We start from the raw sequence: 57,671 nt of genomic DNA, 5'->3' as shown, positions 1-57,671 counted from the left end.
CGCTATATCTAACACATTCACAGTTCAACTAACCCTTCAACCTACAATAAAGCGCTTCTCTAGTGGTGCAATATAGAGCTTTGAGAACCTTAAGAACATGCCATGGCAAAGTGGCATGTTCGGTCAATTTTAGAAGAGCACTCACCACTTCCTAAACAAACGCACACTTTACGCCAAATGAACTCCAATCTTCGCCCTAAATATACACGCTTTAAAAAGATAGAATTTCATTGGCTTTTAGGCCGGCACAGTCAACAAAACATAGCAAATAAATAGCATATGAATGCGCAACTCAGCGAATATAAATTCATCATACGAGCCTCTCCCCAGAAAAAAGTGTAACAAAATATATCGATCCTCATCACACTACTAATTAAATAATACAAAAGGATTGTTCTAAGTGTAACAATTATAAATCATTGATTTTGATTATATTTAACACTGTAAAATAAATAGCCGCTTAAAATTTGAGCTAAAGTGTGAATTTAAAACACGACTTACATCACTGTTTAAGATGTTCCGACGAGTAAGCTTCAGTTCATAGATATTCCCAAAAGGTAGAAAACAATGAACAAACATGCACTCGCCATTTTAATAGGATTAGCACTCGCTGGGTGTAACAGTGAATCTAATACAAATGCCACATCGCAAACTCAAGTTAAAGAGCCAGTAACGGCTTCTCAGCCAGTAGTCACCGAATCAAATACGAAAACTCCAGAAGTTGTAAAAGCACCAACGACTCAATCCAATGAAGTAGTTAAAGCACCAACGACTACACCAGCTCCAACAGGCATTGCTCTAATACAACCTGAAAACCAAAACGACTCTATATTTGAAAGTTCAGGCATTCCGTCTGGCGTTGTAATGACTCCTAGTGTTAATTGTACAGAAACCTTTCAATCAGTAAGTAAACTACAAGACGCTGCTGAGGATCTTGTTGACGCGCTTAAAGATGAAGACAACACAACGAAACCGACTGCAAATACAACCCTGTGTTTAGCTGACGGTACCTATGATAAAGACCTTGAACTAAAAATCTCCGGATTTAAAGTTGCTGCAGAACATCCCGGCCAAGCAATCCTTAAAGGCGGCGAAGTATCCGTTGCAATGGGTGGTGAGAAAAGTCAATTCCAAGGCTTCGTGCTTGATGGTGTAAAATTTGACAGTGCTTTGATTAATACTCGTCTAAGTAGCAGTGATATTTGTCAAGACTGTCGTATTACTGAGGTTTCAGTACTAAATGCTGTAGGTGAAAATGACTACGGTAACTTAGTTAAAGTTTACGGTGGTGGTACTTGGTTAGACCATAATATTTTTAGTGGTAAAACTATTAAAAATCCTATGGTTTCTCTAGTTCGGGAGGATGGTTTAACTCCTGAACACCGTGCGCATAAAATTGTCGTTTATAAAAACTATTTTGCAAACCGTCCACCAGCGGATGGCAAAATCTACGCGGGTTCAAGCGATAACGACTACGAAGCCATTCGTACTGGTTTAAGTGAAACCCATGGTGAAGACAGTAACTCTTTTGTTGTTGGTAACCTATTTGAAAACATTCAAGGTGAAGCTGAAGTTATCTCTAACAAAGCCAGTCACAACACCATTAGTTTCAATACTATCCGTAATAGTTATGGTTCTCTTACCAACCGTCACGGTCACGGCAACACCATTGAAAACAACTTCATTCTTGGTGAAGGTTACCCACTAGCGGGCGGTATTCGTATCGGTGACTCTGACCATCAAGTGAACAACAACTACATAGAAGGTGCACGTTACTTAAGCTCAACTCACCACGGTGGTATTGTTCTATTAGGTTCTGATAGTGATCAAAAAGATGGCAATGGTACCGGCAATGGCTACCAATTAGTTCAAGATGTTCATGTCTCTCACAACACCATTGTGGATAGTGTAAATAGCTTTAACCTAGATGGTGGCGGTAAATCACATCAACCAAACCATGTTTTCATTGACCACAACATTGTTGAACAAGCGATTGGTCCAGTATTTAAAAGCTCTGACCGTGGTTTACCAGGAAATTCAGAAATTATTGGTAACCTATTCTCAGGCCAACAAGTTGCGGATAGTGATGGAATCAAACAATCTGATTTAGCATCTCAAAACAGATTTGAATCAGCGGTTCTAGCACGCGGTGTTGACCACTTATTCCGTCCAACATCGAATAGCCCAGATCTTACTGTAGCAACACAAGGTGACTATCAAACGCTAAATCCTATCTATGATATGGATGGTCAACAACGTAGCGCTACTACTACAATCGGTGCGGATGAACCCAACGCCTCTGAAATTAAAGTGAAACCACTGACTTTCGCAGATGTGGGTCCAGTAAGCTACAAAATTACAAAACCTGCTCCAATTGTGATTACTGCGCCAATTGAAAATAGTAACTTCGAAAAAGGACTAGATAGTTGGACAAATGCTAAAGGTGATACTCAAGTAGTTACAGGCCCACATGCATTTTCTGGTCAGACATTAGAGCTTACTAACAACGGTTCTATTAGCCAACAGTTCGCTGTTCTACCAGATCATCACTACGAGCTAAGTGCTTTTGTTAAAGGTAATTATGCGCTATCTATCGATGGTAAAGAATTAACCAAAGGCGATGTGTCTGGAGAGCAATACAAATGGGTAACTGTGCCTTATGATTCTGAATCAGCAACAAGTGTAGATTTATCATTAAGCATTCCTGAAAACGTCACTGTAACCGCTCCAATTGCTAACGCTGACTTCAACAATAAAAGTATGGATCACTGGACTAAACATATAGAGGGTGGCTATATTGACTCTTCAAGCGATAGTGCGTTTTCAACAAAAGGCTCTGTTCGCCTACGTTTCAAACATAGTGACGATGCTACAAATGATTTCACTACACACCCTAGTATAAGCCAAGTTGTAGATGGACTGCCAACTAACACAGACGTTACTTTCTCTATGTACTACTGTGACAAAATGGGGAATGACTCTATTGCAAGCCTTGACTTTGGTGCCAAAACTAAAGCAGCACAATCACTACAAGGTACAACAATAGCTCACTCAGTGGTCCACAACAAAGACTTAGCAAATGCACCGAAAGGTACTTATAAAGATTGCTTCAAAGAAGTGTCTCAAACCTTCAATACTAAAAATAACAGTAGTGTAGAAATATTTGCCAACTTAATTGTTGAAGCTGATAAAGCTCAATCGAATAAATACTACAATGAAACAGGTAGTGATGAAGGTGGCAAACTTGAAGTTCGTGTAGACCACTTCGCACTTACTTACCAAGCCAAGGCAGGTGACGACTTAACTGCAAACTTTGATGAAGTACGCCTAGCTACTCGTACTGACCAAAATGCTCCAAAAAACTAATAAATAATCATTAGTTAATTATAACTAGCCAAAGGCACCTCGTTTGAGGTGCCTTTTTTTACTCTTGTCACTTTATTCTTGTCACTATCGCCCTACAAGCTTATTAAAACTCATTGTCTTCTACTACTTCCCAGCCCTTAGTACTACTCCTCTGCAAAACCGTCATAGACTTAATTTATAGCAACCCTAGTCATCAATTGTAGATTCTAGCGTAGCAACAGCGTTGAACGTTTTGATTATAGAGTTATGGCTTATCAGGAAGCGAATGCTTTGCGTAGTGGCTTTTCTACGGCATTTATAGATGGGTAATATTAAGAAGAGGCATTATAAGTAAGCCATCCTACCTGTGTAGCTCAGCAATACAGAACCTAAAATAACTATGGCTACAAAAAGAAAGGGCATACAGAGAAGAGTAATATCTGAAGATTCATAAGCAGTTGGAATAAAAAGAATTACAGCGTATTCGAAGTGAAATAATAACTTGAGTTTTCGGTGGTATTTGTAGCGTTCGAAAGAAGTCTTTTTTGCAGGCACAACCCTTCAATAAATACCAAGGATTGCGCCTGCTATTTAAGCATTATCGCTTATAAGTCACTGCTTCGCTTTCATCTAAGTGGATAGATGTTTGTGCAGGTTTGGTCTCTGCAATCACCTGTCCGTGACGAACAGAATAACGCACAGGAACTTGGCGACGCACAGCGTCAAAACCATTTTCTGCAGGAAGGATAAGAAGGCTAGCGGGTTTGCCCTCTTCAATGCCGTATTGGTCTTGAATGTTTAACGCTTTGGCAGAGTTGGTGCTGATCAAATCTAATGATTGGTTTATCTGATCGTAACCCATCACTTGCGTGACATGTAGCCCCATATGCAGCACTTGAAGCATGTTTGCAGTGCCCAATGGATACCAAGGGTCAAACACATCATCGTGACCAAAACAGACGTTGATATTCGCTTGTAGCATCTCTTTAACTCGGGTAATACCGCGACGCTTAGGATAATCATCAAATCGACCTTGCAAGTGAGTATTCACTAGCGGATTTGCCACAAAGCTAATGCCTGACATTTTAAGCAAACGGAATAAGCGAGAAGCGTAAGCCCCATTGTATGAGCCCATAGCAGTCGTGTGACTTGCCGTCACCTTATCGCCCATTTGATATTTATGAGCCAATGCCGCTAGTGTTTCGACAAATCGCGATTGCTCATCATCAATTTCATCACAATGCACATCAATCAAGCAGTCGTATTTACGCGCTAATTCAAAAGCAAAATGCAGCGATTCCACCCCATATTCACGAGTAAATTCGAAGTGTGGAATAGCGCCAATGACATCCGCGCCAAGCTGTACGGCTTCTTCTAATAGCTCTTTACCGTTAGGGTAAGACAAGATGCCTTCTTGAGGAAATGCCACAATTTGGATATCTACCCATTGCTTCATTTCTTCACGCACTTCGACTAAAGCGCGCAGTGCCAATAGCGTAGGATCAGAGACATCAACATGAGTTCTAACATGCTGAATACCATTGGCTATTTGCCATTTTAAGGTTTGTTTTGCTCTAGATTTTACGTCTTCAATGGTGAGCGTTTGTTTGCGCTCAGCCCAACGCTCAATCCCTTCAAATAAAGTACCAGAGATATTCCAGCTAGGCTCACCCGCTGTTTGCGTGGCATCTAAATGGATATGTGGCTCACAAAAAGGAGCGACCACTAATCCACCTTCAGCATCTAGCGTTTTGCCATTAAAGCCGGTAATCGAGTTCGCATCAGTAATGCGCTTAAATTTACCGTCTTCGATTAAAATCTGTTGCAGATCGTTGTTATCCGCCAAGCGAGCGTTATTAATTAATAGTGAAGTCATAATGCACCGTTACGCCGTTTGTTTATCAAGTGATTTTTTGTTTAACGCTGGGTTTAATATCACATAAGAGATAGCGCCGCCCAATACCGCATTTAGAGGCACGATACCTGGGATAAATGCACCCGCTGCCACGCCAATCGCTACCGCAATAATTGCGGCCCAATTCACAGTGACAAACTCAGCTTTAGCAAAGTTTTTGTAACGCTCTTTATTCATCACAAAGTCAGCAATGATTACGCCGCCAATCGGTGGAATCGCCAACGACAAGAAGGTTAACCAACCCACAAAGTTATTGTACAGCCACAAAGCAAATACAGTACCAATCAAGCCATTAATAATAGAAAGCATGGTGCTTGAGCGGCCAGTAATGTTAGAAAAACCTAAACCTGACGCGTAGAGCGCATTCTCATTGGTCGTCCAAATATTAAGACCTAATACCACAATTGCAGGAAGCAATAAGCCCTGAGCCATCATCACATCAGAGATATCCGCTTGGCCTGTCACAGCCGCGCCTGCCGCGCCGAAGATAAACATTAAAGAGTTACCGATGAAGAATGCCACCATAGTGATCACTACTGCGCCAGAAGCTTTTTTACCAAAGCGCACAAAATCGGCAGTCAACGTACCCGCACTGATAAATGAACCCACAACCATCGCTAACGCAACCGAGAAATCGATTGGTGTTTCAGGCTGGATAAGTTGCAATTGGTCTACGCCGCCTACAGAGTGCACTGCGGTTAAAACCGAATATCCACCCAATACCGCAATAGCAGGAACGGCGATAGCCGACAGCACCATTAGCGCCTTAATACCAAAGTAAACCGTACCCGTCATTAACAAACCAGATACGATAATTAATATGTTGGTATCAATGCCCGTCGCTTTTTGCACAGGGATAGCAAACATGGCCACACCCACGCCAAACCAACCCACTTGAGTGCCGCCAAGTAATGCCGACGGCAACCATGAACCTTTAGTACCAAAAGAGAAACGAGCAAGTAGGTGAGTAGAAAGTCCAGTAGAAGCGCCGATGTAGCCAAGAAAAGAAGTGTAAATACCGAGAATAAGGTTACCGATAATAACAGCAAGGAAGAAATCGTTGAAATTTAGCCCTGTGCCCAGTGAACCACCTGTCCACATACTTGCTGAGAAGAAAGTAAGTCCTAACATCACCATAGTGAGCGATGCCATGCCCTTTCTAGCCTGTGCCGGAACCGGACCAAGACTATAATTGTTGTCACTTGCCATTTTTATCTCCGAATTACATAAACTTCATGAATATGTATGTGTGAATTTCACACAAACGGACGGTATTATGAGCGTATATATCACTTAGTCAATCCATTTTAAGAAAGCCAAACGTTTGCTCTTACTTTAAATAATAAAATAGCATTATATAACAACGACTTAAGTATTTCATAATCGAATGAAAAGTATTGAAGAATAATGGTAAGTGATACAAACCCACATGTGCATAGTTACGTATAAAAAGGAAGGGAAGATGTAACGAAAGCATACACTGAAATTATCAAATTTTATTTTGCCACCCAGATCTGCTCAACAATACATTGCCCTGCTTGTAGTACTCGTCCAACAAAACGATCCCCTTTGTGCACAACCCCTACACCTTTTGGCGTACCTGTCATGACAATGTCACCATCTTCAAGTGTGATGAACTGGTCAAGCTGATCTTTAATGACGTCCGGTGGATATAACATTAACTCAACGCCACCTTGTTGAATCAAAACATCATTAATCCAAAGCTCCAGAGATAACCCCTCGCCTATGCATTCAAATGGAACAAATTCAGAGAATAATGCAGAGCCATCAAATGCTTTAGCGCGCTCCCAAGGCAGACCCTTGTTTCTGAGGCGAGTTTGACTCTCGCGCTTAGTAAGATCTAGCCCCAATGCCACCGCTTTAAACTCACCCTCTTTCACCAAAAAGCTCAGCTCGGCTTCATAGTGCAGCGCTTCACCTTTGTCGCTGTGTAAAGTTGTGCTAATGGATGAATTAGGTTTTAAGAAGACGACCATATCCTCAGGGATTTCATTTCCTAACTCTTCAATATGAGCCACATAGTTGCGGCCAACACAGACAATTTTACTTGGCGTATAAATTTGATTTAGAGCGCGAACCGTATTTAATGGCATGCTTTGAAACCCTTATATCTGAATTATTCTGTTGCTATAACAATATCATAGTGTCGAGAAACATCGGCAGTCACCTTGCCCCAAAACGAGTCTTTTACTCGGCGTTGATGAAATTCAAAGGAGGATTTATCGATAAACTCTTCGTAGACATCGAAGCGTTGTGGTGTGTCAGTTGATTGCTGAACACGAAAAGTCATATTGCCACACTCTGCCCGAGTCAAACGAATGTGCTCAGGCAAAGCATGGAGAACAGCATCAAGATCTTTATCAGGCACAACAATGTAGCCTGACAATATCACCTTAGCCACTGTGGTAATTATCCGCGATAGTAACGCTGAGGTACAAACGGCATTTTCTCAACCGTCATCGGCAGTTTTTTACCGCGCACTTCGGCAAAGATCTCTGTGCCTACCGCCATCAAATCACTGCGCACATACGCCATAGACACCGGCTTACCTGCGTTAGGGCCCGCTGTACCACTGGTGACAATGCCCACTTCAACATCGTTGGCATCAAACAGTTTACAGCCTTCACGTACTGGCGCTTTGGTTTGCCCAACAAGGCCAACACGTTTGCGTTTTACATCTTTTGTCGCAATTTGCTCAAGGATAATATCTGCGCCAGGGAAACCACCTGCACGCTGACCATCAGCGCGACGGATTTTACTGATCCCCCAAAGCAAGCTCGCTTCAACAGGTGTCGTTGTTGTATCAAGATCATGACCGTAAAGACAAAGACCACATTCAAGACGAAGTGAATCACGAGCACCTAAACCAATCCATTCCACCAAATCAGAGTCAGTGAGTGTGTTGGCTAATGCAGCCGCTTGTGCATTAGGTACTGAGATTTCAAAGCCGTCTTCGCCGGTGTAACCTGAACGACTGACGATACATTCAACGCCAAGTAGCTCAAGTCGCGCCACATCCATAAACACCATATCTTTAACCGCAGGGTTTAAAGTCGCTAAAACGTCCACCGCTTTCGGGCCTTGCAATGCAAGCAAAGCGCGGTCTTCAATCACTTCCAGTTCCACACCTTCTAGAAGGTTGGCTTGCAAGTGCGCAATATCTTGTTCTTTGCATGCCGCATTTACGACAACAAACAGATGATCGCCAAGGTTAGCCACCATCAAGTCATCCATGATGCCGCCTTGTTCATTGGTAAAGAAAGCATAGCGCTGATTGCCATTTGGCAAATCAATGATATCAACAGGAACCAAAGCTTCTAGTGTCGCCGCTGCGTTATCGCCTTTTAGGCGCAGCTGTCCCATATGGGAAACATCGAAAAGACCGGCTGCATCACGTGTATGTAAGTGCTCTTTTTTAACCCCTAAAGGATATTGCACAGGCATATCGTAGCCTGCAAAAGGGACCATTTTTGCGCCTTGCTCTACATGTACAGCATGCAGTGGAGTCTTTAGTAAAACTTCAGTCATTGTCTCTCCTTAGTCGCGCTCTAGTCCCGACATTCGATTCAGTCTAGAGCCACATATTCTTTATATGATTGATTCCGTTTCTTAATCAAAGCAAACGTTTGCTGTCACTATAGGAAACTTCATCCCTTAACACAACCACTACATCAGCAGGGTTTATTTAGCGGTAACCCATAGGATTTGTGCGTCTTCTTCACTGCGTGAAATCAGCGCATGTCCCATATTTGCGTCATAATAAACACTGTCACCTTCGCCAAGTACCAAAGGTTCGTAAAACTCTGAATAGAAAAGAACTTCGCCAGAAAGTATTAATAAAAATTCCTCTCCATCATGGCGAACCCAGCCTTGAAACTCGTCAAAACTGCGCGCATGCACCACAGACTTAAATGGCATCATTTTCTTTTGCGACATCTCTGTAGCCAGCAGTTCATGCTCATAAGTCACCGTGGGGTGAGGTTTACCCATACCCTTTAATGTTACATCTCGACGACCGCTCGCACCTTTATTTTCAGGCGGTGCGAACAATTGTGGCATGTCAATATTTAAGCCATTAGCGAGTTTTTGCATCGCCTGAAAGGTCGGGCTAATTTGTTCATTTTCAATTTTACTTAACGTTGAACGAGCCAGTCCTGTACGCTGACTCGCCTCTTCAAGTGTTAAACCCAACTGACTGCGAATCGATTTGATTTTATCGCCCAGCTTTAAAGGCTCAACACTGTTTTCAACGGAGGACTTCTCTACGCTTAGCGATGGATATTCATCCAATATCGGTTCTTTCATGAGGCCCTTCATATAAATTTAATAAAATTATCTTATTAAAAAGTGTGCCCTAAAAGCCTCGTTGTATGAAGAGCATAAGAGAAGATTTAATGAGAAATAAGTAGCAAACTTGGTTTTTTTGTTTCCAATAGGAAATTTCGACTTGAGAATGTACACAACACAGTTTATTTTATCTTCAATACAAGATTTTTATTAATTCAATCTGATTAAGTTGGAGATTCAAAATGGACAACACTCTAAAGTTTGCTGATAGCCATGAGTGGGTGAAAGACAACGGTGATGGTACTGTAACAATCGGTATTTCAGAGCACGCTCAACAAATGCTTGGTGATGTTGTTTTTGTCGACCTACCAGAAGTAGAAGACAGCATTGAAGCTGGCGATAGCTTCTCTCTTGTTGAATCTGTAAAAGCAGCTTCTGATATCTACGCTCCAATTACGGGTGAAATTGTTGAAATTAACGAAGAGCTAGAAGACAGCCCTGAATTAATCAACGAAGAACCGTATGAAGGCGGTTGGATTGTTAAAGTGAAGCTTGAAGATCCATCAGAGCTAGACAACTTAACAAACGCTGAAGACTACCTAGCAAGCATCGAAGACGAGTAAGCTATAGTCCAAGTTTATTGAGTAAAAACAATAAATTAAAAAATCCCCGCGGTTGCGGGGATCTTGCCATTTAGAGACACCTAAAGTCTCATATTAAGGCTTCAAGTAAGGTATAAAGGAATTATGACTGATCTACTACGTAGCTTAAGTACAGATAACGAATTTGTTTCACGACATAACGGTCCCAACTTAGCTGACCAACAAAAAATGCTTGAGCGCATTAAGGCGACAAGCCTAAATGAATTGGTGCAACAAACCGTGCCGCAGCAAATCCAGCTGGAAAAACCATTGACTCTAGACGCGCCACTGAGTGAAGCGAGTATGCTAGAAGAGATGAAAAAGTTTGCTCAGCAAAACCAAGTCAAGCGCACCTTTATTGGCCAAGGTTACTACAACACCTTTACGCCAAACGTTATCTTACGCAACGTACTAGAAAACCCAGGTTGGTACACAGCCTACACGCCGTATCAGCCAGAGATTTCTCAAGGTCGCCTTGAAGCCCTACTGAACTACCAACAAATGATCATCGACCTAACTGGTATGGAGATTGCGAACGCTTCTCTACTGGATGAAGCGACAGCCGCTGCGGAAGCGATGACGCTTTGTAAACGTGCCGGCAAAAGCAAAAGCAAAACCTTCTTTGTCGCCGATGATGTTCACCCACAAACAATTGAAGTTGTAAAAACTCGCGCAGAGTTTATTGGCTTTGACGTTGTGGTTGGCGCAACCGATTCATTACCTGAGCAAGATGTATTTGGCGCACTGCTACAATACCCAAACACCACCGGTGAAGTTCGCGATCTCACGGATATCATCAGCCAAGCACAAACCAATAAAACCTTAGTGACTATTGCGACCGACCTACTCGCTTCAACGCTGTTAAAGCCGGCTGGCGAAATGGGCGCCGATGTGGTCATTGGTTCAGCTCAGCGCTTTGGCGTACCTATGGGCTATGGCGGTCCTCATGCGGCATTTATGGCTACGCGTGACAAACACAAGCGTACTATGCCGGGCCGCGTTATCGGTGTGTCTATCGATAAAAACGGCAACCAAGCACTGCGCATGGCAATGCAAACTCGTGAGCAACACATCCGCCGCGAAAAAGCGACTTCAAACATTTGTACCGCGCAAGCATTGCTGGCTAACATGGCGGCGTTTTATGCGGTATTCCACGGCTGTGAAGGGTTAAAAACCATTGCTCGTCGCACCCACCACATGACTGCAATTTTGGCTGCTGGCTTAACCAAACAAGGTTACGAGCTTTGCCACAATTCTTTCTTTGATACGCTGACTATCGCAACGGGTGATAGAACAGACGCGCTTTATGGCGCAGCGCAACGCGATAACATCAACCTTCGCAAACTGGATGGCAAGCTAGGCGTAAGTTTTGATGAAACCACAACCGTTGCCGACATTGTTGCACTGTTTAGTGTGTTCCAAGTCAGCGAATCGATTGAAGCGCTAAGCAACGAAGTATCACAAAACGAATTTGCCGCTATCCCTGAAGATTGCCGCCGCAGTTCAAGCTTCCTAACGCACCCTGTGTTCAACACTTATCACAGTGAAACTCAGATGATGCGTTACCTAAAACAGCTTGAAAACAAAGACTTCTCATTAACACACGGCATGATCCCGCTGGGCTCTTGTACCATGAAGCTCAACGCTGCCGCAGAAATGATTCCCGTGACTTGGCCAGAATTTGGTTCAATTCACCCGTTTGCTCCTACTGAGCAAGCCGCAGGTTACACTGCACTGGCAAAAGATCTTAAAGCTAAGCTGTGTGAAATCACCGGCTACGACGATTTCTCTTTGCAACCAAACTCAGGCGCTTCTGGTGAATACGCCGGTCTAATTGCCATTCAGCGTTACCACCAATCACGCGGCGAAGGTCATCGTAACGTTTGCTTGATCCCAAGCTCTGCACACGGCACAAACCCAGCATCAGCCTCTATGGTGTCGCTAAAAGTAGTGGTTGTGAAATGTGATGACGATGGCAACATCGATATGACAGATCTAAGCGCTAAAATCGAAAAACACGCTGATAACCTATCTAGCATCATGATCACTTACCCTTCAACACACGGCGTGTTTGAAGAGCAAGTAAAAGAAGTGTGCGAAATGGTGCACGCTGCTGGCGGTCAAGTGTACCTAGATGGCGCGAACATGAACGCTCAGGTTGGCCTTACAAGCCCTGGCTTTATCGGCTCAGACGTATCGCACCTTAACCTACACAAAACATTCTGTATCCCACACGGCGGCGGCGGCCCTGGCATGGGACCAATCGGTGTTAAATCTCACCTTGCCCCATTCCTACCGGGTCACATCGAAAACGGTGAACACGGCCAAGATTACTCCATCTCTGCCGCAGATATGGGCAGCGCTTCCATCTTACCTATCTCTTGGGCATACATCGCCATGATGGGCGAGCAAGGCTTAACCAAAGCCACAGAAGTTGCGATCCTAAACGCCAACTACGTGATGGAACGTTTACTGCCTTACTACCCTGTATTGTACCGTGGTAAAAACGGCCGTGTTGCACACGAATGTATTATCGATATCCGCCCTCTAAAAGAAGAGACAGGTATTAGCGAAGAAGACATCGCAAAACGCCTAATGGACTACGGTTTCCACGCGCCGACCATGTCATTCCCTGTAGCCGGCACACTAATGATTGAGCCAACTGAGTCAGAAGACTTAGAAGAGCTAAACCGCTTCTGTGACGCTATGGTCGCCATCCGCAAAGAGATGAACAAAGTCCGCGACGGCGAATGGCCACTAGACAACAACCCACTAGTCAACGCCCCACACACCCAAGTTGACCTAGCCAGCAGCGAATGGGATCACCCATACTCACGCGAAATCGGCGCCTTCCCATCCAAATCACAAAGCATTTGGAAATACTGGCCAACCGTAAACCGCGTAGATAACGTATACGGCGACCGCAACTTGATTTGTACTTGTCCAAGTATTGATGAGTATGTGGAAGAGTGATTGGTGTTGATCACTGATAACTAAGTTGGAAATTGACTGATAGAATAAAGGCGAACCGTTTGGTTCGCCTTTTTTCATGTCACTGTAACCTAGAAATTGCTGTCTGGTAAGTCCTTACCAGAGTTCACTCTTGCTGAAATATGGGGATTTTTAATGAATGTCGATCATACTTATTCCCAAACAGAAACAAACGTAGAGAAGCTAAGACGCTACCAAGAAGTTATCGCTGAGTATAACAAATTGGAAGATAACTATGGCAATGAACTATATGAGGAGCGCTTATGAATAAGCTCACTACTAAACGATTAAAAGCTATTGCCTCACTTCTCAACGACCTTGAATTTATTTATCAAGAGGGATTACCCGAAGAGTAGCACAACGCTCTTTGTATCAAGCAGAAGCGCGAAGTCATAAATACGCAACCGCCAAACCCTGTGACTTGATTGATGACCCTTTGTTTGAGGTGTTCGTTGAAGACTGGTTGAAGTCAGGTGAACGGTAAGTCTCATCTAAGTATCTAAAATATTAGGGACATTCTTAATCAGGTCTAAATATTTTCAATTGACTACATTAGCAACAGGCACCAATATGCACCTTATTACAAATAACCATGTTGCATATGTGTGTATGTTTAAAGGAATTGAAAATGGGAATCGTAAAAGAGATCTTAGTCGGAAAAAGCCAACTTTCTTGGTTAGGCTTAGCAGGTAAAAAAATATCACCTGACGAAATCTATACTACATGGTGTGTAAACAATTTTATCTTTCAGGAAGAAAACTTAGCTCTAAAAATCCCAGGTTTGCGCCCTCCCCAAATTGGCGGTATCTATGCTGCACTTGGTTACGAAAAATCCGAAGCTAACAGTGCTGCAACTATTGTTATGCCAACAGGAACAGGGAAAACCGAAACTATTTTATCCATCGTTGTTGCGGGTAGATTTCGTAAAACACTAGTTATAGTGCCTTCTGACGCCTTGCGCGAACAAACCAAGAAAAAGTTTTTAGGACTTGGGCTCTTAAGACAACTAGGGATGCTTAATGACAGCTTCGAGAACCCTATTGTTGCGACTATAAAACACGGCATTCAAGATATCATCGAAATCAATCACCTATTAAACTCGAATGTAATCATTGCTACTGCCGCTGCATTATCACAGTTCCACAAGGATGCCTTAGAAACATTAACAAAAGCATGTTCTCATCTAGTTGTGGATGAAGCACACCATGTAACAGCGAGCACTTGGGCGCAAATAAAAGCGCAGTTTGCCGACAAACCAGTGTTTCAATTTACCGCGACTCCTTTTCGAACGGACTGCTCTAGAGTAGACGGAAAAATTATTTTTAACTATTCACTTAGCAAAGCTCAACTTGATGGTTACTTTAAGCCAATAGAGTTTCATCCAGTGAAAGAGTTTGTAGAAGAGAAAGCAGATAAAGTGATTGCTCAGAAAGCTATTGACTTATTGAAGGCCGACTTGAAGAACGGCCTTAACCACATGGTGATGGCTAGAGCAAACAACATAAAAAGAGCAACGCAAGTATATGAATACTATAAAAATGAGACTGAACTGAATCCTATATTAATTACAAGTAAAGCAAAACGCAAAGACGAAGTTCTTAAAGCGATCAAGGCGGGAAAGCATCGAATAATCGTATGTGTAAATATGCTCGGAGAAGGATTCGATTTACCTCAATTAAAAATTTCAGCGATTCATGACCCACATAAAAGCATTAATGTAATGCTCCAGTTTACTGGACGCTTCACGAGAACAACGGAAGGAGTTGGGGATGCAAAATTTGTTGCTAACATAGCAAACCCTAAACTGAACGACTGCCTTCAAGAACTGTACAATGAAGACTCCGACTGGAATTCTATCATCAGTAACATCAGCAGTGAGAAGGTAATTTCAGAGCTAAAGTACCAAGATTTCAAATCTGGCTTTTCAGAACCAAGTAAATTGCTGGATCTGGGGTTAACACCAAGTATAAGTACCACCGTGTTTAACTTAAGAGCTGCGACTTGGAAACCTGAAAACTTCTATAAGTTTAGTAATAAGCATTTTCAGATTCATGACTCTGTTCTAAATGATGAGCAAGATACCCTTGTCTTTTCGGTCAAATCATATGCTCCTGTTGGATGGTCAAGCTCTAAAGAGCTATTTGACGAGTCTTGGGATCTATATATCGCCTATTTTGATAAGCGAAACAAGTTACTCTTTATCCACTCATCTGCGAAGGATGGCCTTGTAAAGCGTTTAGCAAAATTAATCGCGGAAGGAGCTCCTCAAGTAAACGGAGAGCGGGTATTTCGTGCACTTTCTGGACTAAAGAGATTGAAGCTCCAAAATGTTGGTCTAAACAAGAACAAGAAAGGTCTTCGCTACTCTATGCATACGGGAACTGAAATCAATGATCAGATTCCAGACATTGAAGCTAAACGTTCTATCAAATCCAATATTTTTGGTAAAGGATACGAGGACGGTAAACTTGTTAGTGTCGGGTGTTCATACAAAGGTAAAGTCTGGTCAATGGACAGCGATTCTCTGGAGCAATGGATCGACTGGTGCAAAAACGTTGGCAAAAAAATCTTAGATGAGTCTATCGATACTAACCAAGTATTGAAAACTGCTATGCAAAGTGAAGAGTTAACCGAATACCCAGAACTTAGGTTACTCAATGTTGAATGGCCAGTTGGGCTATTGCGCAAGAATGACCGAAAAATATATCTAAGTGATGGTAAGCGGGAGGAAACATTATTCAACTGCGAACTAACTTTATCAGATAAGACTAATGATAAAGATAACATCAGGTACTTTGACATCTCGACTCCTCGCGGATCATTTGGCGTTTCAGCAACCATTACAGCCAAGGGAGAAGTAACTCACAGCTCCGATACACCTTTATACATAATCATAGGGAGTGAGGAGCGTCTAGTGACTGATTTCTTTGATGAAAATCCCCCTGTTTTCTTCTTAGAGGACACCTCTATCATCGATGGTGGGTATAGATACTATTCGTATGAAGAGTATGCATACTTATACTCCTTGAACAATATTGAAGGCTGGTTGTGGGATGACGTTGATATTTCGGTGGAATCCCAAACACACCTAAAGCACCCACACTCAATTCAGTACCATACTATCCAACAGATCAAAGATAACTACGATCTGGTGTTCGATGACGATGGTAGCGGAGAGATCGCTGATATTGTAGCTATCAAAAATAACGATGATTCCGAGCTAATTATAGATTTATACCACTGCAAATATTGTACTAAAAAGAAAGGCGTAGCGAAGCCTGGAGCACGAGTAGATGATATCTATCAAGTGGCGGGGCAAGCTGTGAAAAGTATTAAATGGTTTGCTAACAAAGAATCTCTGATCAACAGATTAATCGATAGAGAGCGAGTTAGGTTAAGTCAAGAGAAGGCATCACGTATAGACAAAGGAACGCTAGAACAGCTAATCCATCTGTCAAAAGTTGCTAGATATGCCTCATTCAAAGTTGGAGTGGCTATCGTTCAACCAGCAATTTCAAAACCTCTGATTTCTAAAGATATTCTATCTGTTCTGGGAGCTACTGAAGCCTATATTGATGAAATTTCAAGCATTAAACTACGCGTGATAATCAATCAAACATCATAAAGAGAACTTAGGTGCACGTTCAAACTCTCATTAGTTAAAATAGTGAGTTTGAAGGTGCTATTTAACTTTCTCTTATAATAGGCGCTGACTTGGTCGCCACTGTCGTATCGAATAACTTCCAACGTCGCTAATCAAGATATCAGCCTTTTATTTTCAATAAGTTAGACTAAGAAACCTAACCATAAGAAGTAAGACTCTATGATATATATGTTGGTGAAAACGGTTCTGATAAAAATAAGAAACTAGGCGAGATCGCAACTAATCTAATTGCCAAAGGTGAAGCAGTCATTGCAATCTCGACAGCCCCAAACGATAAATGTCCTAGAACACAGCAGATCCACGATGTATGGTGAGACTTCAACAAACGGAATTATGAGTTGGAGACGCAACGCTCAATCCTTATTTGTTAGATGCTAGTTTGCTGAACCTAATTTTAGTAATGATAACGACACGAAATTATCGTTATTACTTGATCATCGACTGCATAAACAAGTCGATTAGTGTCGTCAATACGACGAGACCAAAAACCAGATAAATTTTCTTTTAATGGTTCAGGTTTACCAATACCCTCCAAAGGAGAGCGCTTAACATCGTTAATGAGTTTGTTGATGCGCTTGAGTGTTTTTTTGTCTTGGGTTTGCCAATACAAGTAGTCATCCCAAGCATCATCCGTCCACGACAGTAAACGTTGACTGCTACTCATCAATTAACTCGCGTGTGGTTGTTTTGCCTGCACGATACTGTTCTATCGAACGGTTTAGGTGTTCAGCATTTTGAGGGGAGCGTAGTAAGTGAACTGTCTCCATAAGACTATTGTAGTAATCTAAAGACATAACCACAGCATCTTCAGAGTCACGGCGTGTAATAACGGTTGTATCTGCATCATTAACGACCCCGTCCAAGACCGCTTTAAGGCTATTTCTAGCCTCAGTAAAAGATACTATTCTCATTAGAATCTCCACATGTACATTTAATGGAACAAGTATAGTTTTCACTCATGCACTTGTACAGTAAATTGGACATGACATATTAAAAGTGTTGATAAAGTAACTAACGTCCCATTGAATAATGAACACCACCACAGATACATTGTAAGAACTTTCAAATACGATAATTGCAACTGCTTTCTAGTATCTATCTGAATTTAACCTCTATTTTTCTTATTCAACCTCCCTCTATGACATAATCAAAACCGCGTATCCAACGAAATCAAAGCACTTTGACGATCGCCAAAGCCGAATTCACCGATGATATTAAAACTGGGATTGATGACATAGTTAAAGCCAACAACGGCATTCCATTCGTTGGCTAGGCTTTGCTCTACAATGAAGCGTCCTTCATCATCGCTGTTAACGAAACCCAATAAGCCTTCCAGAGCTGAAGGTAATTCAAGGTCGCTAATTTTGCCTTTTAGGGTTTGTTGGATATTTTGATATTGCGCGCCGCCCCATACTCGTATCGGCATGCCATGATTGGTAAAGTCGTAGCCAAGTCTTGGGGTTATGACGATGGAATCAATCCCTCCTTCGATGACAGTTAAATTGGTCTTGGTGTAACTGGCATCAATAATGGTAAACCATTCTTTATAGCCCCCCGCTAGCACTAAGCCGCCACCGTACATATTGCCATCTAGGTCTAACAGGAACTTCTCATCTTGTATATCTTCTAAGTCCCTTCCACCAATATCGACACTGATATTAGTTTCCGAATAACCGCTGATTTTCCCCGCGATGGCATAGAAGTTTAAAAAGGGAAATAGCCACATATCGGCTCGCAGGGTAAACACGTCACTACGCTGGAAACCGGGGGATGTCTCTATACCAATAAGCTCTGCGGGGATGGGCTGCTCTGGTATGACTGTGGGAGGTATGCCCGGAATGGTTATCTCTGGGGTTTTTAATCCATCAAACGAAATAGAGTCGACATTAATACCTTGCTCAACTCGCATGTAGCCAACACTAATGCCAAATGCTTTTGGCAGAATATAACCACGTTCTTCCGCTTCTGACTTCCAGATCGGCAGTTCAAATGATGTCGCAGATGAATAGAAAGGGGCAAAAGAGGTGCCAATAATGACAGCGGCTTTGGAAAAACATCTCAGTTCCATTAAGAAGTCCAAAATATAGAAAATGACTAATCACATAACTATATACGCTATAAACAAAAAAGTGAGATTTTACACCGATTTAGAATAGGATGACTCAATTAACGGATAAGATTTCTTGCCAACTTATCCATAACCGTAACAAACATCTCAAGTTCTTGTTCACTGAGATCTTGCTGCATTTTATCTTGGATTTTTTGTTGAGCATTTGATATTTGCTGACTCAAGGCAATACCTTGCTCAGTAAGAGACAGTAGCTGACTACGCTTATCCTCAGGGTTGGGTGATTTAACCAGCCAATCGTTGCTGATCATTTCTTTTACTAAGCGAGCAACCTGCGCTTTATCACGAGCAAAGTGTTGCACTATGTCGTTAGCGGTACATTGCTTACGCTTGTCGATAAATGATAAACAACGTACGTGCATTCCATTTAAGGCGATATTTTGCGCTTGCAGTTCACCACGAATGGCGTGTTTGTAAGAATGAACAATATTAAAAACCGCTTCTGATACTGCATTCTTATCCATAATTTACTCCAATATCGTATCGCTACAGGAAAAGAAGTTGATTTTATCTACTTCAGCCTAATGGCTCAAGCTTTAAAAAGATAGGAAAACTGCACCCACTACGATCGCAATGAAAAATAGCGTAAAGGGAGGAAGAAAAGCAGATGTAAAAGTGTAGGGAGCTGGCGCCTATTCAACAACAATATATTGCACAACATCTTCATCAAGAAGACCATGCTTATCAATTGAATCGAAGTCCAGAACTTGACCAAGGATCAACGCTGATTTGATGACAATCGTCGCTATAGTAAGAACCAAAATCGCTCTATTTAAACTCAATTTTGCAAAATTCTTACGAATTTGTTTATCCGATGCATGAGCTCGTTGTGCAGCCGCAATATCATTTCTCAGCAGCTGCATCGATTTTCTAGCAGCTACAGCTAAGACTACTAGCAATAGCACACTCATCAAATCAAAAACAATCGGCCAAGACAAAATCGCACTCCAAATAAACAACACACCACAGTTAAAAGAATTATAATAATACAATTAACCCTATACCGTGGTCACTTTCACACTTTTGATTATTAATTACCACGCAAATAGCAAAATAAGCGATCTTGATCACGCTTCTGCTCGTGAATGTAATTTTATTTCATAATTAAATTACTTTTAATAGTGTGTCAGAAACTCAAAAATATAACAATCCCTTCAGTGATGAATGTCATTGCATATAATTTTTAGTCTTACTTATAATAGTATAATTGATACACAACCAAGTGCATTTGAAATAAAAAGGGCTTAGATATCTCTATCTAAGCCCAAACCTTTTTATAAGCCAATTACTTTTTAGATGACTTTTCTATCAGCTTTTCCCAATAAGTTGCGCCTTTAATACCCAACTTCACGGGGTCAAAAGTGTACACCGACACGCCCCGTTTTTGTTGCTCTTCGTAGTCTTTCAATGCTTTCAAAGCGGGCTTAGACATAAAGAAGATAATCAATATACCAATGATGTTTAGCCACGCCATTAAGCCAACCCCAACATCACCCATCGCCCATGCCAGATTGGCCGCTCGTACGGTGCCATAAAAAACAGACGCTATGATCACCAACTTCAACAAAAATTTTAAACCATTGATGTTCACCGTTCTTCGAATGTAGGCAATGTTAGTCTCTGCAATGTAGTAGTAAGCCAGAATGGTAGTAAAGGCAAAGAAAAACAGCGCTAGCGCGATGAAAGGCTTACCAATACCAGGTAGCGTGCTATCAATCGCTAACTGAGTAAAGGCGGGTCCATTCGCACCAATATTCGCTGCGAGATTTTGCACAATAAAGACACCTTCGTCGGCTCCTTGAACGTTATACATGCCCGTAATTAAGATCATGAACGCGGTTGCAGAACACACCAATAAAGTATCAATGTAAATTGAAAACGACTGCACTAAACCTTGTTGTGCAGGATGATCCACGTTAGCAGCAGCGGCAGCATGTGGCCCTGTGCCCTGACCGGCTTCGTTTGAATAGACGCCACGCTTAACGCCCCAACCAATTGCTGCACCAAAGCCTGCCATTGGGGTGAACGCATCACCAATAATCAGTGCAAAAATATGTGGGACTTCAGTGATGTGCAGTAGGATGATAACAAAGGCGGTTAAAATATAAGCCAATGCCATAAATGGCACGACAATTTGAGTAAAGTTTGCAATACGCTTTACTCCACCAAAAATGATAAAACCAAGAATGATTGACACAACAGTGCCCGTAACCACTTTAGCAAAGCTAAACGTACCGATAGCTGTTTCAATCATTGGGCCTGAACCAAAAGCAGTTTCTACGGCATTACCAATACTGTTCGACTGTACACCCGGTAGCAAAACGCCACACGCAAAAATCGTCGCAATGGCAAAAATCCATGAATACCACTTCTGCCCCATCGCTTTCTCTATATAGTAAGCCGGACCACCACGAAATTGGCCTTCATCTTCTTCTTTATAAATTTGTGCCAAAGTAGATTCGGCATAAGCGGTTGCCGCGCCAAAAAAGGCGACAACCCACATCCAAAATACCGCTCCCGGTCCACCAAAACCAATAGCGGCCGCCACTCCCGCAATATTACCTGTGCCCACTCGTCCCGACAAAGAAACGGCTAATGCCTGAAATGATGAGATCCCTTTTTCTGAGCTTTTACCCGACAATAATAAACGCCACATTTCGAAGAAATGACGAATTTGAACAAATCGAGTTAGGATAGAATAAAATAATCCTGCGCCTAAACAGAGGTAGATAAGAAAGGGACTCCAAATAACCCCATTCAAGAAATCTACTAAACCTTGCATATACAACTTCCTTTTTGAATAAATAGTGCAAATAAAATCAAAAGAAACAGTATCTTACTTATGAAACCTAATCCATATTCTTCTTATATTATTTTCTATCCAGCATGATAAAGAGGATGGCGATATGAAGTGGCAACAAGAAAAGAGTGACGTAAATCAAATATTAAAAAATAAAATAACAATATAAATAGAGACATTGACCGTTATTTGGCTTTGAGGGAAAGCATAATTGTAAACTGGGCCATCGGCTTATCTCCGTGTAGGGTTGGGCACAGCGCGACAACCCGCATATTCTTATTCACCCTCTGGCCTGTGACGATGGTTTCAGCGAGCATTTGATCGATAAGCGGCCCATCTCGACAAATAAAATGCACATCACTTTCTGGGCGCATCAAAAACTCAGCATTGAGTCCTTTGAATGCTAACGATATTTTTCGGCCTTGCTGGTTGGCTTTCATCGCAGCTAAAAAGCCGCCCGCAACATCAGCCCCCACCACGAGTGCCCCAATATACATGCTGTTTAAATGGTTTTTAGTGCGTCTTCTTAGCGGGATCTTGATCTCAACCATCTCATCATTGATGGCGATGATCTTAGGGCGACTTAGCCACAGCAGCGGTACTTTGAAAAAACCAAAGCACGCTAGATAAAAATTGGCTTTTTGTAACTGAGTAAACATAAAGATCACCGACAATAGACTTGTCGTACCAGTTAAGCAACACCACTCGTTATTGTCAAAAAAATGTTAATAAGAGCTTCGAGTTAAGGTGGGGAACTCTAAGCTTTATCGTCTCAAGCAGGACGTGCAACCTCGACACGCAGAGCGAGTAGCAGGATCTAATCGGCCACGCTGAATCTTACAATAGGCATTTCTGAGTACTCTACGCGCGGCAAACCAATCATCAGGCTTAGCCAGCAATAAATACCCGTTAAATCGTTTTAATAGCGGTAGACGATACTCTTCAACGAATCGACGTTCGAAATCCACTTCAAAATAGTCAAACACCTCTTCTAATGAGGTAAAAGTGGCTAATTTTTGTTGAATATCATGAAAACTCATACGTACTGCCCTTAAATATTTCGATAACAACGAGTCCCATCACTCAACATAAATTTCATAGATAAAGAAGTACTGCGTAAGCTTAAAATGTATACTTAGCTGCTCCCTTTTTCCATAGGATATTCAACACATGATCGTACTCTCTACCAACCTCGGTGATATCAGCATTACGCTAAATAAGGATAAAGCCCCTGTTAGCACGAAGAATTTCCTTAGGTATTGTGAGGAGGGTTTCTTTGAAGGTACCATTTTTCATCGCGTTATTGACGGCTTTATGATTCAAGGTGGGGGATTTACAGCAAAATTACTCGAAAAAGAAACACACGCCCCTATCGTAAATGAAGCCAATCGAGGATTAAAGAACACATTAGGTACTGTCGCTATGGCGCGTACCGACGCTCCTCACTCTGCCACCTCTCAGTTTTTTATTAACCTTGATAACAATGACTTTCTCGATTATACCGCGACAACAAACCAAGGTTGGGGCTACGCCGTCATTGGTGAAGTCTGTGCAGGAATGGATGTGGTCAATGCCATTGCTAAGCTTAAGACACATTCATTATTAGGTCTTGATGATATGCCTATTGAGCCTGTCATTATAGAAAAAGTGACCATTCACGCGTAGCCTTACAACACTCCAAGGCAGCACAAATTAAAACTGATATGTCAGTGGGCAGATCTCAGTACTGCCAATAGTGATGACATTTAACTCGCCTAATACATCGTAATAGCAAAGTTTACTAAAACCTGAGGTTTCATCACGCTTAAAGAATCCAGTTTTACTCGCGTTTTGCGCAGGGTGCTTGAGTGTTGGCGTTACGTCAAACTCGTAGGTCAGCGGGCATATGCCCGTTGCTTCTATATTTAAGCTATGAGTATCCCCCAATACATCGTAATAACACACTGTCGTAAATGCTTGGGTGTTTTTACTTTTTAAAAAGCCTGTAGCGGCGTGAGCGGTGCCTATCGGAAACATCAATACCACCACCGATAACAACAAGAAGAAACGCACAACATCACCTGCCTGAGTATCATCACTACCGCTTTTATCTCTCGACAACATCTGTTTAACTTTCATTCAATTTCTTCCCTATATCAATCTGATTTCCGCGGCTGCATCACAAATTTAGAGCAAATCACTCACACTCTTTACATTCGTGCTAACCACATCTTTACTTACTTTACCCTTTACTCAATAATGCCGCCGAATTTCAGCTAAATTGTTGAACTAATTACCTAAATTAATGGATAAGCCAATGACTATGAAAAAAACGATACTTAGCCTATTTGCGACACTCATTGTGAGCGTTACCGCTCATGCCAGTAATCCAGTTCAAGCTGACAACGGATTGATCTCATTAAAAAGCCACCACGACGTTGCTACGACAGCAGATAGACTGGTTGCTGCTTTAAAAGAAAAAGGCATGACTACTTTTGCACGAATCAAACACTCTGAAGCAGCAGAAAACGTCGGTATTACGCTACGCCCAACTGAACTTGTGTTATTTGGGAATCCAAAAGTGGGCTCTCCACTTATGGTTTGCCAGCAAAGTGCAGGTATTGATCTGCCACAAAAAGCACTGATTACTCAAGATGAACACGGTCTAGTGTGGCTTACCTACAACGATCCAAACTACTTAAAAGCACGACACAACATCACCGGTTGTGATGAAGTCATAGGAAAAATTAGTAAAGCGCTGAATATGTTCGCAACTAAAGCAACACAGCAATAATATCCACTCACAACAAGGAGTGTAATTTACCCTCACTCCTTATTGTGCCTCATTATAAATTGCTCAATATAAGATCTCACTAAAACCACCCTTTCCTACACGACTGCACACATTTCCACTTTTATCGCCTTTTTACAATACCGCTATGCCTTATGTTTAATAGGGGTAAGCGCCATTTTAACTGCTCCTTTTAGCATAGCGTTTACACCATCTCTTATCATTACCGATTAAAAAAACGCCTAAAAGTGGCACTCATCGTAAACAAGTGTTCATGTTTTTTCTCTGTATGAAGATTATTCTCTTTACAAATTAAGGCGATCTTTATCAGCGCTTAAGACTTTTAGAAAGGTAGACAACATGAAACACACTCTATTCGCATTAGCTTTAGCTCCTGTGCTTCTTACAGGCTGTGGTGGTTCAAGCTCTAACGACCACGCTATTGATAAAGCACTGAACTCATCAATAGACACAACAGCGCTGCAAAATAATCAACAAGGCATTGCAAGTTTAGATAATACTCATGAAAGCCTACAGGCTTCAATTATCCAAAATGCTCAAGTCGTGCAAAGCAGTGCGCAAATACAGGACCAAGCTAAAGCTCAAGCGCAAGCAGAGGCAAAGGCTCCAAAAGCAGCAGAACAACCTGAAGAACAGCACAACAATGAGATAGATAAGTGGGTAGCAGACCATCAAACAATCGTGACCGGATTTCCAACAGATTTTACTCCTAATAACATCTATGATCTTTGTAGACCTAAAAATGAAGGCACCCTCTTAAGCTCAAATTGTAAAGTAGAACAAAATAGCAATTCACAAGATTCTGTTGAATATGTTTTTCATACTAGTGGTAGTATCGAAGATAAGAGCATTAATGATAAGATCATTATTGACACAGAGGTAAGCTACTTGCCAAAAGCCCAAACGCTTACTATAAAAAAAATGCGAGAGATACCATATGCTATCGCAAGACAAGATAAGTTATATGGCGCCAATTCACTTGTGCTGCAAAGCGACACAAGCACAGCCGAAGTCAATACCATAGCCCCAGTAACCGGTGCAGCTGATCAACAGATCACCTCTACAGTAACGTTGCAGATGGACGATCCTGTTATTAAGGCGTTAAAAGATCAGTACCTAAATGCAAACAATCGAACTGCTGCAAAATTGTTACAATTTACAGACGGTACAAGATCTTTAGGTTTAACAGAAGATATAAGCAAATTGGATGCGACAGGAGATAATATCGCTATATTGAACACTCACCTCAGTCAAATCATTTCAGTTGCGGGCGAATAGTCGCAATCTTATAAACTTAATCTCTATTCACATACTCAATGGCCGCTTAATTAGCGGCCATTGCATTTTTACTGTAAACCAATGTGGGTCAGCTAAACACTGTCTAAAGAGAAATTAACCACAACATTTCTCCCGCGGCGATAGCCGTTGCCAATAGCGCCACCACTTTCCAAAACAGTACAGGATTTCGTTTTATCAGTGGACTGCCCTGTAGCTCTTTCTGTAATTCTGTATTGGGCACATACAAGTCTGCAATAAAATCCCCTAATACTTGATAGCGGCGATGCGCTAGGTGATGAGTTGCTTTACGAAACACAAGATCAACCCATGATGGAATATCGTCTCGATACTCACACAAAGAGCGGTAGACCCATTGGGTATGTCTAGCCGCATGCAAATTCTGGCTGGTCGTCGCTTTGTAAGGCAACTCCCCTGTCAACATTTCAAACCCCATCACTGCCACCGAAAATAAATCCGATACTAAGGTCGCTCTTCCAGAATCAATGTACTCGGGTGCAATGTAGTTCAGCGCGCCAAGAGGAATTGCCTCTTGAGACTCAGAGGCGATCTCTTCAAGCCCCATCGCCTTTACTGCGCCAAAATCAATGATCTTGACCTCCCCTGATGGCATCACCATGATGTTCTCGGGTTTTAAATCTCGGTGCACCATATCCGCTCGCTGAAAAACACGCAGCGCTTTAATCATTTCATCGAGAAGAGTTCGGGTTTCTTGCAGACTGGCTCGAGGGTTATCAAACATCCACTGACGTAAAGTGATGCCTTGGATGTACTCACAAATTTGGTAGACAAAGCGACTGTCTTTAGGGCTTGGATATACACGCATCACTCGCTTATTTTTCAACTGCGTCCCAACCCATTGTTCATTGGCGAACGCTTTCAAATAATCTAAATCATCACGATAGTGCTCCGAAGGTGCTTTTAATACTCGCTTTTGTCCCGACAATTCATCTTCAACCAGATACACATGACTGCGAGCACCCGAATATAGCACCTTAAGCACTCGAAACTGCTCAAGTTTATTGTCTTCTTCTAAAACAGGGGGGATAGCTCGGGAAAGCATCGTGGACTGATGTTCAGGTAGGGTATGAGCAGGTAAATCCTTCACATCAAAGACCAATGCGCTTAAGTTATCTTGGCTACCTTGTTCAAAGGCATCATGACAGAGTAAGTCACAGATTTCTTGCTGTGTGTAGTGCGAAGATCCGCCAATGGAGGCAATATCAATAACATCGTGCACACCATCAGAGGTAAGCACGAAACGATCACCTTTGTGTAAGTTGACCTTCTGATAGTCCACATCCAGATTCGAATCCATCCCCAATGCTCGGGTCAGGTAGGCTTGCTTAGCTAAATTCGTTCTCTGGTGATCTTTGGTCAAACACTGCATTTGCCCATCTCTGAACAAATGAATTCGCGTATCTCCAACATGAAATAAGTGCGCGGTATTGGACTTGATGATGACACAGCTAAATGTGGTCACTAAGCCATTGTGACTCAAAGCTTGTTTACTGCCCTCTTCGTAGAGCCAAGCATTGATGGCTGTTAGAATTTTCCCAGCAGAATGCTTAATACTCCAACTGTTTGGGGTGGCAAAGTAATCATTCACAAATTGTACAACAGCGGTATGACTTGCCCTTTGGCTATTCTCACTACAACTCACACCGTCAGCAATGCACGCCACGATACCCTTGTGCGTCAAATCGTGTGGGTTGTCAGGGATCTTGAGTAAAATAGCATCCTGATTTTGTGTGCGAGCACCGACTAGCGACGTCCCCGCATGTTGCAATTTAAGTGTAGAGATTGGCATATTCATCAATAATCACTTATCAGCATAGAGCCCAACCTTGATGTAAAAGCATGCGTTAAAATATAGCCGCTATCCACCAAGACTGAGCTCTATTCCTATCTAGTTAGAGACGTCAATTAAAGTCACACTGCCGTCCTTATTCACCTCAGCAATTTTACCTGTTGGCTCTTCCATGAAAATTAATGTCACAAAGCCTAGTACTGCTGTCGCCGCAATGACGTAGAAGAAGGTTTGATAATCCACAAAAGAAAGAATGGTTAAATATGTCACCGCTCCCACATTCCCGTATGCACCTGTCATACCGGCAATCTGACCGGTCATTCTACGTTTAATAAGAGGAACAGTAGCAAACACCGCCCCTTCACCAGCTTGTACAAAGAATGAACATAGCATTGCAGCAACCACTGCCAACCATACTGGCCACTGACTGCCTACTTGGCCCATTAAGAAATACCCAATAGCAAGACCAGCTGTCAGAATCAACAAAGTAGGTTTACGACCAAATTTATCTGAAATCCAGCCACCACCAGGGCGCGACATTAAGTTCATGAAGGCATAGGCGGATGCAACCATCCCCGCTAATACTGGCGTCAATTCAAAGGTTTCAGCAAAGAAAAGAGGCAACATAGACACGACCGCTAGTTCCGAACCAAATGTCGCGAAGTAAAGTACATTCAGTACCGCCACTTGCTTAAATTTGTAACGATGGATCTCTTCAACCGGTTTTTCAAATACGGTTTTGTTCACTTTCCATACTTGGCTCACTTCTAAGAAATACAAAGCAACAAGACCGGCGTAGATGGCATTCACAACAAAATCAGACAACATGTCGATGCCACTTGGCGACAGTTTCCATGCCAATAGACCAAGAACGGCGTACATAGGGATCTTCATAATAAGTAAAAAGAAGAAATCGCCTTTTGAAGTCACTTCCATCGCTGTAACATGCTTAGGCTTAAAGTACGTAGAGCCTTTTGGTGTATCGGACACGGAGCGATAAAAAATGACTGAGAATAGCAAACTCATCAAGCCTGTAATCGCCACCGCGTAGCGCCAACCTTCATCACCACCAAATAACAAAGCAATGGTCGGCAATGTAAATGCCGCTGCGGCTGAACCAAAGTTACCCCAACCGCCGTATACGCCTTCCGCAGTGCCCAACTCATTGTGTGGAAACCACTCCGAAACCAAGCGAATACCAACCACAAAACCTGCACCAATAAAGCCGAGCAAGAAACGGGCGATTGCCGCTTGGATAAAGGAGTCCGCGAAAGCAAACATAAAACAAGGAATGGAACACACTGCCAACAGTGCAGAATAGACCAGTCGCGGACCGAATCTATCGGTGAGCATGCCAATAACCACACGTGCTGGTATGGTGAGCGCCACGTTCAAGATCAATAGGGTTTTGATCTCTTGTGTACTCAGACCTAATGTCTCTTTCACCATTTGCAATAGAGGTGCAAAGTTAAACCAAACCACAAAGGTGATAAAAAAAGCCATCCAACTTAAGTGTAAGACTTTCATTTTTCCGCTAAACGAAAACAGAGAAAATTTACTGTTATCCATAATATAAATCCTTTTTTGTATTGCTTAATTTAAGCGACTGCTTCCTGCTTAAATGTGAAAATTTATCGTGGGTGTCCTGATTAAAATTCGGGTTTTAATTGTGGGTGTCCTGATTTATTTCCTGATTTATTTGTGGCCTTTATGCTGCCACGGCTTCACTCACTTGAATTTGAATAGCGCCTTCGACCACGCGCACAGGGTATGTTTTTATGATGCATTCGGGCTTTTCAATGCATTGGCCTGTTTTTAAGCTAAAGTGCTGCTTATATAGAGGTGATGCCACGCAAGGCTCTCCTTCAAAGCACCCGATAATGCCGCGAGACAGTACTTGCGCTTTGCCAATAGGGTCATAGTTTGAAATAGCGTAAAACGTATCAGTGCGCTGATAATTAAACACCGCTATCTGTCTTCCATTTACAAGGGCACAGACTCCAACATTAGGCGCAATGTCTTTTACATCGCAAATCGTTTGCCAATGGTTCATATTCTCTCTCCTTGATAACGTATTATCTGGTGTTCTTAATGGTCAATTTTCGTCATTTATTCAATGAGTTATTCGCTAGCTAATCTCTACAACCTCAATTGATTGCTCATCGGCACTCAGTGTTGATGCTGGATCTTGTGAGTGTTTGGGAAAGCGCTGTTCACGCTCAGAGATAAAGCTCAGAGTGTCATCACGTTGATCGCTATTAATAAAATGACTAAAGCGTTTCAGTTTTTCGGGAGATTCCAATGTAGTTTTCCACTCACATTGATATTGCGCAATCGTGTTTGCCATCTCTTTTTCTAGCTCTTGAGCAAGACCCAATTTGTCTTCAACCACAACTTCTCGTAAGTAATCTAGGCCGCCTTCAAGGTTTTCCATCCACACAGAAGTGCGCTGTAAGCGATCCGCGGTGCGAATATAGAACATCAACAAACGATCGATATATCGAATTAGCGTGGCTTCGTCTAAGTCGGTGGCCAACAAATCCGCATGGCGAGGGCGCATCCCACCATTGCCACACACGTATAAGTTCCAACCATTTTCTGTCGCAATGATCCCAACATCTTTTGACTGAGCCTCCGCACACTCTCGCGTACAACCCGATACCGCAAATTTGAGTTTGTGAGGCGAACGTAAGCCTTTGTAGCGATTCTCAACATCGATAGCCAAGCGTACGCTGTCGCCCACACCATAACGACACCACGTACTACCGACACAGGATTTCACGGTTCGTACAGATTTTCCGTAGGCATGTCCGGTTTCAAACCCTGCATCCACCAGCTTTTGCCAAATCGTAGGTAAATCATTGAGTTGAGCGCCAAATAAATCCACACGCTGCCCACCGGTGATCTTGGTGTATAAATCAAACTCTTTAGCCACCTCTCCCAGCACAATTAAACGATCCGGGGTGATCTCACCACCAGCGATGCGTGGCACAACAGAATAAGTGCCGTCTTTTTGCATGTTGCCCAAGTAGATATCGTTGGTATCTTGAAGCTCCATATGCTCATTTTGCAAAATGTAATCGTTCCAAAACGAGGCCAATATGGAACCTACAGTCGGCTTACACACTTCACAGCCATGGCCTTTACCGTATTGCTCTAAAAGCTGCTCGAAGGTTTTGATCTGATTGACGCGTACTATGTCGCTAAGCTCTTGACGTGAATACGCAAAATGCTCACAAAGGTCATTGTTGACTTCCACACCTAAGCTCAGCAATTCTGCATCCAGTACTTGTTTTGCCAGTGCACTACAACCGCCGCAACCTGTCGATGCATTGGTGGTTTCTTTTAGTGCTGCCATCGTGTTGCAGCCGGCTTGCACCGCCTGCTTGATATCCCCTTTAGTCACATCAAAACACGAACAAATCACCGCGCTATCAGGCAAGGCATCAACACCCATTCCAGCAGGCTCTTCACCCGCTACGTTAGGTAAAATCAATACCGATGGATTTGCAGGTAAAGGCATATCGTTTTGCTTCATCTGCAACAACGTGCCATACGCCTCAGCATCGCCCACCAGCACCGCACCAATGATCTTTGAGCCATCCTCGGAGATAATTAAGCGCTTATACACTTGGTCGATTTCGTCATTAAAGGTATAAGATTGTGCACCTTCAGTTTGATCGTGCACCTCACCTATACTGGCAACATCTACCCCTAGTAGCTTCAATTTTGTACTCATATCAGCGCCAGTAAACGCCGCACTTTCTCCAACACTGTCATCGTGTAATAAATGTTGAGCCGCCACTTTTGCCATTTGATAACCGGGGGCAACCAAGCCAAAAATTTTGCCATCCCATAGGGCACATTCACCGACTGCATACACATCAGGCGCACTCGTTTGACAATAATCGTTAATGACAATCCCACCACGCTCACCAATGTCAATATTGGCTTGTCTGGCAAGTTCGTCTTGTGGACGAATCCCAGCGGAGAACACAATCATGTCTGTTTCTAGGTGTGAACCATCGGCAAAATTCATTCGATAGCGAGCGGTTTCTCCCGCCACAATTTCAGTGGTCGCCTTTTCGGTGTGCACCGATACACCCAATGATTCGATTTTTCTGCGCAATAGTGCCCCGCCGCCAGCGTCGAGCTGCACCGCCATCAACCTTGGTGCAAACTCAACCACATGCGTTTGTAAACCAAGCTCTTTAATTGCATTCGCCGCTTCCAGTCCCAGTAAACCACCGCCAACAACCACACCGCTCTGGCTCAGTTTGCTCGACTCTTCTATCGCATCTAAATCTTCTAAAGTTCGGTACACATGACAGTGATCACCGTCATTGCCCGGGATGGGTGGCACAAATGGATATGAACCTGTTGCCAATACTAAAGTGTCATAAGCTTCGATTCGGCCGCTTTGCGTGATCACCTGTTTGGCATCGGTATCCAGTTCTACAACCTTATCACTGACCACAAACTTAACGCCGTTTTCGCTATAGTACCCTTCATCGGCAAGCATCAATTCTTCAGCACCGTTTCCGGTAAAATAAGAGGTAAGATGGACTCGATCGTAGGCAAGACGAGGCTCTTCAGAAAAGGTGATGATGTCCATATCATCCGTTTTCTGTTGCAATAAGTTTTCTATGTATTTGTGGCCAACCATTCCATTGCCAACAACAACTATTCTTTGCTTTTTCATAATGATCCTTCCTTGAAATCTAAATCTGTCTCAATGTTTTGTTGGGTTACGCCGTTAGCTGTAGCAGCTGTTTCGTGTCATGTTGCGGTAACGGCGACGGTTGAATTTGGCGATGACTGAGCTGGGTAAGCCAATGCATTTGCTCTGCAATTGACACCACTTCACCCACCACAATAAGAGCCGGTGATTGAATTTGATATTGCTGTTTAAGAGTGCTGAGCTGATTTAACTTACCGATGTGCACACGCTGTTTAGGTGTGCACCCATTTTCAATAAAAGCGACCGGCGTTTCTTCGCTCATACCCCCGCTAATCAGCTTTTCCATCAACATATCGGTTTTACTCAGGCCCATGTAAAACACCAAGGTTTGATTTAACTGCGCCAAAGCATCCCAATTAATGTCCAACGTTTTATCGGCATGCGCGGTAATAAAGGTGCAGCCTTGCGCAAGTCCACGATGAGTAAGAGGAATATTGGCATAGCTGGTACAGCCAGAGGCGGCTGTTATTCCGGGGATAACATCGACTTCGATACCTTGCTTTGCCAGCATCAGCATCTCTTCTCCGCCACGACCAAAAACAAAAGAGTCTCCTCCTTTTACTCGACAAACGTTCTTGCCGCTTAATGCCGCATTGAGAAGCAAATCATTGATATCCTGCTGAGTCGCACTGTGCTTTCCTTTCGCTTTACCGACAAATACGGTCGTCGCATCTTGGGGAAATAAGGCGCGGATCTCTTCGCTGACAAGGTTGTCATACATAATAAATTGAGCTTCTTTGATCATTCGGCACGCTTTTACAGTAAGAAGGTCAGGGTCTCCCGGACCGGCCCCAACTAAGGTCACTCGACCCGGAAAATTCGCTTGTCTTTGCATCACATTGCTCCTCAATCTCTTCGCCACATCATGTCTAAAAACGACACCTATTTTTCAGCGCTTCTGAGAAAGAGCTTGCAAATTGGATACCAACATTGGTTAGTACATCGAAAATAAAATCACAAACAGATAATAAACAACAAGTTACCTATACAGCGTTCATGTAACCAATTGCTGAACATGACAAAACAAAAACCAAGATCCACATAAATTGACCGTTTACAGTGCAATATGATTCAAGTTGGTGCATATAAAAGAAAACCATCATAAATATACGCCCTAAACACTACCACTTTAGTGGTATGTGTATTTTTAAGGCATTGAATTTAAATAGATAATTTTATATATGTGATATTTTGACAACTTGGTTTAATTTTTGCTTGTTAACTCATAGAGCTAAAATTACCGATAAAGGACAGCCTATGGCTTCTCAAGACGAAGGATGGATAAAAACGACCTGTGCATACTGTGGTGTGGGCTGTGGAATAGAAGCAAGACCTAAGCTGTCTGGCGAGCTGGAAATAAGAGGAGATAAAGCGCACCCATCCAATTACGGTAAACTCTGTACCAAAGGAATTGCCCTTGGAGAAACCGTTATCCACGATGGTCGTATGCTCTCTCCCACCTTAAAAACAGAGCAAGGCGATGTCACCATCAGTTGGGATGAAGCAACGGCAAAAGTGGCTGAAGGTTTTACTCGCACGCTACGCGAGCACGGTCCAGAGTCAGTCGCTTTTTATGTCTCAGGGCAACTTTTGACCGAAGATTACTACGTCGCCAATAAGCTAATAAAAGGTTTTATGGGCAGTGCCAATATCGACAGTAATTCTCGTCTATGTATGGCGTCATCGGTGGTAGGACACAAACGTGCATTTGGTAGTGATACTGTACCGATCTGTTATGAAGATCTTGAACAAGCGGAAATGGTGGTCATTGTTGGCTCAAATCTGGCGTGGTGTCATCCCGTATTATTTCAACGATTACGCACCGCTAAACAGTCCAATCCAGCCCTTAATATTGTGGTTATTGATCCTCGAAGAACGGATACTTGCGATATCGCTAATACCCACCTTGCGCTAGCTTCTGGCTCTGATGTAGCGCTATTTAATGGCTTGCTTGCTCACCTTGCTGAACACAACGCATTAGATAATGATTTTATTGCATCACACACAACCGGTTTTGATGACGCGCTTTCTAAGGCGCAAGACCAAGCCGCTCAATCTCAAACAGATATAGAGCACATTACGCAATTGTCGACAGCGCAACTGAACGATTTTTACCACGCTTTTGCCAATACTGAGCGGGTAGTAACGGTTTATTCTCAGGGCGTGAACCAATCCAGCAGTGGTTCAGATAAAGTGAATGCCATTCTTAACTGCCACCTTGCCAGCGGGAAAATCGGTAAACCCGGTAGCGGGCCTTTCTCTGTGACAGGCCAGCCAAATGCGATGGGCGGGCGAGAAGTCGGCGCACTGGCAAATACTCTTACCGCACATATGGAATTTGACGAGCCTGAACATCTCCGCTTAGTCAGCGAGTTCTGGGATACGGACAACTTGGCGCAAAAACCCGGCCTTAAAGCCATAGAGATGTTCGATGCCATTGATTCAGGAAAAATCAAAGCCGTTTGGATCATGGCGACCAACCCTATGGTGAGCTTGCCAAACTCAGAGAAAATCAAATCAGCCCTAACGAAATGCCCACTGGTGGTGGTATCCGATTGTATCGCAGAAACTGAAACCACACGTTTGGCTGACATCGTACTGCCAGCACAAGGGTGGAGTGAGAAATCGGGGACAGTCACCAATTCAGAACGTCGCATCTCTCGACAAAGACGTATTCTGCCAAGCCCAGGACAGGCCAAACCCGATTGGTGGATCGTCAGTCAAGTAGCCAAAAAAATGGGCTATGCGAACGCTTTTGACTATCAGCACGAAGGGGAGATTTTTCGTGAATACACACATCTAACCTGTGTAGGAAACGAGCAGGGACAACGAGATCTCAACCTTATAGGTTTAACTCACTTAAACGATCAAGGTTATAGCCGACTGACACCTCAGCAATGGCCTGTTAGCCAACTGCAAGCACAGCCGGTTACGCAAAGATTATTTGGTGATGGGCGTTTTTATACCCCAGATGAACGCGCTCGATTTATAGGGGTTTCCTTTACCGCCCCAATCGCGAAAACCGACATTCAAACGCCACTGATATTAAACAGTGGTCGCTCGCGAGATCACTGGCACACCATGAGTCGAACAGGGCTATCGGCGAAGCTTGCAGAACATGCCAGTGAACCTTATGTACAAATTCACCCAAAGACCGCCGCTCAATTTTCTATCAAAGACAATCAGTTAGCTTGGGTGACAAACCCTCAAGGCTGCACACTTGTTCGAGCTAATGTCACGACTGATGTTTCCCCACAACAACTATTTATGCCCATCCACTGGAATGAAACAACCGCGAAAAACAGTAAACCCTGTACGCTGATTGCCAACACCACAGATGCGATTTCTGGACAGCCCGAATTTAAACATTCCTCCGTATCCATCTCACCTTTCATCAGCAAAAGTTGCGCTATTTTCATCTCTAATAAGACGATGTCACTGAGCAAAACAGATAGCAATATCGATTATTGGGTAAGACAAAAAGTACCACAAGGGTATTTATATCGTATCGAATCCAGTGTTTCCGTCAGTCAATTAATCAGCGAACTGACGCCGTATTTAGAGACACAAAATCATCGTCAGCTTAGCAATGAGTCTCGTAAGGACGGAGCGCGCTGGATCACCTTAGATAAAGAGCATGTCACCCAGTTACTCTTCATACAAGACAGATTTAAAAATAGCGAAATAGCCACAATGATAGAGGCATTTAATCAACCATTAACTTTGTTGGAAGCCAATGAAATTGTTCATGATTTATCGGTAGACAACGATTTATTCGTATCGGTATAGCAGTGTCAATCACTGAGCTTAATATCCGCATAAGTAGAATACCGCTATAGGTGGCGGTACAAGAAAAACAGTACTGAAAATCAACAATAAATGGGAATGAATTTACGTCTCACTCCCATTTGAATCCTTAATCAATATATTGCGTAATATATTCAGTCAAAGCAATGCCTTATCAGAATCCTTAACTATACTTTTGCTTAACATTACATTTCCTCCAATACGACATATTGAGGCTCGGAAAAGGACTTATACCGATGAGACTGTTTGTATTAATCATTTTAGGGTTTAGTGCCAATGTCTTTGCACAAGATAATAGTGTGTCTCAAGACACGCAATTTGAAGTAGGCAAAGCCAAGGCAAAAGTGTGTATGACTTGCCATGGTGAAGATGGTATTTCAACCTTAGATCCCTACCCTAACCTGCGTGGACAAAAGCTAGGGTATCTGATCTCCTCACTCAAAGATTATAAAGCCAGAGAGCGAACCAGTGGTTTGGCTATTTTAATGCAGCAACAAGCTGATTCACTCTCTGATCAAGATATTGAAGACATTTCATACTTCTTCTCCAAGATCGGCCAAGAACCTCAGCAGTAAAGGATTAACTGATGGAAAACGAAACCACGGTGTACAGCACCAAGGTCGTCAAATACTTTGTAGTGGCGTCCGTTGCATGGTCAATCATAGGCATGATTGTTGGGGTTATACTCGCCGCCCAATTGTATTGGCCAGTACTGAATTTTGATTCTGAATATTTTCAATTTGGCCGATTGCGCCCCTTACACACCTCGGGGGTGATTTACGGGTTCGTGGTGAACATCTTAATGGGAGCTTCACTGTATATTGCCCAACGCACCGGACAATGTGGGCTGTTTAATAAAAGCCTTGCGTGGATGGTGTTTTGGGGTTGGCAGCTGGTATTACTGCTTGCGTTGCTATCACTCCCATTGGGTTACACCACTTCAAAAGAGTATGCCGAGCTTGAATGGCCTATCGACTTACTTATCGTATTAGTTTGGGTGTTATACGCCATCCTTTTCTTTGGCACTATCGCCAAAAGAAAGGTCAATCACATCTTTGTTGCCAACTGGTTTTTTGCGGCATTTATCATAGTGATTGCACTGATTTTCGTTATAAACAACTTAGCTTTACCCGCTTCCCTCACCAAATCGTATTCAGTCTTTGCTGGCGCGCAAGATGCGATAGTGCAGTGGTGGTGGGGACACAATGCGGTAGGCTTTTTGCTGACCGCAGGTGTCATTGGAATGAACTATTACTTCATTCCTAAAGTCTCTGAACGACCTATTTATTCCTATCGCCTTTCTGTGATTCACTTTTGGGGGTTAGTGGGGTTTTACACTTGGGCAGGTACACACCACCTTATTTACTCTTCTGTGCCCATTTGGGTGCAAAACATTGGCATCGTAATGTCATTGATTCTATGGCTCCCATCTTGGGGTGGCGCATTCAACAGTGCTATGACCCTATTGCAAAATAAACAAAAGCTGAAAAACGATTACATCATGATGTTTTTCTTCTCCGCCATCCTCTACTACTGCCTAGCCACTTTTGAAGGGCCATTACTGGCAATTCGTTGGTTTAACATGATGGCGCATAACACCGAATGGATTATCGGCCACGTACACTCTGGCGCTTTAGGTTGGGTTGGTATGTCGGGAATTGCGACCTTCTACTATTTCATCCCGAAACTGTGGGGGAAAGACAAACTCTGGTCTACTCGATTGATCAAATGGCACTTTTGGCTGGCGCATGCAGGGGTCGCAATTTATGCCATTGCGCTATGGGTTGCGGGCATTGGCGAGGGTTACATGTGGCTTGCTCAAAATGAAAATGGTGAACTGATTTACAGCTTTGTAGAGGCAATGAATTTTAAAGCTCCGTGGCTATTCCTGCGCTTCTTTGGTGGTGCCTTGTTTGTACTTGGCTTATTCCTGATGGTGTTCAACCTGTATAAGACCGTCACAAAACCAAAGTTCGTACTTAAAAGGGAGGCATCATAATGAGTAAAGATTTCACACAATCCGTTTTTATTCTAATTATTGCAACCATAGTGGTCGCCTCTTTTTCTATTTTGGTACTGATTGTGCCCAATATAGTGCGCGGGCCTGAACTGGCGGCAAATAGCCAAGCGAAGCCACTAACTGCAATTCAAGTTGCAGGGCGTGATATTTATATCAGTGAAGGGTGTCATGTTTGTCATACACAAATGGTGCGCCCTTTAGAGCCGGAGATAAAACGTAATGGTCGTGCCAACCAAGAACCCGATGACATCTACGAGTTCCCGAACCTTTGGGGCTCAAAACGTACTGGCCCGGACTTGACTAACCTAGGTCGAAAATATTCTGACCAATGGCATGTTTTACATTTAGTGAACCCAAGAGACGTGATTCCAAGCTCCATTATGCCGTCCTATCCGTGGCTGTTTGAACAAAAGCTTTCAGGTGATGACATTACCGACAAAATGCGCACCCTGCGCACCCTTGGAGTGCCGTATAGCGACAACGATATTGCCGATGCTCGCCTGCAAGTTCGCGGTAAAACCAAAGGGGAAGCGCTTATTCATTATCTACAAAGTTTAGGGGTGGATACCGCAGAGGAGATCCGATAATGAGTAATTTCTGGAACCTATGGGCTGTGATCTGCACCATCGTTTTTTTTCTATTGATGGTCAGTATCGTCATCAAATATTGGAGAAAGAATCACGATGCCGACGCCAATAAAGCGCTCGGAACTTTTGATGGTATTGATGAAAATGACGCCCCACCTCCTAAGCTGTTATTTATCAGCTACTTTGTGGCTTTCTGTTTGTCTATCGGTTACCTAGTGCTATATCCCGGCCTGGGTAACTGGGAAGGACTGATGGGCTGGAAGCAAAGTGATGACAAGTTAAGCTCTCCCACCACAACTCTTGATCAACAATTTGCCACCCTCAATGACACCTCACTGGCTAGCCTTGCGCAAAACAGTGACATTACCAAATCGGGGCGAATATTATTTCAGACTCACTGCGCGGCCTGCCATAGGGACAACGGTCAAGGTCAGAAACACTTTCCTAATCTTATTGATAATGACTGGCTCTATGGTGGTAGCGATGAAGCCATTCTTCACTCTATCGAAAAAGGCCGCAATGGCGCGATGGCCGGTTACAACGAGATACTCAATCAAGACGAAATATCAAAGCTGTCTTACTTTTTAGCTTCGATAAACCAACGTCATACCGATGTGCCACCTGTAAAAGTAGAACTTGGGAAACAACTATTCACACAATACTGTTCTGCGTGTCACGGTGACGGCTCTGTGGGTAATCCCGCTATCGGAGTCCCGGTACTTTCGGACGATATCTGGCTACATGGCGGTAGCATCGAAGAGATTCAACATACGATTAAATTTGGCCTTAATAATGTTATGCCTGCTTTTGAAAAGCAGCTCACTCGCAACGAAATTTTAGCCATTGGTGCTATGTTGACTCAATCTCGAATCGATGCAGAAGCACATATTGCTGGCCTAGATAGCGAGGCGATTAAGCGTGGTGAATACTTAGCGCATGCCGGAGATTGTGTCGCTTGTCACAGCGCTGAAGGCGGTGAACCTTTTGCGGGCGGACTGCCATTTGTAACACCATTTGGCACCGTTTACTCAACCAATATTACCCCTCACGCAAGTGAAGGTATTGGTGAATACAGCTATGAAGACTTTAAGGCAGCACTCGTTGACGGTAAAGGTCGCCACGGCTACTTATATCCGGCAATGCCTTACACCTCATATCAATATGTCAAAGAACAAGACATGCAAGATATGTGGGAATACCTACAGTCAATCACGGCAGTAGCAAGACGCAACGACGACAACAGCATGATGTTCCCATCCAATATTCGTCTTGGGTTATTGAGCTGGAATATTGTCTTTATGGATACCGCACCACTTCAATATGAAGTGCCTGCCGAGATCAAAGACAGTGTTGATGATGTTGAGAAATGGCAGCAAGGGAAATATTGGGTAGCCGGTTTAGGGCACTGCTCTGAATGTCATTCACCTCGCAATCTCGCGCAAGCTATCATCAGCGATCGTATCTTCCAAGGTAATATCATTGATGGTTGGAACGCACCGGATATTACCGCCAATGAGTTGTATATTGATGGCTGGGATACGCAAGTACTTACTGACTTCTTGCACACTGGACACTCAGATAAAGGCACCGCTTTTGCGGGTATGGCCGATGTAGTCAAAAACAGTTTGAGCTTGATGACCCGAGAGGATGTTGAAGCGATGGCGTACTACCTAATTAAAGGTGACACCAACAACTTTGTTAGCGCCGATGCAACACCTCTGAAGCCGAAAGGATTTGATGAAAGTGCTTACAATTCCGACATCTATCCCGTCTATCAGCAAACCTGTGGAGCCTGTCATGGCGCTGATGGTAAAGGGCGCGATCCAATTGCACCGGCACTGCTCAATAACGGTATCATCATGCACAGCGACCCATTTAACACCATCGCGGTCACCGTGCGCGGACTAGAGCCGACCTATTTGGTAGAAGATAAGAACTTTATGCCGATGGCGAGTTTTGAAGACGTACTCTCAGATCAAAAACTGGCCGAATTGATCACCTTTGTTCGCTACCATTTAGGGGCAAGGGACATTGTGGTTTCAGAAGAAGATGTCAAAGAGGTACGGGAAACCCTTGAAAAAGCGGGGTATGCCGGTGGGGTACACACCACTCCTGACATGTATGACCAACGAGATCGCAACATCAATATCAAATAAGATAGATGCAATATAAACAAAAAACCCCAAGCAACGGTGAGCTTGGGGTTTTTATTATCAGATTATCACGGTCTAATTAGGACTAGTTTTTTACACGCTCTAAAACTGAAGAGTCAGTGTGAGCAAACGCCTTGCCGTAAATATCAAGCGCAGTAGTTTGTGAGTAGGTTAATGTATCGCCATCGATTTTAATGTTCATTGTAAAATCAGTTGTCGATGCATTGGCCGTCATGTAGTTAGACTCAGCAATACCGCGAGCTGCTACTTTAAGGCTCATCTCATTACCTGCTGGGCCTTCCGCGGTTACACAAGTGGTTCTTGGCACGCAGTAAGAGTTGTAAACCATGTGGTTGTCTTTATCGTAAATTAGGTATCCGCGCTGATCATGGAACTTTGTATCATCTAGTTTACGGAAAACTTCTTGTTTGTAATAAAGAGCGACTAAATATTGCTCACTGGCATTTGTTGCATCAGCCGCTACTTCAAATGTCATTACTTCGTAGAAAGGAGTGATTGCAGGGGCACCTTTACCTTGAGTTGTACCATCCTGCGCTGGAGAAATATCAACACCACCGCTTTCTACTGATTTCCAAGTACCAACAAACTGTGCTAAAGGTCCAAAATCTAAACCGTCAATAACAGTGTTGTCATGATCTGCTAGGGCGCTGCAAGGTGCTAATAAAGCAAGTGCGATTATAGACTTAAGTTTCATGTTGTATCCATTTATTGTTGTTGTTAATGAATATCAATAATAACTAAAGCCAATGAGCAATAAATTTGCACAAGTCAATTCCGCGACACCTCCCTCGCACAATAGTGTAACTATTTGTAAATAAAGTAAAAGCAACGAATGGCTTTATTTTATTTACACACTTTATAAACACGATAAAAAACAAGAGCTAAATGTTTCTTCTGTCTTAGGTATCTCAATAAAACGCTAAATAAATGCAACACATCCGACCAATAAATGAAAGCAATCAGTGGCTCTTTGCTCCTCACCCTTGATATAACTAAAATTTCAGCTATGGGTGTTAAAATGCACTGCTCGCAAGTCGAGGTAAAAACAATTTATCGCTAGACAGTCGCTTAGTCAGCAAAGAGTAACTTGATCACTGACGTTCCCATTACGCTATCAATGAGCTGCAGTGCGTTTTCCTCTGGCAGTTTATGCGCCACAAGTTCAATCAATTTTGTCACCCCAGCTTTTGTCTGTGGGTGAGACTCTTTCATCGCGGCATTGGCGATAAACATTCTGATGACCATGGAAAACTCTGTTTGAGAGAGCCCCCTCTCCCACGATTGAATAAAAGTGTCTTTAGACGAAAAATCGAGAGTAGCGGCAATAATAGGGAAAATTTTACCTTTTAACGCAACCGCAAAATCGCTGTTTGATGGGTAATAACCTTGTAAGGTACTTTTTCTCAGCCCTGTCTCTTTGGCAAGACGATCATAAGTAACGCTGCTCCACCCTTCGGCTAAAAATATTTTCACAATCAATGCATTGTAGTTTGCTTTATTTTCTTCTTTTTGTTGTTGAGTGATTCTTGCCATCCCTTGCCCCTACAATAAATAAACACTATTTAGTTTCACTATAGTATATAACCGTACCTAATCCGCAATCATTTTTTACTTGTTCATTTGACAAAGACTGCATGAAAAATAAAGTGATGCACCGTGCCCATATTCTACTCGCAACCTACTCACTAACGTGGCAATGCCTGTAGCATGTTTAGTTTTCAATCAAACAGCACAATTTACGTTGCTTATTGCCAAAATGCCCTTGAACTTTGCGTATCAAACCCAAATTTATCTATACGAAATAAAGTGCACTTATATTCGTTAAAACAACGAGATAACCTCAATCTCAATAACTAAATACTCAGAAATAACGTAGAAAAAAGCATCAATAACACGTTAGGATGACGCATTCTTTATGACGATTGATATAAGTAGGGAACTTTTTCTCCAATCTTTCATCTATTACTTATTACTTTGCTCGCAACAAGGAACAATCACATGCCAGCGCAGTCTTTCCAGCAACTACAACGCTACTTAGAAACCCAAGTTATTGGTCAAGACAATCTTGTCAAACAACTGCTTGTCGCACTTTTAGCCGATGGTCATATATTGGTAGAGGGACCTCCAGGATTGGCAAAAACCCGCGCCGTAAAATCCTTAGCTGATTGTATTGAAGGGAGCTTTCATCGAGTACAATTTACGCCGGATCTACTGCCATCAGACTTGACTGGTACCGATATCTATCGCCCAGAAACCGGAGAGTTTCAGTTCAAGCCAGGCCCTATTTTTCATTCGTTAGTACTGGCTGATGAAGTCAACCGCGCCCCAGCTAAAGTACAAGCCGCTATGCTTGAAGCAATGGCAGAAAAACAAATCAGTGTCGGACAAACGACTTACCCTTTGCCCGAACTGTTTTTAGTCATGGCCACCCAAAACCCAATTGAACAAGAAGGGACTTATCCATTACCCGAAGCTCAATTAGACCGTTTTCTACTGCATCTTGAAGTAGATTATCCTAATGCACAAAGCGAACTGGATATTCTGCGCCTAAACCGTGGAGAAGCTTTGGGTGAGGTGAGTACCTTTGACCATAAGTTGTCGCAACAAGATATCTTTGAGGCGCGTCGTCAGGTGCTGTCTATTCACATGGCGGAGACTATTGAGAAATACATCATTCGCTTAATCATGGCGACCCGTGAGCCCAGCGCTTATAGTGAGCAGTTAGTTAACTGGATTGAAATGGGCGTAAGCCCGCGCGCGACCATTGCTCTGGATCGCGCTGCACGCGCTAATGCTTGGTTGTCGGGACGCGACTTCGTAAGCCCAGAAGACATTCATGCGGTAATTTACCCAGTACTTCGCCATCGCCTATTGTTGACGTATCAAGCTCAAGCAGAAGGAATCAGCGGCAACAAAGTGATAGACGAACTTCTGCGCACCGTAGCATCCGCATAAGGCAACTGGCATGTTTGAACGTTTAAAAACGCATGCTTTTTGGGGCGGGAATAGCCACAGCTCAAACAAGGCTGAGCAGGTTTTATCGTCTGCTCACCTTCCCGCAAGCACCAACGGGGTAACCGTGAGTATTGATGAATTAAGTTTTTATCAGTTGCATGGAAAACGCTGGCAACCACCTGCAAAAAGCTTATGGTCACAACTTAATGGACAGCATTCTAGCTCACGTAAAGGGCGCGGAATGACATTCTCAGAAGTACGTCAGTACCAAGCTGGCGATGACGTGCGCCAAATCGATTGGCGAGTAACCGCACGCACTGGTAAAGTTCACACTAAACTGTTCACTGAAGAGCGTGAACGCCCAGTGATTCTTTTTCTAGATTTAACCCCAAGCATGTTCACAGGCACACAATTGCTGCTCAAATCAGTGCAAATGTGTCACCTCGCCAGCTTATTAGCATGGATAGCCATCGCCAATAACGATCGCGTCGGCGCCTTCATCCGCTTCGGCAGCAATATCACAGAAATCAGGCCATCCAACTCAAAAGTAGCCTTATTGCAACTCCTCAATAAAGTGTGTGATATACATAACCAAGGCTTAAAAACGCCCTTTAAAAACCTCGATAGCGAAAGTGATGCATCTTTACAGATTATCGCTAATCGCTGCAAGAAAGGCAGTGAATTAATCATTTTAAGCGATTTTTCTTCATTTTCAGAATCCGACACCACACTCATCACGCAGGTTTCGGCCCACAACAAAGTAAGAGCAATACAACTTTACGACCCAATAGAAATGGGAGACACCCATGCTAAAGGCGTGCAAAAGTTGCAAGGAAAAGAGCATATCGTTTCAGTCAATTTATCCAGTCGCAAAGCTAAAAATGCGATAAAAAACGCATTTGAAGAACAGCAACAATTATTGAACGGACAACTGAACCAATACGGTATTGCCCTTTCTCACATATCCAGCGGTAGCCCTGTCTTGCAACAACTTTTACATCATTCATTTTAAGTAATTATCCATGACCCAAACGAACCAAACGCATACACTCCCCCTTAAATCACTTCACTTGCCTTCAGAGCCAAGTGCTTGGCCTCTGGCATGGGGCTATTGGGGAGTTTTAGCATTAATCGTCATTGTGCTTCTTGCCGCTTTTATCATGCAGAAGAAAATACGTAATAGAAGCCGAGCGAAAAAAGCCGCATTGCATATTATTAATCAACCTTCACAACCACTGACGATCTCTGAGGTGCAAGAGCTATTGCGTCAAGCTGCATTAAGCTACTTCCCTCGCAATGACATCGCTCATTTAACCGGTGAACAATGGCTGTCCTTTTTAGATTCACAATTGTCTTCACCTCGCTTTGTGACGAAGAATGAGCAGTGGCAAAAAGGGCTATATTCTTCAGGTGTCAATGAGCACCAAACTGACACAGAACTCATTCAAGACTGTGCGTATTGGCTTGAAAATGCCCTTCCTCCAAAAAGAAAATATCGGAACTGGAATGAATCATGAGTGGTTTTACGTTTGAATGGTGGTGGATGTTTTTTGCATTGCCCCTGCCCTATCTCGCATTTCGCTTTCTAAAAGAACAACAAGCGAGCTCCTTAGTTGTTCTACCGCACTTGTCACAAGCTTCAACAGTGCAAGATAAAAGCACACGGCTGGCAAAAATTTTAGCCACCCTTGCGTGGATTTTATTAATAATCGCCAGCGCAAGGCCCGTTTGGTATGGCGAGCCTATCGAGATACACCCGAAGCACCGCGATATGATGCTGGTGATTGACCTTTCTTACTCAATGAGTCAGGAAGATATGCAACAAGGCAATGATTATATTGACCGATTGACAGCCGTTAAACATGTTGTATCCAACTTTATTGATAAGCGCTCAGGGGATCGATTAGGTTTAGTCTATTTTGCCGATCACGCCTATTTGCAAACGCCTCTTACCTTCGATAGAGAAACGGTAAAAGCTCAGTTAAATCAGACAGTTCTTAAGCTGATTGGAACCCAAACGGCCATTGGCGATGGTATTGGATTGGCAACAAAGACCTTTGTTGATAGTGATGCGCCGCAACGAGTCATGATTTTACTGAGTGATGGCAGTAACAATGCAGGCGTACTCGACCCTATTCAAGCAGCGGAGATCGCAAAAAAATATAAAGCGACGATTTACACCATAGGTGTCGGCGCAGGGAAGATGCAAGTGCGTGATTTTTTCATGACTCGTACCGTAAATACAGCTGAAGATTTGGATGAAGATGCATTGACAAAAATCGCTGAAATGACGGGTGGGCAATACTTTAGAGCCCGCAACGCACAAGACCTAGAGCATATCTACGACACAATCAACAACTTGCAGCCTATTCAAAAAGCCATTCAATCTTGGCGTCCTAGAAACGAATGGTTTATATGGCCAGCACTCATCGGTTTGCTACTCGTCATAATCACTCTTGTAATAAGGAGAAATGATGTCTAATTTTGAGTTTCTTTATCCGCAAGCATTTTGGCTTGCAGTCCCTGTTACTCTGATTCTGGTTTGGATGAAAAACAGCTCTGCGGGCTCACAAATGGTCGCGACGCATTTGGCTAATGCCATGAGAGATAAAATCCAGAAAAAATCATGGTCATATTTATGGCCTTCGATATTTTCAGCTCTGCTTATTGTCGCCCTTGCAGGACCTAGCTTTGAAAAACAGAACATTCCAGCCTCTCAATCGACACACGCACGCGTATTGGTGCTCGATATGTCGCGTTCGGTTTACGCAAACGACATAAAGCCAAGCCGTCTAGATCAAATTCGATACAAAGCCCAAGATATTCTGCCTTTGTTTAAACAAGGGCAGACTGGATTAGTTGCATTTGCTGGCGATGCTTATACGTTAAGCCCGCTCACAACAGATGCAACAACACTGGCAAATTTAATACACAATCTTTCGCCAGATATCATGCCTATTCAAGGGGCAAGAGCGGATCTTGGTGTAAAGCAAGCCATCACTATGATGAAACAAGCAGGCCTAAATAAAGGTGAGATACTGCTGTTTGCCGATGATCTTGATAAGAGTGAATTAGATGGCATCAAAGAGCTGTTAAATAACGGTCAATGGTCGTTATCAGTATTGGCCTTTGGCTCCGCAGATGGCGCCCCAATTCCACAGCCTGACGGATCTCTTCTAACCACCTCGACAGGTGCAACGGTAATAGCAAAAACTCAGTTTAACCATTTAAAGTCAGCCGCCAACACCGGCAACGGTCACTTTGCTCAATATCGCCACGATAACCAAGACATCACCAGCCTTGTCTCAAACTCAACTTTCTCCCCCCTAACCTCCCCAAAAACGGGAGACACCCATGGTAAAAAGAAAGTAGAAGCAAAGATAAATAATGGCTTTTGGCTAATGCCATTCGCATTGCTATGTCTATTGCCGCTGTTTCGAAAAGGCGTAGTGTTTTCAGCCACAATACTCTTTGTAGGACTTGGTTTAAATGCAAATAGCGCCCAAGCATCTACATTAAACAGCGCCTTTTTAAATTCAAATCAACGTGGATACTCAGCCTTTCAGGACAAAGATTTTAAGGGTGCCACCCATTCATTTAAAGACTCTAAATGGAAGGCGGCGGCTCAATATAATGCCGGAGATTATGCCGAAGCGATTAAAAATCTGGAGGGGTTTAACGATGCAGATTCTCTCTACAATCTGGGAAATGCTTACGCTCAACACGGTGACTTAGACAAAGCGATTGCGAGCTATGAGTCGGCACTTGAGCAAAACCCTGATAATTCCGATGCAAAATACAACCTTGAACTGGTAAAAAAACAGCAACAGCAACAGCAACAGCAACAGCAACAGCAACAGCAACAGCAACAGCAACAGCAACAGCAACAGCAACAGCAACAGCAACAGCAACAGCAACAGCAACAGCAACAGCAACAGCAACAGCAACAGCAACAGCAACAAAAGCCTGAAGGCAAGTCATCGCAGAGTCAATCTAAAGACCAACAAAATAACCATCAAACTGATAAAAATAGTGATCATCAGGGTTCTAACAAGTCTCAATCTGCATCCCAAAAACAAAATTCAAATAAAGAAGACCAAGATAGTAAAACGAGCACTAAGAAAACATCAGAACAAGGAAATGCATCGAAAAAAAATCAACAAAAACAATCAGTAGACGAGCAACGTACACAAGCAAAAGAATCCGAAAGTTCTACTTCCGATAGTAAAAACACAAATAAATCATCTTCGTCAGCCAAAGGAACCACTCAGCAACAAAAAGTTGATCCTGACATGAGAAAACTAGAACAAGTAGAAAGTGTTCGAGACCCTAGCTATTTGCTGAAAGCACAAATGCTACTTCAAGCAAAAAATAAAGAAACACCAGTATCAAATGGAAAAAGTTGGTAGCAATAATGATTAAATTTAAATCCGTCATTACCTCACTTGCATTCACTGCGGGCTTACTCTGTAGCTTTTCGTCGTGGGCATTGAATATCACTGCGAGTGTTAACAAGACTACTGTGACCAAAGATGAAATTATACAGCTAAAAGTCAGCGCCGATGAGAAGCTTGATAGTGACAGCATCGACCTAAATACGTTATCCGATGACTTTTACGTAAGCAGACCAAGCTTTGGCTCATCGGTAAACATAATGAATGGTAAGCGGACCGATAGCAGTGTCTGGACGGTCTCTATTGCCCCGCGTAAAACAGGAACACTGACAATTCCAGCTTTCACTATCAAAGAAGCCAAAACATCACCTATTTCGCTGACAGTGACAGCTAACGCACAGGCTCCTAAAACGAAAGATCTTATCGAAATTCGTACGAAGTTAGATAGAAAAGAACTCTATCCAAATGAAAGTACCATTTTAAATACTCGAATTATCGTTAAGGTTGATCCACGCCTGCTACAAAATCCGAGTTTAACTCCACCAAAAGCAACGGGATTACAGCTAGATCCGCTTGCAGAACCTAAACAATATCAAGCCGTTGTTAATGGTGTAGAGTCGCTTATTATCGAGCAAGCCTTTCGCGTAACAGGAAAAGCAAGTGGCGATTTCACAATTAACGCTCCAACTCTCTCTGGAGTAGTACGTTATGGAAACCGCCAAGGTAATAGTCACCTTATATCGCTCGATGATAAGCCTCAGCAGGTCGCCATAAAAATACTTCCGATACCTGAGAACTATCATGGGCAATGGCTACCAACCTCTAAACTAGAACTGTCTCAACATTGGCAGTTAGACAACAATAAACCGGTAACCAAAACATCAGTCACTATCAACGCTGGTGACTCACTAACACGCACAATTAACGTCACAGCAGCAGGACTTACTTCCGCACAGCTACCCAATCTAACCATCGAGAACCCGGATGCGTTTCGTGTATACAATGAAAAACCAAGCTTTGTAGAAAACGATAATGGCAGTATCAGTATGAACCTTAAGCAAGTGTTAATCGCTAAGCATAGTGGGGAATACACTCTACCTGATGTCACTCTACAATGGTGGAACTCAAGAACAAAGCAAGCGCAAACAAGCCATGTCGATGGACTCAACGTAATTGTCAAACCAGGCGATAACCCAGAAGTCGCGGTAGCCCAACCTCAATCTATACCACCATCAAATGCAAATAATAATGCGAAAAATCCATCCTCAAATATGGACACCCATATTAACTCTGGGATTTGGCCAACATTAACCGCTATATTTGCAGGCTTATGGTTACTCTCTACCATTATGTGGTTGCGAGCTCGAAAACAGACATCTACTCCAGAGCAGGTATCTATAAAAAGTGAAATGAATGATAACTTGAAAGCCCAACTGATTAAGATAGTACAGCAAGGTGATTCAATAAAAGCCCAAGCTATATTGGAACGCTGGCTAAAAACTGAAGATGTTAAACAAGATGATATAAAGATGATCAGGGAACAGATTACTATTATGAATCAAGCATTAATCGGGAAAGAGCCTAATGATTGGGACTGCTCTGAGCTAATCAAGCTAATTAAAAATGCTCGTTGTAACGAAATTAGGAAAGACTCTTACCTTGCAAAACTTTAGTTAATATCAGATAACACCACCCTCATACTGGGTGGTGTTTTATTGAAGAAGTAATCTTTCCCTGAAATATAAATAAGATAGATTCATAAAGGTTTTAATGGTGCCACCCATTCATTTAAAAACACCAAATAACGTATTATTAAATAGCCACCCATCAAAAATATCATACTAAATCTCAGTCTATAACGGATACCAAGCGCCTAATTATTGACCTAGAATGCAATAAATATCCTGTATGGGAGCTTTAAAATGCCTCGTCCTCGAAGAACCCAAATTAGTATTGAAGACACTCCCTATTATCATTGTTGCAGCCGAGTGGTTAGGCGGGCTTATCTCTGTGGCTATGATTCTCATTCGGGCAGAAACTATGACCATCGAAGAGCATGGGTTGAATCACGACTGCTTAAAATAGCGGGTATCTTTGCCATCGATATTGCAGCATTTGCCATTATGTCAAACCACATGCACGTTATATTGCGAATTGATATCGATACGGCAAATAATTGGAGTGACCGCGAAGTTGTAGAGCTGTGGCATCAACTATTTAAAGGCGATGAATTGACTCATAAGTTCACAAAAGGTGAATTAATTGAGGAGTCTGAAATTGCCATTCTTAAACACAAGATAGCAACCTACCGCAGTCGTCTGTGTGATATTAGTTGGTTTATGCGCTGCTTAAATGAACCAATAGCACGACGAGCAAATCAAGAAGACCAGTGTTCAGGACGATTCTGGGAGGGGCGCTTTAAATCTCAAGCTTTACTCGATGATGCAGCACTTCTGGCATGCATGGCGTATGTTGACTTAAACCCCATTAGAGCAAAGCTCGCGAGTACTCTTGAAGGATCAGATCATACAAGCATTCAACAACGTATCCATTGTGCAGCAAAGGGCACCCAGCCAAAACCTCTCCTACCGTTTATAGAAAATGAACAAAACAATCTAGCCAAAGGGATTTCATTTCCGTTAAAAGAATACCTCCAATTAGTGGATAGCACTGGTCGACTTATCTATGAGGGCAAGAGGGGCGCTATCGATAAAAATAGCGCAAGCTTACTGACAAAGCTCAACATCCCTCATGATAATTGGCTAAATCTTACATCCAATTTTGGTAAGATTTTTCACGGGCCAGTAGGTACGCTCGAAGAACTGACTTGCTACTGTGAACACTTAGAAAAAAAGCGACGTCATTTCATAAACTGCTGTCAATACCTTGAAGCTGGTTAATGACAAACTTCTACTCATTGCCTTATAACGTATTTTCTACACAAGAAAACAATGCCTTTCGCAATTTATGTTGAACAAAATAGTACAATTTAAAACCAATAATAAATCACCAATGCATTTCAGGCGTATTCATAGCATCTAGTTCACTTTAGTGATAAAGCTTCTATGTAACTTATCTGCGCCACACATTAAAAAATTTAACAATGGGTGGCAACTTAAAACACTTAGAACACTTAGAACACTTAGAACACTTAGAACACTTAGAACACTTAGAACACTTAGAACACTTAGAGAAAAAGCGACGTCATTTCATAAACTGCTGTCAATACCTTGAAGCTAGTTAATGACAAACTTCTACTCATTGCCTTAGAACGTATTTTCTACACAAGAAAACAATGCCTTTCGCAATTTATGTTGAACAAAACAGTACGATTTAAAACCAATAGTAAATCACTGAGGTAATAAGCATTCTAAAAACTCGTCAATTTCAGGGGCTTTGGCTTCAGCAGGTCTCAGTAAATAATAGCTTTGTCCTGACGTTATATGGTGAGGATACGGACGCATTAGGCGATTTAGTTTTAGGTCTTCCTCGGCGAGGGTAATATCCCCTATAGCAATACCAAACCCTTGTTGAGCCGCATTCATTGCTTGATCGAGTGTCGAAAATATCTGATTTCTCTTACCTTTTTGCAATGTATTGCCGGCTTCTTCCAACCACAGAGCCCAATCACTATGTGATGGATTTGCATGTAGCCAAGTGAAATTAGACAGTTCACTGTCACTCCATTGAGACTGCTCTCCGATAACTTTATCCCATAGTTGTGGTGCACAAATTGGAGTTAACTTCTCTTCAAACAAGACATGTTCACTGACAGATAGAGAATGAAGGGGTCTACCATAGACTATCACCAAGTCAAATGACTCAAAGTTAGGCAAATGTTGATGCTTAATGCTAGATGTCAACTCTACTTCGATGTCAGGATGATCTTGCTGAAACGACATAAGTCTTGGTAGAAGCCACGAAGTAACACAACTTGGTGCATTGAGCTTTATTCTATTTGAACGTTCGGCAACTTTCACAACAGCTTTTTTTAAGCGCTCAATAATGTCCTCAGCCAAAGGGGCAAATTTACTCCCCTCTACTGTTAACGCAAGCCCCCTAGCCTGACGATAAAATAGCGCAACGCCCGTCAACTCCTCTAATGATTGGATCTGACGACTAATCGCCCCTTGAGTCATATTCATCGCCTGAGCGGCATGAGTAAAATTCAGATACTCAGCAGTAGCAAGAAAAACTTGTAAGCTTTTTGTTGAGGGTAACCTTGTATTCATTACGATCTAGTCATGATTAAAATGCATGGCTAGTATGTATTTATTTCGATACTTACTCAAACGTTTTTTGATTAAATTAGCCAAATAAACACTGAAAACTGAATTGTTAGGCAGTTTTAATAATTTAACATTCAATATGAGCAATTTACCGATGACATCTCTGGCTGCAAAACTCGCTCCTGAAAGCATAAAAAAATTAATACCATACCAATCTGCTCGTCGTATTGGTGGTGAAGGTCGATTGTGGTTGAATGCCAACGAATTAGAGCATGGTGTTCACTACGGTACACACACTGACGACTACAATCGTTACCCAGACTTTCTACCTCATGATATTGCCAAAGCGTACCAAAAATATTGCAAAACTGATGTTCCTGCGGTCGCTGTACGTGGCGCTGATGAAGCAATTGATCTACTGGTTAGAACGTTCTGCAAACCCGGTGCAGATAAAATACTCATTAGCTCTCCTACCTATGCTATGTACGAATTCTGTGCTGATGCAATGGCAGTGGAAACTATTGACGTACCGCTAAAAGGTGATTTATTTCAATTAGATGTAGAAGGTATTGTTGAAAAAGCTCCTCTAGCCAAAATAATATTTCTATGCTCCCCAAATAACCCTACAGGAAACTTGCTATCTCGTGCAGACATCGTTTCTGTACTAGAGGGAACACAACAAGAAGCTCTTGTTGTTATAGATGAAGCCTATATTGAGTTTGAACTTGCAGAAACTGTTGTAGACCTTATTGCTACGTATCCAAACCTAATCGTCATTCGTACACTATCTAAAGCTTTTGGACTAGCGGCAGTACGTTGTGGCTTCATCCTTGCAAATGAAGATGTGATGGAATTTGTATTGAAGCTAATTCCTCCTTATCCAATGCCTGACTGTTCGGCAAAAATTGTGTTGGATGCACTGTCTCCAGAAGGTATTGATATTGCTATAAAAAGCACCTTAGAGGTGATTGAAGCCAAACACACTTTTATCAACGCAATCAAAGAGAATCAATGGATAGAAAAAATCTATCCATCTTCCACTAACTTTGTACTCATTCGTACACACCAAAAAGCTCAGCTTTTTAACTACTTAAAAGAACATGGGGTCGTTACTCGTAATCAATCTCATGAACCAGCACTCAATAACTGCGTCAGAATCACTATAGGCTCATCAGAGTCGATGATAGAAGTCGCTCAACTTATTAATCAATACTCAGTTTCACCGCTATAAGAAGGGAAATAAGAATGAAAAAGCTCCTAATTGCACTTACTTTTGCCGCATCACTCTGTTCTGCCAACGTTATGGCGAAACAAGTTCGTCTAGCATCAGATTTTACTTACGCCCCTTTTAACTACAAAAATGCGGATGGCAAACCTGTTGGGTTTGATATTGAGATCGCAGAAGCGTTATGTACTGAAGCAAAACTGGATTGTACTTGGGTGTCTCAAAGCTGGGATTCACTCATTCCTAGTCTATTAGCACGTAAATCAGATGTAATCATGGCTTCTATGCGTATCACTGCAGAACGTAAAAAACATGTATTATTTACCAACAAGTACTACCAAACTCCTGCACGTTTTGTAGCAAAAACTGATAGTAACATCAGCATTGACGAGCAAGGTCTTAAAGGAAAAACCATCGGTGTACAACAAGGTACAATCCACGATCGTTATGTCACTGAAAAATTTGGTAAAATTGCAACAATCAAACGTTATAGCGGTCAAGACGAAGTTTACCTAGACATGCAAAACGGTCGTCTGGATGTCACGTTTGGTAATGCAGATCAGCTACTACTTGCTTTCTTAGATAAAGAAGCGGGTAAAGGTTTTGAATTTAAAGGTAAAGCTGTAACAGACAAAGCTTATATCGGTGAAGGCACAGCTCTTGCCCTAAGAAAGCAAGATAAAGCCCTAGCAGAGAAATTCAATAAGGCTATCGCAGCAATCAGAGCGAATGGTACTTACGATAAAATTGCATCTAAATACTTCAACTTTGATATTTACGGCGAAGATATAAAATAACGAAGACCAAGGCCTGATTGTACAATGCATCAGGCCTTAACTTTCCACTCTAAACAATGATCTATAAACGAGACACCCATTGAAAGCCCTTCCCTAAAGCTATAAAAACAACTCAACCTCAATACGACTTTATCAAGACACCCACACTTAGAATTCTCCAAAGCAATATCAGCACAATCACTTTTTATTAGGCCACCCATACAAAAGCCAGGTTAACCTAACTCAAGTGACACCTATACATTCTGTTTAAATAACATGACACCCACGAATAAAAAGAAGTACAAACCTCCTACTCCGATCCGGTAATAACGTGCCACCCACTAAATGCTTTCAGATACCTCATTCTCACTGCTCATAGATAAAACTGAACAACCTAATTTCTCTTTGATAGGTTTTTCCTATTGTAACGATAGAAACGTTCAAATTTAACTGCACGCTGGTTTGAGGCAATATAACTCCATCGACGCAATACAGCGTTAACCACTCAATCAAGCAAAGAGAAAAACAAAATGATCAATACAGAAATCAAGCCATTCCAAGCTACAGCATTCAAAAACGGTGAGTTCGTAGACATCACAGAACAAGACGTAAAAGGCAAGTGGTCTATCTTCTTCTTCTACCCAGCTGATTTTACTTTTGTTTGTCCAACTGAACTAGGTGACCTTGCGGACCACTACGAAGAACTACAAAGCCGCGGCGTAGAAGTTTACTCAGTATCAACTGATACTCACTTCACTCACAAAGCATGGCACGCAAGCTCTGACACAATTGGTAAAATCAACTACTTCATGGTTGGTGACCAATCAGGCAACATCACAAACAACTTCAACGTAATGCGTGAAGGTCAAGGTCTTGCAGACCGCGCTACATTCCTAGTTGACCCAGAAGGCGTAATCCAAGCAATGGAAATTACTGCTGAAGGCATCGGCCGTAACGCAGGTGACCTACTACGTAAAGTTAAAGCAGCACAATACGTTGCCGCTAACCCAGGCGAAGTTTGCCCAGCTAAATGGGAAGAAGGCGAAGAAACTCTAGTTCCTTCTCTTGACCTAGTAGGCAAAATCTAAGAATAGAACCTAATAATAATTAGAGTTCAACTGGCACGCTTTAGCTTATCTACTAAAGGCTCAAAGCGTGCCACTTTTATTATATTAACCCTCTTGCAACCCATTTTTTTATTTACCCTTTTTTAGCAAGAAGGTATGAGACCTTAAGCTACCAACTTTAGAGTAGGCACCATTATGTTAGATCAAGCAATGAAGCAACAGCTAAAAGCATACTTAGAAAACCTAAAAACAAACGTTAAACTTGTACTTAGCCTCGATAGCAGTGACACCGCTAACAAGCTACAAGCACTAGCTGAAGACATTGTTTCACTGACTAACAAAATTGAAATTGTTCGTGATGACAACGCAAGTACTCGCAAACCAATCATGCAAGTAGTTAACCCTGAAAAAGGCACTGCCATTGGTTTTGCCGGACTCCCTATGGGACACGAATTTACTTCATTGGTTCTAGCACTTCTACACAGCGGTAATCATCCAATAAAGTTAGAAGCTGAGACGATTGAGCAAATTAAAGAGCTTAGTCAACCACTTAATGTTGAGATCTTCATTTCACTTTCATGTCAGAACTGTCCTGAAGTGGTTCAAGCTTTCAACATGATGTCAGCAATTAATCCATTAATTAAAACAACAATGATTGATGGTTCAGCGTTCCAAGATGAAGTGAAATCTCGCGATATCATGGCCGTACCAAGTGTATTTGTTAATGGCGAACTCTTCGGTCAAGGCCGTATGTCTCTTGCTGAAATCCTAAACAAAGTAGATTCTGGCGCTGCTGAGAAAAAAGCTGCAAGTCTAGACAAACAAGCACCATTTGATGTTCTTGTTGTAGGTGGTGGTCCTGCGGGCTCTTCTGCTGCTATCTATGCCGCACGTAAAGGCATCCGCACAGGTGTCGTTGCTGAACGCTTCGGTGGTCAAGTAATGGATACCATGGCAATCGAAAACTTTATTTCGGTCAAAACAACGACGGGTCCTAAGCTTGTTGCTAGCTTAGAAGAACACGTTAAAGAGTACGGCGTTGAAGTTATCACCGAACAACGTGCAGCCAATATTGTTGATGCTCAAGAAACAGAAGATGGCTACATTCATGTTGAGCTAGAAAGTGGCGCAAAACTGAAAGCTCGCACAGTAATTACCAGTACAGGTGCTCGCTGGCGTGAAATGAACGTTCCAGGTGAACAAGAATACCGCAATAAAGGTGTTGCTTACTGCCCACACTGTGATGGCCCATTATTTAAAGGTAAGAGCACAGCAGTTATCGGCGGAGGAAACTCAGGTATTGAAGCGGCTATTGATCTTTCTGGTATTGTTAAACACGTTACCGTACTTGAATTTGCCGATACACTACGCGCTGACCAAGTACTTATCGACAAAGCCAATGCTACACCAAACATCGATATCATCAAGATGGCACAAACTACTCGCGTGTTAGGTGATGGCAACCGTGTAACCGGTCTAGAATACAAAGACCGCAATACCGATGAACTGAAGCAAATTGACCTTTCAGGTATCTTTGTACAAATTGGCCTAATGCCAAACAGTGAGTGGCTAAAAGGTACAAAAGTAGATTTATCACCACGTGGTGAAATCGAAATCAATGCACACGGCGCAACATCAATGGCAGGTGTATTTGCAGCTGGGGACGTGACTACCGTTCCTTACAAGCAAATCATCATTGCGATGGGTGAAGGTGCAAAAGCAAGCTTAGGTGCTTTTGACCACCTAATTCGTAACCCTGCACCGGTTAAAAATGCAGAAACAGCGTAATACATCGCGCTAAAGCTTATAAAGGTCTAGTATTCACAATACTAGACCTTTTTCATTTCTGCTTGCCAATACAACACTATGTAATCCCCTCTTCTTAACACGTGATCTACCTATCGAAATGATGCTGTAACTGTCAACGACATACATTCAATTAAGCTATGATAATTAATACCAATCACACTAAGTAAGTGATCAGAAATAACGCGGGGGAAATGCTCG

At 42.6% G+C, this 57,671-nt stretch carries 46 protein-coding genes; 23 read left to right on the top strand and 23 right to left on the bottom strand.

The window, feature by feature from the left end; genetic code table 11:
* Positions 1 to 567: 567 nt before the first annotated feature.
* On the top strand, positions 568 to 3,366 hold the full coding sequence (locus VEZ01S_RS09965; RefSeq protein ID WP_021713918.1) for a polysaccharide lyase 6 family protein: 2,799 nt from the start codon (positions 568 to 570) through the stop codon (positions 3,364 to 3,366).
* A gap of 577 nt (positions 3,367 to 3,943) precedes the next feature.
* Here the strand turns inward: VEZ01S_RS09965 and VEZ01S_RS09960 are convergent.
* The 6 genes from VEZ01S_RS09960 to VEZ01S_RS09935 form a co-directional block, all read right to left on the bottom strand.
* The gene (locus VEZ01S_RS09960; protein ID WP_021713917.1) at positions 3,944 to 5,221 is read right to left on the bottom strand and encodes a cytosine deaminase; all 1,278 of its coding nucleotides are present in this window, start codon (positions 5,219 to 5,221) and stop codon (positions 3,944 to 3,946) included.
* A 9-nt stretch (positions 5,222 to 5,230) separates the two neighbouring features.
* Positions 5,231 to 6,469, bottom strand: a complete 1,239-nt coding sequence (gene codB, locus VEZ01S_RS09955) for a cytosine permease (protein ID WP_021713916.1) — start codon at positions 6,467 to 6,469, stop codon at positions 5,231 to 5,233.
* Positions 6,470 to 6,756: 287 nt separating this feature from the next.
* Positions 6,757 to 7,374, bottom strand: coding sequence for a fumarylacetoacetate hydrolase family protein (locus VEZ01S_RS09950; protein ID WP_021713915.1), 618 nt, complete (start codon positions 7,372 to 7,374; stop codon positions 6,757 to 6,759).
* A gap of 23 nt (positions 7,375 to 7,397) precedes the next feature.
* Positions 7,398 to 7,682 (bottom strand): putative quinol monooxygenase, encoded by a 285-nt coding sequence (locus VEZ01S_RS09945; protein ID WP_040890671.1) that lies wholly within the window; start codon positions 7,680 to 7,682, stop codon positions 7,398 to 7,400.
* Positions 7,683 to 7,690: 8 nt separating this feature from the next.
* Entirely contained in the window at positions 7,691 to 8,809 is a 1,119-nt protein-coding gene (gene gcvT, locus VEZ01S_RS09940; RefSeq protein WP_021713913.1) for a glycine cleavage system aminomethyltransferase GcvT, read from the bottom strand.
* Between the two features lie 153 nt (positions 8,810 to 8,962).
* Positions 8,963 to 9,586, bottom strand: coding sequence for a helix-turn-helix domain-containing protein (locus VEZ01S_RS09935; protein ID WP_021713912.1), 624 nt, complete (start codon positions 9,584 to 9,586; stop codon positions 8,963 to 8,965).
* A gap of 224 nt (positions 9,587 to 9,810) precedes the next feature.
* On the opposite strand from VEZ01S_RS09935, the gene gcvH reads away from it, so the two are divergent.
* The 3 genes from gcvH to VEZ01S_RS09920 all read left to right on the top strand — a co-directional run bounded on the left by gcvH (position 9,811) and on the right by VEZ01S_RS09920 (position 16,825).
* On the top strand, positions 9,811 to 10,191 hold the full coding sequence (gcvH, locus tag VEZ01S_RS09930; protein WP_021713911.1) for a glycine cleavage system protein GcvH: 381 nt from the start codon (positions 9,811 to 9,813) through the stop codon (positions 10,189 to 10,191).
* A gap of 123 nt (positions 10,192 to 10,314) precedes the next feature.
* Positions 10,315 to 13,182, top strand: a complete 2,868-nt coding sequence (gene gcvP / locus VEZ01S_RS09925) for an aminomethyl-transferring glycine dehydrogenase (protein ID WP_021713910.1) — start codon at positions 10,315 to 10,317, stop codon at positions 13,180 to 13,182.
* A 646-nt stretch (positions 13,183 to 13,828) separates the two neighbouring features.
* A complete protein-coding gene (locus tag VEZ01S_RS09920) occupies positions 13,829 to 16,825 on the top strand; it encodes a DEAD/DEAH box helicase (protein ID WP_021713909.1) in 2,997 nt (998 codons plus the stop codon).
* A 433-nt stretch (positions 16,826 to 17,258) separates the two neighbouring features.
* Here VEZ01S_RS09920 and VEZ01S_RS09915 read toward each other — a convergent pair whose 3' ends face one another.
* From VEZ01S_RS09915 to VEZ01S_RS09880, 8 genes are all read right to left on the bottom strand, one after another.
* Positions 17,259 to 17,528, bottom strand: coding sequence for a Txe/YoeB family addiction module toxin (locus tag VEZ01S_RS09915; RefSeq protein ID WP_021713908.1), 270 nt, complete (start codon positions 17,526 to 17,528; stop codon positions 17,259 to 17,261).
* Positions 17,521 to 17,775 (bottom strand): type II toxin-antitoxin system Phd/YefM family antitoxin, encoded by a 255-nt coding sequence (locus tag VEZ01S_RS09910; RefSeq protein WP_021713907.1) that lies wholly within the window; start codon positions 17,773 to 17,775, stop codon positions 17,521 to 17,523. The genes VEZ01S_RS09915 and VEZ01S_RS09910 overlap by 8 nt, the downstream gene beginning before the upstream one ends.
* Positions 17,776 to 18,011: 236 nt before the next feature.
* Positions 18,012 to 18,932, bottom strand: a complete 921-nt coding sequence (locus VEZ01S_RS09905; protein ID WP_021713906.1) for a hypothetical protein — start codon at positions 18,930 to 18,932, stop codon at positions 18,012 to 18,014.
* A gap of 98 nt (positions 18,933 to 19,030) precedes the next feature.
* A complete protein-coding gene (locus tag VEZ01S_RS09900; protein ID WP_021713905.1) occupies positions 19,031 to 19,456 on the bottom strand; it encodes a MarR family winged helix-turn-helix transcriptional regulator in 426 nt (141 codons plus the stop codon).
* A 168-nt stretch (positions 19,457 to 19,624) separates the two neighbouring features.
* On the bottom strand, positions 19,625 to 19,930 hold the full coding sequence (locus VEZ01S_RS09895; protein ID WP_021713904.1) for a hypothetical protein: 306 nt from the start codon (positions 19,928 to 19,930) through the stop codon (positions 19,625 to 19,627).
* Positions 19,931 to 20,277: 347 nt separating this feature from the next.
* Positions 20,278 to 21,774, bottom strand: a complete 1,497-nt coding sequence (locus tag VEZ01S_RS09890) for an alanine/glycine:cation symporter family protein (RefSeq protein WP_021713903.1) — start codon at positions 21,772 to 21,774, stop codon at positions 20,278 to 20,280.
* Positions 21,775 to 21,977: 203 nt separating this feature from the next.
* Positions 21,978 to 22,451: a DUF4442 domain-containing protein gene (locus VEZ01S_RS09885; protein WP_021713902.1), complete on the bottom strand. Its 474-nt coding sequence runs from the start codon at positions 22,449 to 22,451 to the stop codon at positions 21,978 to 21,980.
* Between the two features lie 105 nt (positions 22,452 to 22,556).
* Positions 22,557 to 22,832 carry a nitrogenase-stabilizing/protective protein NifW gene (locus VEZ01S_RS09880; RefSeq protein ID WP_021713901.1) on the bottom strand — a complete coding sequence of 92 codons (276 nt, stop codon included), beginning with the start codon at positions 22,830 to 22,832 and terminating at the stop codon, positions 22,557 to 22,559.
* A 130-nt stretch (positions 22,833 to 22,962) separates the two neighbouring features.
* Between VEZ01S_RS09880 and VEZ01S_RS09875 the strand changes: the two genes are divergently transcribed.
* Entirely contained in the window at positions 22,963 to 23,457 is a 495-nt protein-coding gene (locus VEZ01S_RS09875) for a peptidylprolyl isomerase (RefSeq protein ID WP_021713900.1), read from the top strand.
* Between the two features lie 27 nt (positions 23,458 to 23,484).
* On the opposite strand, the gene VEZ01S_RS09870 is transcribed toward VEZ01S_RS09875, so the two are convergent.
* Complete coding sequence (locus VEZ01S_RS09870; RefSeq protein WP_021713899.1) at positions 23,485 to 23,910, bottom strand: hypothetical protein; 426 nt, start codon at positions 23,908 to 23,910, stop codon at positions 23,485 to 23,487.
* A gap of 184 nt (positions 23,911 to 24,094) precedes the next feature.
* Between VEZ01S_RS09870 and VEZ01S_RS09865 the strand changes: the two genes are divergently transcribed.
* Both VEZ01S_RS09865 and VEZ01S_RS09860 read left to right on the top strand, forming a co-directional pair.
* Entirely contained in the window at positions 24,095 to 24,565 is a 471-nt protein-coding gene (locus tag VEZ01S_RS09865; RefSeq protein ID WP_040890673.1) for a DUF302 domain-containing protein, read from the top strand.
* Between the two features lie 357 nt (positions 24,566 to 24,922).
* Complete coding sequence (locus VEZ01S_RS09860) at positions 24,923 to 25,861, top strand: hypothetical protein (protein WP_021713897.1); 939 nt, start codon at positions 24,923 to 24,925, stop codon at positions 25,859 to 25,861.
* Positions 25,862 to 25,964: 103 nt separating this feature from the next.
* On the opposite strand, the gene VEZ01S_RS09855 is transcribed toward VEZ01S_RS09860, so the two are convergent.
* The 5 genes from VEZ01S_RS09855 to cobA all read right to left on the bottom strand — a co-directional run bounded on the left by VEZ01S_RS09855 (position 25,965) and on the right by cobA (position 33,265).
* Positions 25,965 to 27,695, bottom strand: coding sequence for a bifunctional protein-serine/threonine kinase/phosphatase (locus tag VEZ01S_RS09855; protein ID WP_021713896.1), 1,731 nt, complete (start codon positions 27,693 to 27,695; stop codon positions 25,965 to 25,967).
* Positions 27,696 to 27,788: 93 nt separating this feature from the next.
* On the bottom strand, positions 27,789 to 29,258 hold the full coding sequence (locus VEZ01S_RS09850; protein ID WP_021713895.1) for a NarK family nitrate/nitrite MFS transporter: 1,470 nt from the start codon (positions 29,256 to 29,258) through the stop codon (positions 27,789 to 27,791).
* Between the two features lie 139 nt (positions 29,259 to 29,397).
* Positions 29,398 to 29,742, bottom strand: coding sequence for a nitrite reductase small subunit NirD (nirD, locus tag VEZ01S_RS09845; RefSeq protein ID WP_021713894.1), 345 nt, complete (start codon positions 29,740 to 29,742; stop codon positions 29,398 to 29,400).
* Between the two features lie 75 nt (positions 29,743 to 29,817).
* Entirely contained in the window at positions 29,818 to 32,391 is a 2,574-nt protein-coding gene (gene nirB / locus VEZ01S_RS09840; RefSeq protein ID WP_021713893.1) for a nitrite reductase large subunit NirB, read from the bottom strand.
* 46 nt (positions 32,392 to 32,437) lie between these two features.
* Positions 32,438 to 33,265, bottom strand: coding sequence for a uroporphyrinogen-III C-methyltransferase (gene cobA / locus VEZ01S_RS09835; RefSeq protein WP_021713892.1), 828 nt, complete (start codon positions 33,263 to 33,265; stop codon positions 32,438 to 32,440).
* A gap of 422 nt (positions 33,266 to 33,687) precedes the next feature.
* Between cobA and VEZ01S_RS09830 the strand changes: the two genes are divergently transcribed.
* The 5 genes from VEZ01S_RS09830 to VEZ01S_RS09810 all read left to right on the top strand — a co-directional run bounded on the left by VEZ01S_RS09830 (position 33,688) and on the right by VEZ01S_RS09810 (position 41,000).
* Positions 33,688 to 36,219, top strand: coding sequence for a molybdopterin oxidoreductase family protein (locus VEZ01S_RS09830; RefSeq protein ID WP_021713891.1), 2,532 nt, complete (start codon positions 33,688 to 33,690; stop codon positions 36,217 to 36,219).
* A 254-nt stretch (positions 36,220 to 36,473) separates the two neighbouring features.
* Positions 36,474 to 36,812, top strand: a complete 339-nt coding sequence (locus VEZ01S_RS09825) for a c-type cytochrome (protein ID WP_021713890.1) — start codon at positions 36,474 to 36,476, stop codon at positions 36,810 to 36,812.
* Positions 36,813 to 36,823: 11 nt separating this feature from the next.
* Positions 36,824 to 38,236: a cytochrome-c oxidase, cbb3-type subunit I gene (gene ccoN, locus VEZ01S_RS09820; RefSeq protein WP_021713889.1), complete on the top strand. Its 1,413-nt coding sequence runs from the start codon at positions 36,824 to 36,826 to the stop codon at positions 38,234 to 38,236.
* Entirely contained in the window at positions 38,236 to 38,844 is a 609-nt protein-coding gene (locus VEZ01S_RS09815; RefSeq protein WP_021713888.1) for a cbb3-type cytochrome c oxidase subunit II, read from the top strand. Before ccoN ends, VEZ01S_RS09815 begins: the two co-directional genes overlap by 1 nt.
* A complete protein-coding gene (locus VEZ01S_RS09810; RefSeq protein WP_021713887.1) occupies positions 38,844 to 41,000 on the top strand; it encodes a c-type cytochrome in 2,157 nt (718 codons plus the stop codon). Before VEZ01S_RS09815 ends, VEZ01S_RS09810 begins: the two co-directional genes overlap by 1 nt.
* A gap of 82 nt (positions 41,001 to 41,082) precedes the next feature.
* On the opposite strand, the gene VEZ01S_RS09805 is transcribed toward VEZ01S_RS09810, so the two are convergent.
* Together VEZ01S_RS09805 and VEZ01S_RS09800 are read right to left on the bottom strand one after the other, a co-directional pair.
* On the bottom strand, positions 41,083 to 41,712 hold the full coding sequence (locus tag VEZ01S_RS09805) for a heme-binding beta-barrel domain-containing protein (protein WP_021713886.1): 630 nt from the start codon (positions 41,710 to 41,712) through the stop codon (positions 41,083 to 41,085).
* A gap of 374 nt (positions 41,713 to 42,086) precedes the next feature.
* Entirely contained in the window at positions 42,087 to 42,551 is a 465-nt protein-coding gene (locus VEZ01S_RS09800; RefSeq protein WP_021713885.1) for a hypothetical protein, read from the bottom strand.
* A gap of 465 nt (positions 42,552 to 43,016) precedes the next feature.
* Here VEZ01S_RS09800 and VEZ01S_RS09795 point away from each other — a divergent pair, with 465 nt between their 5' ends.
* The 7 genes from VEZ01S_RS09795 (at position 43,017) to VEZ01S_RS09765 (ending at position 51,267) form a co-directional block, all read left to right on the top strand.
* Positions 43,017 to 43,973 (top strand): AAA family ATPase, encoded by a 957-nt coding sequence (locus VEZ01S_RS09795; RefSeq protein WP_021713884.1) that lies wholly within the window; start codon positions 43,017 to 43,019, stop codon positions 43,971 to 43,973.
* Between the two features lie 10 nt (positions 43,974 to 43,983).
* The gene (locus VEZ01S_RS09790) at positions 43,984 to 44,985 is read left to right on the top strand and encodes a DUF58 domain-containing protein (protein ID WP_021713883.1); all 1,002 of its coding nucleotides are present in this window, start codon (positions 43,984 to 43,986) and stop codon (positions 44,983 to 44,985) included.
* Between the two features lie 10 nt (positions 44,986 to 44,995).
* Positions 44,996 to 45,490, top strand: a complete 495-nt coding sequence (locus VEZ01S_RS09785) for a DUF4381 domain-containing protein (protein WP_021713882.1) — start codon at positions 44,996 to 44,998, stop codon at positions 45,488 to 45,490.
* Positions 45,487 to 46,455, top strand: coding sequence for a vWA domain-containing protein (locus VEZ01S_RS09780; protein ID WP_021713881.1), 969 nt, complete (start codon positions 45,487 to 45,489; stop codon positions 46,453 to 46,455). The genes VEZ01S_RS09785 and VEZ01S_RS09780 overlap by 4 nt, the downstream gene beginning before the upstream one ends.
* Positions 46,448 to 48,382, top strand: coding sequence for a VWA domain-containing protein (locus VEZ01S_RS09775; RefSeq protein WP_021713880.1), 1,935 nt, complete (start codon positions 46,448 to 46,450; stop codon positions 48,380 to 48,382). Before VEZ01S_RS09780 ends, VEZ01S_RS09775 begins: the two co-directional genes overlap by 8 nt.
* Before the next feature lie 5 nt (positions 48,383 to 48,387).
* Positions 48,388 to 50,040, top strand: a complete 1,653-nt coding sequence (locus VEZ01S_RS09770; protein WP_021713879.1) for a BatD family protein — start codon at positions 48,388 to 48,390, stop codon at positions 50,038 to 50,040.
* A 249-nt stretch (positions 50,041 to 50,289) separates the two neighbouring features.
* A complete protein-coding gene (locus VEZ01S_RS09765) occupies positions 50,290 to 51,267 on the top strand; it encodes a transposase (protein ID WP_021713878.1) in 978 nt (325 codons plus the stop codon).
* Positions 51,268 to 51,717: 450 nt separating this feature from the next.
* Here the strand turns inward: VEZ01S_RS09765 and VEZ01S_RS09760 are convergent, their stop codons facing one another.
* The gene (locus tag VEZ01S_RS09760) at positions 51,718 to 52,599 is read right to left on the bottom strand and encodes a LysR substrate-binding domain-containing protein (RefSeq protein WP_021713877.1); all 882 of its coding nucleotides are present in this window, start codon (positions 52,597 to 52,599) and stop codon (positions 51,718 to 51,720) included.
* A gap of 151 nt (positions 52,600 to 52,750) precedes the next feature.
* Between VEZ01S_RS09760 and hisC the strand changes: the two genes are divergently transcribed.
* From hisC to ahpF, 4 genes are all read left to right on the top strand, one after another.
* On the top strand, positions 52,751 to 53,827 hold the full coding sequence (hisC, locus tag VEZ01S_RS09755; protein ID WP_021713875.1) for a histidinol-phosphate transaminase: 1,077 nt from the start codon (positions 52,751 to 52,753) through the stop codon (positions 53,825 to 53,827).
* Positions 53,828 to 53,841: 14 nt separating this feature from the next.
* Entirely contained in the window at positions 53,842 to 54,618 is a 777-nt protein-coding gene (locus VEZ01S_RS09750) for an ABC transporter substrate-binding protein (RefSeq protein WP_021713874.1), read from the top strand.
* A gap of 509 nt (positions 54,619 to 55,127) precedes the next feature.
* Positions 55,128 to 55,685 carry an alkyl hydroperoxide reductase subunit C gene (gene ahpC, locus VEZ01S_RS09745; protein ID WP_021713873.1) on the top strand — a complete coding sequence of 186 codons (558 nt, stop codon included), beginning with the start codon at positions 55,128 to 55,130 and terminating at the stop codon, positions 55,683 to 55,685.
* 174 nt (positions 55,686 to 55,859) lie between these two features.
* Positions 55,860 to 57,452 (top strand): alkyl hydroperoxide reductase subunit F, encoded by a 1,593-nt coding sequence (ahpF, locus tag VEZ01S_RS09740; protein WP_021713872.1) that lies wholly within the window; start codon positions 55,860 to 55,862, stop codon positions 57,450 to 57,452.
* Positions 57,453 to 57,671 lie beyond the last annotated feature (219 nt).

The organism is Vibrio ezurae NBRC 102218, from assembly GCF_000467185.1.
Lineage (GTDB): Bacteria > Pseudomonadota > Gammaproteobacteria > Enterobacterales > Vibrionaceae > Vibrio > Vibrio ezurae.
Note: the sequence above shows the minus strand (reverse complement) of the source record. Positions and strands in the feature narration are given on the sequence as shown.

What these genes read in the sequence shown, in the direction of transcription:
- VEZ01S_RS09965 (WP_021713918.1), top strand. Translation starts at nt 568, where the DNA reads ATGAACAAACATGCACTCGCCATTTTAATAGGATTAGCACTCGCTGGG.
- VEZ01S_RS09960 (WP_021713917.1), bottom strand. Translation starts at nt 5,221, where the DNA reads ATGACTTCACTATTAATTAATAACGCTCGCTTGGCGGATAACAACGAT.
- codB (WP_021713916.1), bottom strand. Translation starts at nt 6,469, where the DNA reads ATGGCAAGTGACAACAATTATAGTCTTGGTCCGGTTCCGGCACAGGCT.
- VEZ01S_RS09950 (WP_021713915.1), bottom strand. Translation starts at nt 7,374, where the DNA reads ATGCCATTAAATACGGTTCGCGCTCTAAATCAAATTTATACGCCAAGT.
- gcvT (WP_021713913.1), bottom strand. Translation starts at nt 8,809, where the DNA reads ATGACTGAAGTTTTACTAAAGACTCCACTGCATGCTGTACATGTAGAG.
- VEZ01S_RS09935 (WP_021713912.1), bottom strand. Translation starts at nt 9,586, where the DNA reads ATGAAAGAACCGATATTGGATGAATATCCATCGCTAAGCGTAGAGAAG.
- gcvH (WP_021713911.1), top strand. Translation starts at nt 9,811, where the DNA reads ATGGACAACACTCTAAAGTTTGCTGATAGCCATGAGTGGGTGAAAGAC.
- gcvP (WP_021713910.1), top strand. Translation starts at nt 10,315, where the DNA reads ATGACTGATCTACTACGTAGCTTAAGTACAGATAACGAATTTGTTTCA.
- VEZ01S_RS09920 (WP_021713909.1), top strand. Translation starts at nt 13,829, where the DNA reads ATGGGAATCGTAAAAGAGATCTTAGTCGGAAAAAGCCAACTTTCTTGG.
- VEZ01S_RS09915 (WP_021713908.1), bottom strand. Translation starts at nt 17,528, where the DNA reads ATGAGTAGCAGTCAACGTTTACTGTCGTGGACGGATGATGCTTGGGAT.
- VEZ01S_RS09910 (WP_021713907.1), bottom strand. Translation starts at nt 17,775, where the DNA reads ATGAGAATAGTATCTTTTACTGAGGCTAGAAATAGCCTTAAAGCGGTC.
- VEZ01S_RS09905 (WP_021713906.1), bottom strand. Translation starts at nt 18,932, where the DNA reads ATGGAACTGAGATGTTTTTCCAAAGCCGCTGTCATTATTGGCACCTCT.
- VEZ01S_RS09900 (WP_021713905.1), bottom strand. Translation starts at nt 19,456, where the DNA reads ATGGATAAGAATGCAGTATCAGAAGCGGTTTTTAATATTGTTCATTCT.
- VEZ01S_RS09890 (WP_021713903.1), bottom strand. Translation starts at nt 21,774, where the DNA reads ATGCAAGGTTTAGTAGATTTCTTGAATGGGGTTATTTGGAGTCCCTTT.
- VEZ01S_RS09885 (WP_021713902.1), bottom strand. Translation starts at nt 22,451, where the DNA reads ATGTTTACTCAGTTACAAAAAGCCAATTTTTATCTAGCGTGCTTTGGT.
- VEZ01S_RS09880 (WP_021713901.1), bottom strand. Translation starts at nt 22,832, where the DNA reads ATGAGTTTTCATGATATTCAACAAAAATTAGCCACTTTTACCTCATTA.
- VEZ01S_RS09875 (WP_021713900.1), top strand. Translation starts at nt 22,963, where the DNA reads ATGATCGTACTCTCTACCAACCTCGGTGATATCAGCATTACGCTAAAT.
- VEZ01S_RS09870 (WP_021713899.1), bottom strand. Translation starts at nt 23,910, where the DNA reads ATGAAAGTTAAACAGATGTTGTCGAGAGATAAAAGCGGTAGTGATGAT.
- VEZ01S_RS09865 (WP_040890673.1), top strand. Translation starts at nt 24,095, where the DNA reads ATGAAAAAAACGATACTTAGCCTATTTGCGACACTCATTGTGAGCGTT.
- VEZ01S_RS09860 (WP_021713897.1), top strand. Translation starts at nt 24,923, where the DNA reads ATGAAACACACTCTATTCGCATTAGCTTTAGCTCCTGTGCTTCTTACA.
- VEZ01S_RS09855 (WP_021713896.1), bottom strand. Translation starts at nt 27,695, where the DNA reads ATGAATATGCCAATCTCTACACTTAAATTGCAACATGCGGGGACGTCG.
- VEZ01S_RS09850 (WP_021713895.1), bottom strand. Translation starts at nt 29,258, where the DNA reads ATGGATAACAGTAAATTTTCTCTGTTTTCGTTTAGCGGAAAAATGAAA.
- nirD (WP_021713894.1), bottom strand. Translation starts at nt 29,742, where the DNA reads ATGAACCATTGGCAAACGATTTGCGATGTAAAAGACATTGCGCCTAAT.
- nirB (WP_021713893.1), bottom strand. Translation starts at nt 32,391, where the DNA reads ATGAAAAAGCAAAGAATAGTTGTTGTTGGCAATGGAATGGTTGGCCAC.
- cobA (WP_021713892.1), bottom strand. Translation starts at nt 33,265, where the DNA reads ATGCAAAGACAAGCGAATTTTCCGGGTCGAGTGACCTTAGTTGGGGCC.
- VEZ01S_RS09830 (WP_021713891.1), top strand. Translation starts at nt 33,688, where the DNA reads ATGGCTTCTCAAGACGAAGGATGGATAAAAACGACCTGTGCATACTGT.
- VEZ01S_RS09825 (WP_021713890.1), top strand. Translation starts at nt 36,474, where the DNA reads ATGAGACTGTTTGTATTAATCATTTTAGGGTTTAGTGCCAATGTCTTT.
- ccoN (WP_021713889.1), top strand. Translation starts at nt 36,824, where the DNA reads ATGGAAAACGAAACCACGGTGTACAGCACCAAGGTCGTCAAATACTTT.
- VEZ01S_RS09815 (WP_021713888.1), top strand. Translation starts at nt 38,236, where the DNA reads ATGAGTAAAGATTTCACACAATCCGTTTTTATTCTAATTATTGCAACC.
- VEZ01S_RS09810 (WP_021713887.1), top strand. Translation starts at nt 38,844, where the DNA reads ATGAGTAATTTCTGGAACCTATGGGCTGTGATCTGCACCATCGTTTTT.
- VEZ01S_RS09805 (WP_021713886.1), bottom strand. Translation starts at nt 41,712, where the DNA reads ATGAAACTTAAGTCTATAATCGCACTTGCTTTATTAGCACCTTGCAGC.
- VEZ01S_RS09800 (WP_021713885.1), bottom strand. Translation starts at nt 42,551, where the DNA reads ATGGCAAGAATCACTCAACAACAAAAAGAAGAAAATAAAGCAAACTAC.
- VEZ01S_RS09795 (WP_021713884.1), top strand. Translation starts at nt 43,017, where the DNA reads ATGCCAGCGCAGTCTTTCCAGCAACTACAACGCTACTTAGAAACCCAA.
- VEZ01S_RS09790 (WP_021713883.1), top strand. Translation starts at nt 43,984, where the DNA reads ATGTTTGAACGTTTAAAAACGCATGCTTTTTGGGGCGGGAATAGCCAC.
- VEZ01S_RS09785 (WP_021713882.1), top strand. Translation starts at nt 44,996, where the DNA reads ATGACCCAAACGAACCAAACGCATACACTCCCCCTTAAATCACTTCAC.
- VEZ01S_RS09780 (WP_021713881.1), top strand. Translation starts at nt 45,487, where the DNA reads ATGAGTGGTTTTACGTTTGAATGGTGGTGGATGTTTTTTGCATTGCCC.
- VEZ01S_RS09775 (WP_021713880.1), top strand. Translation starts at nt 46,448, where the DNA reads ATGTCTAATTTTGAGTTTCTTTATCCGCAAGCATTTTGGCTTGCAGTC.
- VEZ01S_RS09770 (WP_021713879.1), top strand. Translation starts at nt 48,388, where the DNA reads ATGATTAAATTTAAATCCGTCATTACCTCACTTGCATTCACTGCGGGC.
- VEZ01S_RS09765 (WP_021713878.1), top strand. Translation starts at nt 50,290, where the DNA reads ATGCCTCGTCCTCGAAGAACCCAAATTAGTATTGAAGACACTCCCTAT.
- VEZ01S_RS09760 (WP_021713877.1), bottom strand. Translation starts at nt 52,599, where the DNA reads ATGAATACAAGGTTACCCTCAACAAAAAGCTTACAAGTTTTTCTTGCT.
- hisC (WP_021713875.1), top strand. Translation starts at nt 52,751, where the DNA reads ATGACATCTCTGGCTGCAAAACTCGCTCCTGAAAGCATAAAAAAATTA.
- VEZ01S_RS09750 (WP_021713874.1), top strand. Translation starts at nt 53,842, where the DNA reads ATGAAAAAGCTCCTAATTGCACTTACTTTTGCCGCATCACTCTGTTCT.
- ahpC (WP_021713873.1), top strand. Translation starts at nt 55,128, where the DNA reads ATGATCAATACAGAAATCAAGCCATTCCAAGCTACAGCATTCAAAAAC.
- ahpF (WP_021713872.1), top strand. Translation starts at nt 55,860, where the DNA reads ATGTTAGATCAAGCAATGAAGCAACAGCTAAAAGCATACTTAGAAAAC.